The 55,063-nt window shown below is 66.3% G+C and carries 55 protein-coding genes, 1 tRNA gene, 1 other RNA gene and 1 pseudogene (1 of these 58 cut by a window edge); 30 read left to right on the forward strand and 28 right to left on the reverse strand.

What is annotated here, in order from left to right; all coding sequences use genetic code 11:
• Positions 1–95: 95 nt before the first annotated feature.
• Positions 96–1,400: a hypothetical protein gene (locus O4H32_RS04110; protein WP_269356988.1), complete on the forward strand. Its 1,305-nt coding sequence runs from the start codon at positions 96–98 to the stop codon at positions 1,398–1,400.
• Between the two features lie 288 nt (positions 1,401–1,688).
• Here the strand turns inward: O4H32_RS04110 and O4H32_RS04115 are convergent, their stop codons facing one another.
• On the reverse strand, positions 1,689–1,952 hold the full coding sequence (locus O4H32_RS04115) for a transcriptional regulator (RefSeq protein WP_331284272.1): 264 nt from the start codon (positions 1,950–1,952) through the stop codon (positions 1,689–1,691).
• An 872-nt stretch (positions 1,953–2,824) separates the two neighbouring features.
• On the opposite strand from O4H32_RS04115, the gene O4H32_RS04120 reads away from it, so the two are divergent.
• On the forward strand, positions 2,825–3,049 hold the full coding sequence (locus tag O4H32_RS04120) for a helix-turn-helix transcriptional regulator (RefSeq protein ID WP_269356991.1): 225 nt from the start codon (positions 2,825–2,827) through the stop codon (positions 3,047–3,049).
• A gap of 102 nt (positions 3,050–3,151) precedes the next feature.
• The gene (locus O4H32_RS04125) at positions 3,152–3,400 is read left to right on the forward strand and encodes a helix-turn-helix transcriptional regulator (protein WP_269356993.1); all 249 of its coding nucleotides are present in this window, start codon (positions 3,152–3,154) and stop codon (positions 3,398–3,400) included.
• Here O4H32_RS04125 and O4H32_RS04130 read toward each other — a convergent pair.
• Positions 3,385–4,596, reverse strand: coding sequence for a tyrosine-type recombinase/integrase (locus O4H32_RS04130; RefSeq protein ID WP_269356995.1), 1,212 nt, complete (start codon positions 4,594–4,596; stop codon positions 3,385–3,387). The two genes, O4H32_RS04125 and O4H32_RS04130, sit on opposite strands and share 16 nt — an antisense overlap.
• Before the next feature lie 172 nt (positions 4,597–4,768).
• The gene (gene icd, locus O4H32_RS04135) at positions 4,769–6,025 is read right to left on the reverse strand and encodes an NADP-dependent isocitrate dehydrogenase (RefSeq protein WP_269356997.1); all 1,257 of its coding nucleotides are present in this window, start codon (positions 6,023–6,025) and stop codon (positions 4,769–4,771) included.
• A 182-nt stretch (positions 6,026–6,207) separates the two neighbouring features.
• Between icd and O4H32_RS04140 the strand changes: the two genes are divergently transcribed.
• Positions 6,208–6,639, forward strand: coding sequence for a DUF1841 family protein (locus O4H32_RS04140; protein WP_269356999.1), 432 nt, complete (start codon positions 6,208–6,210; stop codon positions 6,637–6,639).
• 83 nt (positions 6,640–6,722) lie between these two features.
• Here O4H32_RS04140 and O4H32_RS04145 read toward each other — a convergent pair whose 3' ends face one another.
• Positions 6,723–7,079: a c-type cytochrome gene (locus tag O4H32_RS04145; protein WP_269357001.1), complete on the reverse strand. Its 357-nt coding sequence runs from the start codon at positions 7,077–7,079 to the stop codon at positions 6,723–6,725.
• Between the two features lie 17 nt (positions 7,080–7,096).
• Positions 7,097–7,438, reverse strand: a complete 342-nt coding sequence (locus O4H32_RS04150) for a c-type cytochrome (RefSeq protein WP_407932609.1) — start codon at positions 7,436–7,438, stop codon at positions 7,097–7,099.
• Between the two features lie 180 nt (positions 7,439–7,618).
• Between O4H32_RS04150 and O4H32_RS04155 the strand changes: the two genes are divergently transcribed.
• The 3 genes from O4H32_RS04155 (at position 7,619) to O4H32_RS04165 (ending at position 10,357) form a co-directional block, all read left to right on the forward strand.
• The gene (locus tag O4H32_RS04155) at positions 7,619–8,482 is read left to right on the forward strand and encodes an AAA family ATPase (protein WP_269357005.1); all 864 of its coding nucleotides are present in this window, start codon (positions 7,619–7,621) and stop codon (positions 8,480–8,482) included.
• 66 nt (positions 8,483–8,548) lie between these two features.
• Positions 8,549–9,163, forward strand: coding sequence for a GNAT family N-acetyltransferase (locus O4H32_RS04160; protein ID WP_269357006.1), 615 nt, complete (start codon positions 8,549–8,551; stop codon positions 9,161–9,163).
• A 24-nt stretch (positions 9,164–9,187) separates the two neighbouring features.
• Positions 9,188–10,357 (forward strand): vWA domain-containing protein, encoded by a 1,170-nt coding sequence (locus tag O4H32_RS04165; RefSeq protein WP_269357008.1) that lies wholly within the window; start codon positions 9,188–9,190, stop codon positions 10,355–10,357.
• A 24-nt stretch (positions 10,358–10,381) separates the two neighbouring features.
• On the opposite strand, the gene O4H32_RS04170 is transcribed toward O4H32_RS04165, so the two are convergent.
• The 3 genes from O4H32_RS04170 to aptA all read right to left on the reverse strand — a co-directional run bounded on the left by O4H32_RS04170 (position 10,382) and on the right by aptA (position 14,215).
• The gene (locus O4H32_RS04170; RefSeq protein ID WP_269357009.1) at positions 10,382–12,298 is read right to left on the reverse strand and encodes a hypothetical protein; all 1,917 of its coding nucleotides are present in this window, start codon (positions 12,296–12,298) and stop codon (positions 10,382–10,384) included.
• Positions 12,299–12,327: 29 nt separating this feature from the next.
• Complete coding sequence (locus tag O4H32_RS04175) at positions 12,328–12,783, reverse strand: type III secretion system chaperone (RefSeq protein WP_269357010.1); 456 nt, start codon at positions 12,781–12,783, stop codon at positions 12,328–12,330.
• 100 nt (positions 12,784–12,883) lie between these two features.
• Positions 12,884–14,215: an omega-aminotransferase AptA gene (gene aptA, locus O4H32_RS04180; RefSeq protein ID WP_475572013.1), complete on the reverse strand. Its 1,332-nt coding sequence runs from the start codon at positions 14,213–14,215 to the stop codon at positions 12,884–12,886.
• Between the two features lie 171 nt (positions 14,216–14,386).
• Between aptA and O4H32_RS04185 the strand changes: the two genes are divergently transcribed.
• Positions 14,387–15,805, forward strand: coding sequence for an aminotransferase-like domain-containing protein (locus O4H32_RS04185; protein WP_269357011.1), 1,419 nt, complete (start codon positions 14,387–14,389; stop codon positions 15,803–15,805).
• Positions 15,806–15,846: 41 nt separating this feature from the next.
• Positions 15,847–18,618, forward strand: a complete 2,772-nt coding sequence (locus tag O4H32_RS04190) for a M16 family metallopeptidase (RefSeq protein ID WP_269357013.1) — start codon at positions 15,847–15,849, stop codon at positions 18,616–18,618.
• Positions 18,619–18,669: 51 nt separating this feature from the next.
• Here O4H32_RS04190 and mdtI read toward each other — a convergent pair whose 3' ends face one another.
• From mdtI to hrcA, 7 genes are all read right to left on the reverse strand, one after another.
• The gene (gene mdtI, locus O4H32_RS04195; protein ID WP_269357014.1) at positions 18,670–18,999 is read right to left on the reverse strand and encodes a multidrug/spermidine efflux SMR transporter subunit MdtI; all 330 of its coding nucleotides are present in this window, start codon (positions 18,997–18,999) and stop codon (positions 18,670–18,672) included.
• A gap of 3 nt (positions 19,000–19,002) precedes the next feature.
• Entirely contained in the window at positions 19,003–19,380 is a 378-nt protein-coding gene (locus O4H32_RS04200) for a DMT family transporter (protein ID WP_269357015.1), read from the reverse strand.
• A gap of 204 nt (positions 19,381–19,584) precedes the next feature.
• The gene (gene dnaJ / locus O4H32_RS04205) at positions 19,585–20,718 is read right to left on the reverse strand and encodes a molecular chaperone DnaJ (RefSeq protein WP_269357016.1); all 1,134 of its coding nucleotides are present in this window, start codon (positions 20,716–20,718) and stop codon (positions 19,585–19,587) included.
• A gap of 146 nt (positions 20,719–20,864) precedes the next feature.
• Positions 20,865–22,787 (reverse strand): molecular chaperone DnaK, encoded by a 1,923-nt coding sequence (dnaK, locus tag O4H32_RS04210; protein WP_269357018.1) that lies wholly within the window; start codon positions 22,785–22,787, stop codon positions 20,865–20,867.
• A 98-nt stretch (positions 22,788–22,885) separates the two neighbouring features.
• Complete coding sequence (gene grpE, locus O4H32_RS04215) at positions 22,886–23,449, reverse strand: nucleotide exchange factor GrpE (RefSeq protein WP_269357019.1); 564 nt, start codon at positions 23,447–23,449, stop codon at positions 22,886–22,888.
• Positions 23,450–23,564: 115 nt separating this feature from the next.
• Complete coding sequence (gene hemH, locus O4H32_RS04220; RefSeq protein WP_269357021.1) at positions 23,565–24,611, reverse strand: ferrochelatase; 1,047 nt, start codon at positions 24,609–24,611, stop codon at positions 23,565–23,567.
• 25 nt (positions 24,612–24,636) lie between these two features.
• Entirely contained in the window at positions 24,637–25,650 is a 1,014-nt protein-coding gene (gene hrcA / locus O4H32_RS04225) for a heat-inducible transcriptional repressor HrcA (protein WP_269357022.1), read from the reverse strand.
• A 198-nt stretch (positions 25,651–25,848) separates the two neighbouring features.
• On the opposite strand from hrcA, the gene O4H32_RS04230 reads away from it, so the two are divergent.
• Both O4H32_RS04230 and recN read left to right on the forward strand, forming a co-directional pair.
• Positions 25,849–26,751, forward strand: a complete 903-nt coding sequence (locus O4H32_RS04230) for an NAD kinase (RefSeq protein WP_269357023.1) — start codon at positions 25,849–25,851, stop codon at positions 26,749–26,751.
• A gap of 22 nt (positions 26,752–26,773) precedes the next feature.
• Positions 26,774–28,456 (forward strand): DNA repair protein RecN, encoded by a 1,683-nt coding sequence (gene recN / locus O4H32_RS04235; RefSeq protein ID WP_269357025.1) that lies wholly within the window; start codon positions 26,774–26,776, stop codon positions 28,454–28,456.
• 96 nt (positions 28,457–28,552) lie between these two features.
• On the opposite strand, the gene fur is transcribed toward recN, so the two are convergent.
• Positions 28,553–28,978, reverse strand: coding sequence for a ferric iron uptake transcriptional regulator (gene fur, locus O4H32_RS04240; protein WP_269357026.1), 426 nt, complete (start codon positions 28,976–28,978; stop codon positions 28,553–28,555).
• Between the two features lie 156 nt (positions 28,979–29,134).
• Here fur and O4H32_RS04245 point away from each other — a divergent pair, with 156 nt between their 5' ends.
• Together O4H32_RS04245 and dapB are read left to right on the forward strand one after the other, a co-directional pair.
• Positions 29,135–29,680, forward strand: coding sequence for an outer membrane protein assembly factor BamE (locus tag O4H32_RS04245; protein ID WP_407932618.1), 546 nt, complete (start codon positions 29,135–29,137; stop codon positions 29,678–29,680).
• Positions 29,680–30,471 (forward strand): 4-hydroxy-tetrahydrodipicolinate reductase, encoded by a 792-nt coding sequence (dapB, locus tag O4H32_RS04250; RefSeq protein ID WP_269357027.1) that lies wholly within the window; start codon positions 29,680–29,682, stop codon positions 30,469–30,471. Before O4H32_RS04245 ends, dapB begins: the two co-directional genes overlap by 1 nt.
• A 9-nt stretch (positions 30,472–30,480) precedes the next feature.
• Here dapB and murB read toward each other — a convergent pair whose 3' ends face one another.
• Positions 30,481–31,569, reverse strand: coding sequence for a UDP-N-acetylmuramate dehydrogenase (gene murB / locus O4H32_RS04255; RefSeq protein ID WP_269357028.1), 1,089 nt, complete (start codon positions 31,567–31,569; stop codon positions 30,481–30,483).
• Between the two features lie 244 nt (positions 31,570–31,813).
• Between murB and O4H32_RS04260 the strand changes: the two genes are divergently transcribed.
• Positions 31,814–31,889: transfer RNA gene (locus tag O4H32_RS04260), tRNA-Gly, on the forward strand.
• A gap of 73 nt (positions 31,890–31,962) precedes the next feature.
• Here the strand turns inward: O4H32_RS04260 and O4H32_RS04265 are convergent.
• Complete coding sequence (locus O4H32_RS04265; protein ID WP_269357029.1) at positions 31,963–32,403, reverse strand: GFA family protein; 441 nt, start codon at positions 32,401–32,403, stop codon at positions 31,963–31,965.
• Between the two features lie 88 nt (positions 32,404–32,491).
• Between O4H32_RS04265 and O4H32_RS04270 the strand changes: the two genes are divergently transcribed.
• Both O4H32_RS04270 and O4H32_RS04275 read left to right on the forward strand, forming a co-directional pair.
• Entirely contained in the window at positions 32,492–34,897 is a 2,406-nt protein-coding gene (locus tag O4H32_RS04270; RefSeq protein WP_269357030.1) for a glucose/quinate/shikimate family membrane-bound PQQ-dependent dehydrogenase, read from the forward strand.
• Between the two features lie 65 nt (positions 34,898–34,962).
• Positions 34,963–35,574, forward strand: a complete 612-nt coding sequence (locus O4H32_RS04275) for a hypothetical protein (protein WP_269357031.1) — start codon at positions 34,963–34,965, stop codon at positions 35,572–35,574.
• 3 nt (positions 35,575–35,577) lie between these two features.
• Here the strand turns inward: O4H32_RS04275 and O4H32_RS04280 are convergent, their stop codons facing one another.
• Both O4H32_RS04280 and bla read right to left on the reverse strand, forming a co-directional pair.
• Positions 35,578–36,192, reverse strand: coding sequence for an ATP-binding cassette domain-containing protein (locus O4H32_RS04280; protein WP_269357032.1), 615 nt, complete (start codon positions 36,190–36,192; stop codon positions 35,578–35,580).
• A gap of 49 nt (positions 36,193–36,241) precedes the next feature.
• Positions 36,242–37,129, reverse strand: a complete 888-nt coding sequence (gene bla, locus O4H32_RS04285; RefSeq protein WP_407932610.1) for a class A beta-lactamase — start codon at positions 37,127–37,129, stop codon at positions 36,242–36,244.
• 255 nt (positions 37,130–37,384) lie between these two features.
• Between bla and O4H32_RS04290 the strand changes: the two genes are divergently transcribed.
• Positions 37,385–37,606 (forward strand): YgdI/YgdR family lipoprotein, encoded by a 222-nt coding sequence (locus O4H32_RS04290; RefSeq protein WP_269357035.1) that lies wholly within the window; start codon positions 37,385–37,387, stop codon positions 37,604–37,606.
• Positions 37,607–37,631: 25 nt separating this feature from the next.
• On the opposite strand, the gene O4H32_RS04295 is transcribed toward O4H32_RS04290, so the two are convergent.
• The 4 genes from O4H32_RS04295 to O4H32_RS04310 all read right to left on the reverse strand — a co-directional run bounded on the left by O4H32_RS04295 (position 37,632) and on the right by O4H32_RS04310 (position 40,749).
• A complete protein-coding gene (locus O4H32_RS04295) occupies positions 37,632–37,907 on the reverse strand; it encodes a chaperone modulator CbpM (RefSeq protein WP_269357037.1) in 276 nt (91 codons plus the stop codon).
• Positions 37,904–38,809 (reverse strand): J domain-containing protein, encoded by a 906-nt coding sequence (locus O4H32_RS04300; RefSeq protein WP_269357039.1) that lies wholly within the window; start codon positions 38,807–38,809, stop codon positions 37,904–37,906. The genes O4H32_RS04295 and O4H32_RS04300 overlap by 4 nt, the downstream gene beginning before the upstream one ends.
• Before the next feature lie 121 nt (positions 38,810–38,930).
• Positions 38,931–39,737: a family 1 encapsulin nanocompartment shell protein gene (locus O4H32_RS04305; protein ID WP_269357041.1), complete on the reverse strand. Its 807-nt coding sequence runs from the start codon at positions 39,735–39,737 to the stop codon at positions 38,931–38,933.
• Positions 39,730–40,749 (reverse strand): Dyp-type peroxidase, encoded by a 1,020-nt coding sequence (locus O4H32_RS04310; RefSeq protein WP_269357043.1) that lies wholly within the window; start codon positions 40,747–40,749, stop codon positions 39,730–39,732. The genes O4H32_RS04305 and O4H32_RS04310 overlap by 8 nt, the downstream gene beginning before the upstream one ends.
• 156 nt (positions 40,750–40,905) lie before the next feature.
• Here O4H32_RS04310 and O4H32_RS04315 point away from each other — a divergent pair, with 156 nt between their 5' ends.
• Both O4H32_RS04315 and queC read left to right on the forward strand, forming a co-directional pair.
• Positions 40,906–41,574, forward strand: coding sequence for a 7-cyano-7-deazaguanine/7-aminomethyl-7-deazaguanine transporter (locus O4H32_RS04315; protein ID WP_269357045.1), 669 nt, complete (start codon positions 40,906–40,908; stop codon positions 41,572–41,574).
• A gap of 23 nt (positions 41,575–41,597) precedes the next feature.
• The gene (gene queC, locus O4H32_RS04320; RefSeq protein WP_269357537.1) at positions 41,598–42,341 is read left to right on the forward strand and encodes a 7-cyano-7-deazaguanine synthase QueC; all 744 of its coding nucleotides are present in this window, start codon (positions 41,598–41,600) and stop codon (positions 42,339–42,341) included.
• Here queC and O4H32_RS04325 read toward each other — a convergent pair.
• Positions 42,331–43,173, reverse strand: a complete 843-nt coding sequence (locus O4H32_RS04325; protein ID WP_269357047.1) for a PhzF family phenazine biosynthesis protein — start codon at positions 43,171–43,173, stop codon at positions 42,331–42,333. The two genes, queC and O4H32_RS04325, sit on opposite strands and share 11 nt — an antisense overlap.
• A 109-nt stretch (positions 43,174–43,282) precedes the next feature.
• On the opposite strand from O4H32_RS04325, the gene O4H32_RS04330 reads away from it, so the two are divergent.
• From O4H32_RS04330 to O4H32_RS04360, 7 genes and pseudogenes are all read left to right on the forward strand, one after another.
• Positions 43,283–43,720, forward strand: coding sequence for a LexA family protein (locus tag O4H32_RS04330; protein ID WP_269357048.1), 438 nt, complete (start codon positions 43,283–43,285; stop codon positions 43,718–43,720).
• A complete protein-coding gene (locus O4H32_RS04335; RefSeq protein WP_269357050.1) occupies positions 43,678–44,982 on the forward strand; it encodes a Y-family DNA polymerase in 1,305 nt (434 codons plus the stop codon). The genes O4H32_RS04330 and O4H32_RS04335 overlap by 43 nt, the downstream gene beginning before the upstream one ends.
• Before the next feature lie 112 nt (positions 44,983–45,094).
• Positions 45,095–45,427, forward strand: coding sequence for an ArsR/SmtB family transcription factor (locus O4H32_RS04340; protein WP_269357051.1), 333 nt, complete (start codon positions 45,095–45,097; stop codon positions 45,425–45,427).
• Between the two features lie 11 nt (positions 45,428–45,438).
• Positions 45,439–45,813, forward strand: a pseudogene (locus tag O4H32_RS04345) (arsenate reductase ArsC); the annotation flags it as partial.
• A 135-nt stretch (positions 45,814–45,948) separates the two neighbouring features.
• Positions 45,949–47,001 (forward strand): ACR3 family arsenite efflux transporter, encoded by a 1,053-nt coding sequence (gene arsB, locus O4H32_RS04350; protein WP_269357539.1) that lies wholly within the window; start codon positions 45,949–45,951, stop codon positions 46,999–47,001.
• An 80-nt stretch (positions 47,002–47,081) separates the two neighbouring features.
• A complete protein-coding gene (gene pyp, locus O4H32_RS04355) occupies positions 47,082–47,468 on the forward strand; it encodes a photoactive yellow protein (protein ID WP_269357053.1) in 387 nt (128 codons plus the stop codon).
• 55 nt (positions 47,469–47,523) lie between these two features.
• Positions 47,524–48,708: an AMP-binding enzyme gene (locus tag O4H32_RS04360; protein ID WP_269357055.1), complete on the forward strand. Its 1,185-nt coding sequence runs from the start codon at positions 47,524–47,526 to the stop codon at positions 48,706–48,708.
• A 234-nt stretch (positions 48,709–48,942) separates the two neighbouring features.
• Here O4H32_RS04360 and ssrA read toward each other — a convergent pair.
• Positions 48,943–49,307: a transfer-messenger RNA gene (gene ssrA, locus O4H32_RS04365) on the reverse strand.
• 114 nt (positions 49,308–49,421) lie between these two features.
• Here ssrA and O4H32_RS04370 point away from each other — a divergent pair.
• From O4H32_RS04370 to O4H32_RS04380, 3 genes are all read left to right on the forward strand, one after another.
• A complete protein-coding gene (locus O4H32_RS04370; RefSeq protein ID WP_269357057.1) occupies positions 49,422–50,288 on the forward strand; it encodes a M90 family metallopeptidase in 867 nt (288 codons plus the stop codon).
• A gap of 34 nt (positions 50,289–50,322) precedes the next feature.
• Complete coding sequence (locus O4H32_RS04375) at positions 50,323–50,994, forward strand: dienelactone hydrolase family protein (protein ID WP_269357059.1); 672 nt, start codon at positions 50,323–50,325, stop codon at positions 50,992–50,994.
• A gap of 270 nt (positions 50,995–51,264) precedes the next feature.
• Positions 51,265–51,585, forward strand: coding sequence for a hypothetical protein (locus O4H32_RS04380; protein WP_269357061.1), 321 nt, complete (start codon positions 51,265–51,267; stop codon positions 51,583–51,585).
• Between the two features lie 4 nt (positions 51,586–51,589).
• Here O4H32_RS04380 and O4H32_RS04385 read toward each other — a convergent pair whose 3' ends face one another.
• Positions 51,590–52,453 (reverse strand): pirin family protein, encoded by an 864-nt coding sequence (locus O4H32_RS04385; RefSeq protein ID WP_269357063.1) that lies wholly within the window; start codon positions 52,451–52,453, stop codon positions 51,590–51,592.
• Between the two features lies 1 nt (position 52,454).
• Entirely contained in the window at positions 52,455–53,441 is a 987-nt protein-coding gene (gene lipA / locus O4H32_RS04390) for a lipoyl synthase (protein WP_269357064.1), read from the reverse strand.
• Positions 53,442–53,632: 191 nt separating this feature from the next.
• Here lipA and O4H32_RS04395 point away from each other — a divergent pair, with 191 nt between their 5' ends.
• On the forward strand, positions 53,633–55,063 hold the 5' portion of the coding sequence (locus O4H32_RS04395; protein ID WP_269357066.1) for a glycosyltransferase family 39 protein. The gene runs 150 nt beyond the window's last position; the window shows 1,431 of its 1,581 coding nt (coding positions 1–1,431); its start codon is at positions 53,633–53,635; the stop codon falls past the right edge of the window.

Below are 55,063 nucleotides of genomic sequence, written 5' to 3' on the forward strand. Positions count from 1 at the left end.
GGCGCTGAAGATGAAAACCCCGGCTGAGGCATTTGCATTAGCCGCCTGATCTGTGCAGGTTCTGATGGGTCAATACAGACCTCGGCGCCCGAGAGATGGAAAGCGGGCTCATCCAGCTCATCTTCTCGCTGCTGAGCCGCATGCAAGCCCGCCTCGGTGGTAACCTCGACCAGTTGATCGACTATGTCGTCAACAATGCCGCGGCGTGGACCTTCCCCGAGGTCGCCGGCGAAGAGGTCGACAAGCGCGAGCGGGCGCTGAAAGAGTGGGAGCGTCATATGGCAACGCTCGACACCGCCATTCTCAGTCTCATCGGCGAGGCCGACGTGCCCGATGACCAGATCGAGGCCGCGCTCGACAACATCCTTCAATCTTCGCTCTGGCAACGCCGCCTGCTTCGCGTCGACGACGCATCGCGCGCAGCCTATCGCACCACACTGCTTACTCGAAGCCGGCATATCTGGGCGAATTCGACTGCCGCTACACGACGCGGCTACTTTCTGGCCGGGCTTGGCCTTGAAGCTGGACATGCGCTGGACGCAATTGCGCCAGAGGCGAATGACCTTCTCATACAGGCCAACGCAGCCCTCGTGGCATCGGACCATGAGGCGGCAATCGCTGCGATCACAGGTATCGCCGAACGCGTGTTCGCCTTCTACCCGTTTGAGCCGGACCCACTCCCGGCGAATTGGCGCGAAGTCCTCAGATATTGGCTGCTCGGGCAGCCGTTGGCAGCGATCGTCGCCGGAGAGGAGGCTGATGCATTGCAGTTTATTGAGGGCGGCCTGGTTTATCGCCTTCCCTGGGCCATGGAGGCCTTACGGGTCCGTGCCGCCGCCAACGGCGATGTCGTTGGCATGTTCGCACAAGCGTTGGACGACTATGAACTCGGCCTGGCTGTTCCGGCTGTCGAAACGGGGACGATGAACCGCTCCGCCTCGATTCTGATCCAAGCGGGTTTTAATTCACGGCTGGCGGCCATCAAAGCTGTCACCGACACGGCCGCCACTCTCACGACCGGTGCGGAATTGCGCGACTGGCTGCGTTCACCCGGCCTCGCGGCCTGGTCGGCGCAACCAAACTGGCCAACGGCCGAGACTCGGGCCATATGGCTCGCATTCATCCAGGAGTTTGCTCCGTCAGACAACCTGACCTGGGCGCGGCGAGATTATCTTGGAAACGTCCAGTGGTTCGCTGTACCGGCACCTCCCGGAACACCAGTCAGCCTCTTTCATTGGAACGGACAGCCGCTAGTGCTGGCACCCGACGGGCACGCGATTGGTCTGCTACAACACCCGCTCAACCTGAATCGGCGAGGTCTTGTTCGAGCGACGGTCGCTATGAATAACGGCCAGCTTGATCTGAGCTATCTCGGCCCCGATGATTTGTGGGGAGGCTAGGGTTGCAGATGGCGAATCACCTACATACTTGGGTGAATGTGGGTGTACAAATTACCGCTCTGACGGCTTGAATTCTCTCAATATGGTATTTTTTATGGTATCAGGTACACCAAATAACTCAATATGCTGATTTGTAAGGGTATTTCGTTGTAATTAACAATAGAGTGGGCATGGTCGATAAGCTGAAATTCAGATAGAACATCCGTTTTGTGGCCACCAGCTTTTACCAAAACACTGTTTGCAATCAGGCTGAACTCTTCCCATGGCGATAGCTCTCGCTTTCTATTCTTAATCCTCCCCCCGCAACTCCGGCCAGATCTGCCACCAGTCATCCGGGCGCAACTGCTTCCGGGTGACTTCCCCACCCGTCACTTCCTCGATCTCCACACAACGGATGATCGGCACCGGGCGGGTGCCTGACGCCCAGCCGCTCACCACCGGCACCGGCACGCCCAGCTTCTTGGCGAGCTTGGTCATCCCGCCCATTACGGCACAGGCTTCTCGGACTGGTTGAAAATCAGGCATAACCTTCCATAACCATGTCATCGACATGGATTTTATTAGATAAATCAGCTATTTGGATGTGACGAAGCTTGAGCTTTTTCGGCTGTTTTGTGAGGCGAAAGTTCAGCGGCCGGCGGCGAAGTTGTAACAGCGGGTCAAATGACAGGGTTCGACCGCATGACACATCCTGAACCGACCTGAACCAAACTTTTCTCGATCCCCCTAGGGGGAACCAAGAATTGTATGACACCCTCGCGCCGTCAAATAGTCACAGGCAAAAACAATTTGTCCCGACCCGGTATCACCCCCAGACGGAACGATTCGTTAAGCTCATCCATCCTTTAGTAAAACCCGGAAATGCTTGAAAAATCAATCATCTTATTGCCTATTGACAAGCATTATTCGATTGATAACAATAGACCCCACCTGCACCCTGCAGACCGGCTCTTTAACAAGCAAAAATCGATGAATACTGCGCCCTGCCCGATTACGCGGCACGCGATTGCGCAGCAACCTGTAACGCATCGGGGTTGAAGCAAAACCGATGAAATCCACCAATCGCAGCCAGCCCCTCGCGTGGGGCGCGGATGGCTGCGTGCGGCGGGGACTTCCCTTCACAGGAAGCGCCCGGTGCATTCATCCGAATGCCCAACATCAGGGATGGCGACGTAATCCCATGACGACAGCGGGAAAGACCGCAGTTCCCGGCATCCAGACGAGCCGCCACCGGCGGGCCAGCGTCTGGCCCTGCCGGGGATGGTCCAAGCACCCGGCCCCCATCGCGGCATCTTGGCGGGTCGGCTCCCAGGGCTCCGGCGAGCCCGCTTTGGCCGATGACCGGCACAGGGCATCGACCAAAGCACATAAATTCACCCCATCACTCAGCCTGGCACGTTCACCAGCATCAGAAGGATCGACGCATGACGATGACAAGCACCTTGACCGCTCAATTTCCCCAACCACCCACCAGCACCACCCTGCTCTATCGCATCTGCGTGGCAGAACGCAAGCTGGGCGTATCGCGCTCCACCATCTATCGACTGATCAACGAGGGCGAGCTGGAGCTCATCAAGATCAGCAAGCGCTCCAGCCGCATCACGGCGGCCAGCCTGCATGCACTGATCGAGCGCAGCAAGGCTGCCTGAAACAGCGCCAGACCACCCTGGAGCCGCATTCCGCCTCCGCAAAGCACTGGCTGTAATCCCTACCCAGTCGCAGTCACCCAGGTATGACAGAAGGATCGATCCATGGACACACCGCCGCACATTCCCGCAAACACCCGGCCACTCTTCGCCTCCAACACCCTGGTCCGCGTGCCCGATATCTGCCGCAACCCCAAGACTGGTCAGCCAGGCATTCTGCCGATCAGTCGATCCACCTGGTACGAATGGGTCAAGCAGGGGATCGCACCGCCGGGCATGCGGATCGGCGGCCGCACCGTCGTGTGGCGTCTATCCGATATCCAGGCGATGACAAAAGTTCAGTCTGGCCGCTGAGCCAGCCGGTCCAGATGATCCGCCAGAAACTGTAGGGCATCTCGACGCTCTTGGCCCAGCTCTGCATGGTTGTATGCGGCCTCTACCTGCCCCCTGGGGGCATGAGACAGCAGCAGTTCAACCACCTCGGATCGGAAGCCGTGTTCCCGCAGCAGCGTGGCCGCTGTGCCACGAACGCCATGCGGCGCAAATCCCTGGACACCGAAATCGATCCGTTTGAAGAAGTGATTCAGGCTGGCCTCGCCCATAGGGGCGATACGGCCACTGCTGGTATAGATGGTCGGAAAGACGTAATCCTGGTGGCCCGTCATGGGCTGCAATGCCTGCAGCAAGGCCACCGCCTGGCGGGGCAGATAAACCCGATGACGCTTGCGCATCTTCATACGCTCGGCGGGGATATCCCAGATTCCGGTCGTCAGATCGAATTCCGCCCAGTGACTGCGGATCAGCTCGCTTTTACGAACCATGGTATAGAACAGCATCTGCGCGGCCACCAGGGTCGTGAAATGGGCACCCTGGCGCGGGATCTGTCGCCAGAGCCGACCGACCTCTGCCTCCAGCAAGTGCTTGTGGTGGGTGCGCTTGGGCACGCTGATCGCACCGCGCACCATCAGGGCCGGGTTGGAATCGGCCACCAGATTGCGGATCGCGTAGTTGTAGATGCGCTGAATGAGCGACCGCACGCCTTCTGCCGTGACGGCAGTGGTACGTAAAGGCTCCAAAACATCCAGCACCTCACGGGGCGCCACAGCCGCCAGCGGACGGCCACCGATTGCAGGGAATACATGGCTTTCCAGCCAACGCAATTGCTGTGCCCGATAGGCGGCAGAACGATAGAACAGGGTCTCTTCGACCCATTTTCTGGCATAGGTCTCGAACGTCAGCTGATCAGGGACACCTCCCCTGCTCCCGGGCCGACCCTGTCGGCCTGCCTTGGGGTTCTCGCCCTTCAGCACTTTGTCCATCAGTTCAGCATGGATCTGCCGGGCATCCTTCAACGAAACCGTCGGGTAACGCCCGATGGTGATCTTGTCCCGACGGCCTTCGAAATGGAATTTATAGCGCCAGACCTTTGTACCCGTAGGCAATACCTCCAGATACAACCCACCGCCATCCGTCAAGGCATAGGGCTTGTCCTTGGGTTTGGCGGCATTGATGACGACGGGGCGCAGCGCATAGGCAAAAGCACGAGACATGGGGCCATGATCCTGAAATTTTGGGGCCATGATAGCAAATATGGCCCCAAACTATGGCCCCAAACTCATGCGATGGCCCCGGATTCAGCCATACCCCACTGGACACAAAAAAGCCCCGCTCTCCTATGAAAACGGGGCCTTTCCAGACTTCAATGAATCAGTCGAAGACCGATTACATATTGTCGATCATCACCTGGCCGAAGCCCGAGCACGACACCTGGGTCGCGCCTTCCAGCAGGCGGGCGAAGTCATAGGTGACCTTCTTCGACAGGATGGACTTTTCCATGCTGCTGATGATCAGGTCGGCGGCTTCGGTCCAGCCCATGTGGCGCAGCATCATCTCGGCGGACAGGATTTCCGAACCCGGATTGACGTAGTCCTTGCCGGCGTACTTCGGAGCGGTGCCGTGGGTGGCTTCGAACATGGCCACGGAATCCGACAGGTTGGCGCCCGGGGCGATGCCGATCCCGCCGACCTGGGCGGCCAGGGCGTCGGAAATGTAGTCGCCATTCAGATTCAGCGTCGCGATGACGTCGTATTCGGCCGGGCGCAGCAGGATCTGCTGCAGGAAGGCGTCGGCGATGACGTCCTTGACCACGATGTCACGGCCGGTCTTGGGGTTCTTGAACTTGCACCACGGACCGCCGTCCACCGGCTGGGCGCCGAATTCCTTCTGGGCCAGGGCGTAGCCCCAGTCGCGGAAGCCGCCTTCGGTGAACTTCATGATGTTGCCCTTGTGCACCAGCGTGACGCTCGGACGGTCGTTGTCGATGGCGTACTGGATGGCCTTGCGGACCAGACGTTCCGTGCCTTCGCGCGACACGGGCTTGACGCCGATGCCGGACGTGCCCGGGAAGCGGATCTTCTTGACGCCCAGCTTGTCCTGCAGGAATTCGATGAGCTGGCGGGCCTTGTCGGACTCGGCTTCGAATTCGATGCCGGCGTAGATGTCCTCGGAGTTTTCACGGAAGATGACCATGTCGGTCTTTTCCGGTTCGCGCACGGGCGAGGGCACGCCCTTGAAGTAGCGCACCGGCCGCAGGCAGACGTACAGATCCAGCTCCTGGCGCAGGGCCACGTTCAGGGAACGGATGCCGCCGCCCACCGGGGTGGTCAGGGGGCCCTTGATGGACACGACATATTCGCGCACGGCCTCCAGGGTTTCTTCGGGCAGCCAGACGTCCGGGCCGTAGATCTTGGTGGATTTTTCACCGGCGTAGACTTCCATCCAGTGGATCTTGCGCTTGCCGCCGTAGGCCTTGGCGACCGCGGCGTCCACGACCTTCAGCATCACCGGGGTGATGTCCTGGCCCGTGCCGTCGCCCTCGATGTAGGGAACGATGGGCTCATCGGGGATGTTCAGGGAGAAATCGGCGTTGACCGTGATCTTCTGTCCGCCGGCCGGGACCTTGATGTGCTGATAGGACATGGGTGCTCCAGTGTTGCTGGGTTTGTTGTTCAAGAGAAAGGGGAAGCAGTCTTATATAAGAGTTTAGCGTAAACTGGCTGTCGGCAGACAGCCTTTCCTTCGTATTCTACTGGCCGGTGTCCCCGAAATACCCGGATCGGCGGGTTAGAATGGGTAATTCGGCCCGTCTTTTTCCATCCCGCATGTTCAATCCCTCCAAGGAACAGGTCCGCGTGTTCTTCACCGGCGCCTGGCGCAAACGCCGCTCTGGCGGTGTGCTGACGCCGCTGGAAACCATGGCCGCCGACCTGGTCGAGCGCCATCCCGAATACCACGAGGACCTGCAGGATCCGGACGCCGCCGAACGCGACTACCCGGTCGAGGCCGGCCGCACCAACCCCTTCCTGCACCTGTCGATGCACCTGGCGATCCAGGAGCAGTTGTCGATCGATCATCCGCCCGGCATCCGCGCCGCCTGGAACGCCCTGACGCAAGGCCGCGACGAGCACGAGGCCGCCCACGTCATCATGGAGGCCCTGGGCGAGGTCGTCTGGGAAGCCCAGCGGCTGGGCAAGCCGCTGGACAATGAACGTTACCTCGACCTGATCCGGCGGCACGCCACGCGCGATCACTGATCCGTCCCCCCACGCAAACGCCCGCCGGGCCATGGGCCGGGCGGGCGTTTGCGTCTTTCCGTTGACCGGACGGGTCCCTCGCGCTACTTGCGCACCGCCAGCGACGAAGGCTGGGTCGACAGCCAGGCGGAAATGTTTTCGATGTCGGCCGCCGACAGCTGCGATGCCATGGCGCCCATGATGGCGTTCTTGCGCACGTTGGCCGAGGCCGGCGCCCCCGCCTGGCCGCGCTGGTAGGCGGTCAGGGCATGGGCCAGGTAATCCTGGTGCTGCCCGGCCAGGATCGGATAGTCGGGTTGCAACGGGGTCTTGGCATCGGCGCCGTGGCAGGAGGCGCAGGTGAACTTTTCGAAGGCGGCCTTGCCGGCCTGCAGGTCGGCCGCCCGCGCGCCGGTGGCCGTCAGTCCGAGGCCCAGCAGGGCAATCCACAATGTACGCATGATGGTCTTCCCCCGGATCACTTGAGACTGGAATAGTAGGCCGCGACGTCGGCCATGTCCTGCTCGGACAGAGACCGCGCGATGGCGTCCATGGTCGGGAAGGAACGCGCGCCGCTGGCGTATTCCTTCAGCGCCGCGACGATGTAGGGCGCGCTCTGACCGGCGATCATGGGGACGTGGTACAACTCCGGATAGGCCGCCTTGTACCCCGGAATGCCATGGCAGCCGATGCACATGGACACCTTCTGGGCGCCGGCCTGGACATTGCCCTGAACGGCGGAGGGATCGGCCGCCAGGGCCGGGCCGGCCAGCAGACAGGACGCCGCCACCACGACGGCGCCCACACCACGATCAAGCATTGCTCGCGACTTCATATGGCCTCTTGTCTCTCAGATTTATATTGTGTCGGCATCGGCCAGCCTCCTGCCGGGCCGATGAGGCAAGTCGATTGTACGATAATTGTTTCGACACAGTCAGGCATCGAAATTTCAAACCCATAACATCTGTCTCACGGCCCCACGCGCCATCCTCCGCCGCCCATGAACCGCACGACCGCCTCCGCTCCGCGCGACCGTTTCGACGGTACCGACCGCTATGTCGCCACCGAATCCCTGAAGACCGCCGTCAACGCGGCCCTGGCGCTGCGCCGCCCGCTGCTGGTCAAGGGCGAGCCGGGCACCGGCAAGACCCTGCTGGCCGAAGAAGTCGCCCGCGCGCTGGACCGGCCCCTGCTGCAATGGCACATCAAGTCCACGACCAAGGCGCAGCAGGGCCTGTACGAATACGACGCCGTCTCGCGGCTGCGGGATTCCCAACTGGGCGAAGCCACCGTGCACGACATCCGCAACTACATCGTGCGGGGCGTGCTGTGGCAGGCCTTCGAATCGGAACGTCCCTGCGTGGTGCTGATCGACGAGATCGACAAGGCCGACATCGAATTCCCCAACGACCTGCTGCGCGAACTGGACCGGATGGAATTCCATGTCTACGAAACCCGACAGACCGTTCAGGCGCGCCACAAGCCCCTGATCATCATCACCTCGAACAACGAAAAAGACCTGCCCGACGCTTTCCTGCGGCGCTGCTTCTTCCACTACATCGACTTCCCCGACCGGGAGACGCTCGGCGACATCGTCGCCGTCCATTTCCCGGACCTGCGCGCCGATGTCCTGGGCGCGGCCCTGGACGCCTTTTTCCGCCTGCGCGAGGTCCCCGGGCTGAAGAAACGCCCCTCGACCTCGGAATTCCTGGACTGGCTGCATCTGCTGCTGGCCGAATCGGTGCCGCCCGACAGTCTGGCGCGCGGCGACGTCCCGCCGCTGGCCGGCGCCCTGCTTAAAAACGAACAGGACCTGAACCTGCTGCGACGGCTGGCCACCCTGACGCAGCGCGGCGGACGCTGAGCGGCGCCGCGCCGGAACGGCCAGACCGTACGGCGTCCTTTCAAATCCCTTGATACCGGACCGCACATGGACACCACAGGCTTCAAGCAAGCGCCCCGCCCCGTCACCCTGGAAGCCCACGGCGTGCGCCTGGTCCCGCTGACCCGTGACCACACCGCTGGACTGCGCACCGCCGCCGCCGATGGCGAACTCTGGAACCTGCGTGTCACTTCGGTGCCCGAACCCGGCCAGACCGAATCCTACGTCGATCAGGCCCTGAAAGGCCGGGACGACGGCCACATGCTGCCTTTCGCCGTCATCGACGCCACCAGCGGCGCCGTGCTGGGCTCTACGCGCTACCACGACATCGTGCCGGCGGTCGCCCGGCTGGAGATCGGCTACACCTGGTACGCCGGATCCCGCCAGCGCACCCACGTCAACACGGCCTGCAAGCTGCTCCTGCTCGAGCACGCCTTCGACGCCCTGGGCGCGGCCGTGGTGGGGTGGCGCACCGACAATTACAACCATGCCTCCCAGCGCGCCATCGAGCGGCTGGGCGCCCGGCGCGACGGCGTGATCCGCCACCACGCGCCGCGCCGCGACGGCACCGTGCGCGACACGGTCATGTACAGCCTGCTGGCGGGCGAATGGCCCGAAGTCCGCGCCCATCTGCTCTACCAGCTGCGGCGCCCGCGCGCCTGAGGCGCCCGTTCCATTCACCTGGCCATGCTGACCGACTTCTTCACCCAGTTGCGCGCCGCCGGCATCCCGGTCTCGATCCGGGAATATCTGAGCCTGCTGGAATTGCTGTGCAGCCCCGCCGCGCCCGTCGGCACAGAAGAGTTCTACCATCTGGCACGCCTGGCGCTGGTCAAGGACGAAACCCGCTACGACCGCTACGACCGGGTCTTCGCCGCCTTCATCGGCCAGCTCCAGGCCCGCGCGGGCGGCCCGGACATCCCGCCGGACTGGCTCGTCCAGACCTTCCGCAAACAACTCAGCAACGAGGAAAAGGCCGCCCTGGAAAGACACGGCTGGGACAAGCTGATGGAGATGTTCCGCGAACGCCTGGCCGAGCAGAAGGAACGCCACGCGGGCGGCAACAAATGGATCGGCACCGGCGGCTCATCGCCCTTCGGCCACGGCGGCTTCCATCCCGAAGGCATCCGCGTGGGCGGTCCGTCGGCCGGCAATCGCACCGCCGTCAAGGTCTGGGAACGGCGCGACTACCGCGACTACGACGACCAGCAGACCCTGGGCACGCGCAACTTCAAGATGGCGCTGCGGCGTCTGCGGCGTTTCGCCCGCCAGGGCGCCGCGCTGGAACTGGACATGCCGGGCACCATCCGCGGCACCGCCGAGCAGGCCGGCATGCTGGACCTGCGCTGGATGCCCGAACGCCACAACGCCGTCAAGGTCCTGATGCTGCTGGACGTGGGCGGCAGCATGGACGATCACATCGCCCGCATCGAATCCCTGTTCTCCGCCGCGCGCGGCGAATTCCGGCACCTGGAAGTCTATTACTTCCACAACTGTCCCTACGAATCCGTCTGGCGCCACAACAGCCGGCGCCGCAGCGAGCGCATCGAGACATGGGATCTGCTGCGCGCCCATGGCGAGGACTGGCGCCTGATCCTGGTGGGCGACGCGTCCATGAGCCCCTACGAACTGCTCTATCCGGGCGGATCCATCGAGCACCACAACGAAGAGACCGGCGCCGCCTGGCTGCAACGCATCCTGGGACATTGGCCGCGCGCCGTCTGGCTGAACCCGGAGCCGTCCGGATCCTGGCCATACCGCCAGTCCATCACCCTGATCAGGGAAATCATGCACGACCGCATGTACGGCATGACCCTGGACGGACTGGAACAAGCCATGCGGCTGCTGTCGAAATGACCCGGCCCGGGATCAGCCGGCCCATCACGCCATTTGCAACCCGCTTTCGTCACCCGTCAGCACGGAATCGTCTTTTCCGGTCTTGAGGGAACCGTTCGAAGAGTCGAACGCCACGACATTGCCGATCGTCGCCACCACGCCGCCGACATTGTGCGACACCTTGAGGGGGACGCCATCCTTGCCCGGAGTCAGCGTAATGACCGCCACGGACGTCAGGGTGCAGGGCTTGTCCCCGATAGGCTCGCGCAGCGATTGCGGGTCGGAGCCAAACCGCTCGATGCGCCATACGGTCTCCATGGAGATGGAAATCAGCGGGTCGTGATTCCGCACCGAGAAGCGGATCTCCGGCTCGCCCTCCTGGAGCTTGAGGTAGCGCCCCTCGGAGCCCACCAGCCCCGTTTCGGGGTCGCGCATGTGCTTGAGCGTCGGCTCGGCCAGCGTGCGGCGGGCCAGATCCGGATCCAGGTACCGCGTCGCCACCTCCAGGATCTGCGGATCGTTGCCGCACAGATTGGACAGGCTGCGCAATTCCGATTCCTGCGAGACGCTGAGTTCCTTGCCCCAGCCTATCATGGACCAGCCCGTGCTCCAGAGGGTGTTCACACCCTGCAGAGCCATATCCGAATAGCCATAGGAAGATCCCGGAAGATCGATCTTCAGGGAGCCGGCATGCTCGGCATAGCGGCTGGATACATTCCACCCCCCCAGGAGTTTCGTCCCCGTTCCCACGCCATCCAGGACTTCTTCTCCTTCCCGGGCCACCTCGCCGACCACGTCGTCGCGCATGTAGGCATGGTTCACCGTCTCCACTCGCGAGACCTGACCGGTCAGGGTATAGCCCATCTCCGTGCCGCCACGCTCGCCCAGCGGACGCGTCTGCTCCGGATTCACCATCTTCGCCACGACTTCCAGTTCCTCGCGCCGCTCCGTCGTCAGCCGCCCGGAGTCCATCGCCTTCTGGAGTTGCTCCGTCTGCTCCTCCATCATCTTGGTCGACTCTTCCTGACCCAGCACGCTCTCGCTCACGCACTGGCGCGCGACCAAGGTCTCCATGACTTCCCGCGAGGTGACCTTTTCAGTGATCTCGTCATGAAAGAGCATGGGAAGGTCGTCGGTCTCGATTTCCTGACCGGTTTCCTGCTTCTGCTTGAGCTGGTCGATGGTCTTGGAGTGCACGTCGCGCACGTCGGTCGTCTCCGTGGTGCTCAGGCCTACTTTCTTGCTGATGGTTTCACCCAGCATCTGCCCAAGATTCTCGCCCAGCTGATCGATGCCGTTGCGCGCGGTCTTGACGGTGTCGATCACGCCGGGCATGACACCCAGCACACGGGACAGCACGCCCGGCGGATCCTCGGGCTTTCCGGTGAGGTAGGCATTGAGGCCCTTGGCCATGAGACCATAGAGTTTGCTGTCACCCTGCTGGAACTCGGTCTTGGACAGCACGGCGCGATCCAGAATGGCCATGACCTGCCGGGCCACGAAGTCGCCACCGGTGCGGCCGCCCACCATGCTCTTGATGTAATCCTCGAGCGGCTTGCGCCCATATTGCTGCGCGGTGGTGGCCAGCACCTTTTCCAGCGCATGATCACCCAGGTTGTCCGTAATCAGGTTGCCGACGGTTTCCTGCCAGCCCTGGGGCACCAGTTTTTCCATCAGTTTCTTGACACCAGCCTGCATCTGGACATGATCGTTGTCGATGGCGGCCTGGCGGATGGCGGGCAACAGGCGGGAATGGCGCTCGCCCAGGGATTTGTTGGTGGAAGCATAATCGAAACCGATCTGGATGGCGTCGCGCAACACGCTTTGCGCCAACGTGTCGCGATTGACCTTCCCGCCGGACAGCCGGTTGGCGATGTTGTTGAGCGTATCGGACTTTTCAAGCGCCGAGAACGCCAGGGTCTTGAGCCCGGTGGCGATGTAGGAACCGATGCTGGTGGACATGGTCAGGCCTCAGTGATCGTCGACGGCCATCAGGCCTTGTGGAACAGGCGCGAGCCGCCCTGCGCATCGGGCGTACCGGCTTTCTGGGCGAATTCCTGCAGCGCAACCTTCCAGCGCTCGGCCTGGTTGACCAGGTTTTCCACCGCCTGCACCGCGGACCCCTCGTCGTGCAGCGCCAGATCCACGGTCTTGAACAGAATCAGGCGGTCATGCTGGGTATCCAGGCCAAAATAACAATCCTGCGTGGCCATGCCGAACAGATGCAGTTGCAGGACCGTGGTCAGCATCGGTTCACGGCCCGCACCCGGCGCGAGCGTCAGGATTGCGGCGTAGACATGCACGGCGCGCTCGCCGGGCGCCAGTTCGAAAGTCACTTCGAGGCCGCCGTCGAATTCGAGCGCGCAGCCACCCGATGCGGCGGCCTCGGCGACGTCCAGCCGCGTCTGGGCGCCCAGGGCATCGAGAAATCCACGAAATTCGATCATGTCGGTTCCTTGTGTTTGACGGGATATCGGGAGCAGGATGAGTAACCGCCGGCTCAAAATGATTCCAATCCCGGCGCCCCGCCCCGATGCCGCCCCACCCTCACTCCACGGTGTCCAGCACCCGGGCCAGCGTCTCGAATATCTGTCCGATCTGGTCTTCGCCGACGATGAGCGGCGGCGAAACCGCGAGAATGTCGCCGGTATAGCGCACCAGCACCCCCTGGTCGAAGCATTTCCCGAACGCCTCGGCCGCCCGGGCTCCGGGCGCGCCCGGACGGGGCGTCAGTTCGATGCCGGCCACCAGGCCCAGATTGCGCACGTCGATGACATGGCGGCGGCCCTTGAGCGCATGGGCCGCCTCTTCGAACGCGGCCGACAGCGCCTTCGCCCGGTCGAACAGCCCCTCGTCGCGATAGATGCCCAGGGTGGCGCGCACGGCCGCCGTCGCCATCGGGTGCGCGGAATAGGTATAGCCATGGAAGAACTCGATGCCGGCCGCGCTGGCCTCGATGATGGTGTCGTGCACGGACCGGCGCACGGCGACCGCGCCGGCGGGCACGGCGGCGTTGCTGATGCCCTTGGCCAGGGTGATCAGGTCGGGCGTCACGCCGAAGAATTCGCTGCCGGTGGCCGCGCCCAGGCGGCCGAAACCGGTGATGACCTCGTCGAAGATCAGCAGGATCCCGTATTTTGCCGTGATGGCCCGGAGTCTTTCCAGATATCCTTTCGGTGGCACCAGCACCCCGGTGGACCCCGCCAGCGGCTCGACGATGACGGCCGCGATCGTCGAGGCGTCGTGCAACGCGACCAGGCTTTCCAGTGCGTCGGCGAACGGTTCTCCGCCCCAGGCCGGCTGGCCCCGGGACCAGGCATTGCGGGCCAGGTCGTGAGTGTGCGGCAAATGGTCCACCCCCGGCAGCAGCACCCCGGAAAACGCCTTGCGGTTGGGGGCGATCCCTCCCACCGAAATGCCGCCGAAACCGACGCCGTGATAGCCCCGCTCGCGGCCGATCAGGCGGGTCCGCTGGCCCTCGCCCCGCGCCCGATGATACGCCAGCGCGATCTTGAGCGCCGTGTCGACCGACTCCGACCCCGAATTGGTGAAGAACACGCGGTCCAGGCCGGCGGGCATCAGGTCGGCCACTTCGGACGCCGCCCGGAAGGAATCCTCGTGGCCGAGCTGGAAGCTGGGCGCGTAGTCCAGGTGCGCGGCCTGCCGGCTGATCGCGTCAACGATCGGCTGCCGGCCATGCCCCGCGTTGACGCACCAGAGTCCCGACGTGCCGTCCAGCACCCGGTGGCCATCCGCGGCGGTGTAGTGCATGTCCCTGGCCGAGGCGAGCAGGCGGGGATGGGCCTTGAACTGGCGGTTCGCGGTGAAGGGCATCCACAGATTGGACAAATCGGGGGAACGCGAGGTTTCAGCTTGCATGGCGGTCTCTCAATCCGGCGTTTCGACCATCGAAACGGATCTTTTCATTCTGGACCGGCCCATGACCGAAGGCCATAGACGGTGACAGGACGGACGGATGACTGTATTGTTTCAACCGGGAAAACTGTATTGAAACCAGCGCCGCCAAAGCGGCGTCGCCAAAAGACATTCATGATCCTGTTCGAGCCGGACCGCCGGCGGAAAGCGGCCCCCACGCTGGTGGACCAGACCGTCGCGGCACTGGAAGACGCCATCAGCGCCCGTGTGCTCCGTCCCGGGATGGCCTTGCCGTCGATCAGGGAATTCGCCCGGAACCACGGACTGAGCACGTTCACCGTCATGGCGGCCTACAACCGCCTGGTCGCCCGCGGCCTGCTGCAGTCGCGCCCGGGGGCCAACTTCCGCGTCAGCCAACGGAAGCAGGCCTCGCCCGCGCCCGTACCCGAATGGGTGGCGCCGCGGATCGGCGCCTCCTGGCTCCTGGCCGATGTGTTCGCCGATCACTCGATCTCGATCAAGGCGGGCTGCGGCTGGCTGCCGCCGGACTGGCACGACACGGCCGGCCTGCCGCAGGCCCTGCGCCAGCTCAGCCGGATCCCGATCAGCCAGATGGCGTCCTACGGCCACCCGCTCGGCTACCGCCCCTTGCGCGAACATATCGCCAACCGCCTGCTGGAGCACGGGCTCGACGTCGGACCTGACCAGATCCTGCTGACCCACGGAGCGACCCAGGCGCTGGACATCGTCGTACGCACGCTGCTGCGTCCCGGCGACCACGTGGCCGTCGAGGCGCCCTGCTACGCCAATCTGCTGCAGATCCTGGCCCTGAACCGCATCACGGTCCACGCGATCCCCAGAACGGCGGAAGGCATCCACGAGGCGACACTCGATGACCTGGCGCGCCGGCATCCGATCCGCGCGATGTTCGTCACGACGGTGCTGCAGAATCCGACCGGCGCCAGTTTCACGATGGCCGGCGCGTTCCGGCTGCTGCAACTGGCCGAACGCCACGCCTTCCTGGTCGTGGAGGACGACATGTCCCGCGACCTGCTGCCCGAACCCGCACCCATGCTCGCCGCGCTGGCGGGCCCCAGCCGGGTGCTCTACGTATCCGGTTTCTCGAAAAGCGTGACGCCCTCCATCCGCGTGGGTTACCTGGCTTGCGCGAAGCCGCTGGCGGACCCGTGCGCCCGCACCAAGATGTCGCTCGGCCTGACCTCCTCGGAGGTGATGGAACGGGCCGTCCATCACGTCCTGCGGGACGGACGCCACGGCACCTATCTGCGCGGCATCCGCGAGCGTCTGCGCCGGGCGCACGATCAGGTCGCCGCGTCCATGCGCGCGCATGGGTTCGAGATATGGGGAGAGCCCGGCGCCGGGCTGTTCCTGTGGGCCAGGCCGACATCGCCTCGCCTGGCCGGCGACGGCATGATCGAACTGGCCGCGCGAGCGCTGAAAGCCGGCATCTGGCTGGCGCCCGGGAGCTACTTCGACCCGGACGGGAAAGAAACGGGCTGGCTGCGCTTCAATGTGGCGTATTCCGACGACCCGCGCCTGTGGCGCTTCTTTCAGCAAACATCCGCACAGTAATGTTATATATCCGCACACTCCACCTACGGATCACTTGGACCATGCCCCGGCTGAAACTCCTGCTCTCCGCGATTGTCTCGCTTTGCCTGCTGGCGACGCCTGGCCTGACCCGCCCGGCTTACGCGGAATCCGCGACCGCCGACCCCGCCCTGCCCGCCGGCGTCCATCGGGTCGTCATGATCGAGGGCGTGACCGAGTACCGGCTGGACAACGGCCTGCAGGTGCTGCTGGCCCCGGACGACTCCCGCGCCCAGACCACGGTGAACATGAGCTACCGCGTCGGCTCGCGCAACGAAGGGCCGGGCGAGACCGGCATGGCGCACCTGCTCGAACATCTGTTGTTCCGCGGCAGCCCGGCCTACCCGGACGCCCTGGCTGAATTCGCGCGACGAGGGCTGGCGGCCAACGGCTCGACCACCGCCGACCTGACGAATTACTACGCGACCTTCGCCAGCGATCCGGAGACACTGCGCTGGTATCTGGCCTGGCAGGCCGACGCCATGCTGAACGCGCGCATCGCCCGCGCCGACCTGGACGCGGAAATGCCCGTGGTGCGCAACGAAATGGAGCGCGGCGAGAACAGCCCGTTCAGCATGCTGATGCAGCAGGTCGCTTCGGCCGCCTATGTCTGGCACCCCTACGGCCGCAGCGTCATCGGCGCGCGCTCCGACGTCGAACACGTCGGCATCGAGCCACTGCGCGCGTTCTACCATCGCTACTACCAGCCCGACAACGCCACGCTGATCGTCACCGGCCGCTTCGACGCACGGCAGACGCTGCACTGGATCGCGCAGGACTTCGGCCCCATCGCACGCCCGGATCGCGCACTGCCGCCCGAATACACGGTCGAGCCCGTCCAGCAGGGTGCGCGCAGTGTCACGCTGCGTCGCATCGGCGGCAGTCCCATCGCCTTGGCGCAGTACCATCTGCCGGAAGCCGCCAGCGACGCCTACACGGCCCTGTCCATCGGCGCCGCCATGCTGGCCGACACGCCGGCCGGACCGCTTTACCAGTCTCTGGTGGCCAAGGGCCTGGCCAGCAACGTGTTCGGCTTCGCGCGCGCCATGAAACAGCCCGGATATGCCGTGTTCGGCGCCCAGATCCAGCCCGGCGCGGACCCTCGTGCGGCGCTGTCCGCCCTGGAACACGGGCTGGAAACCGATGGCGTCGGCCGGCTGGACCAGGCCGCGCTGGACCGCATCCGCACCGCCTGGCTGAACGACTGGAAGCAGACCTACAACCAGGCCGGCGCGCTCGCCCAGGCCCTGTCCGACGCGGTCGCCTGGGGGGACTGGCGCCTGTTCTTCATCGAACGCCTGCGGGTCCGCGCACTCACGCTGGACACGGTCCGCTCACAATTGAGCGCCTGGCTGCTACCCAGCAATCGCACCAGCGGGTTGTATCTGCCCACGGCGGACCCGAAGGACGCGCCCTTGCCCGCGCCGGCCGATCTCGAACCCTGGGTCCGACAGCTCGGCACCGGCACCGGGCGTCCGGCCGTGGCCGCCTTCGACACCCACCCCCTGGCCCTCGACGCCGCCACCCGGCGCAGCATCCTGACGCTGCCCAACGGTCCGGTCGCCCTGGCCCTGCTGCCCAAGGAAACTGCGGGAGGACAGGTCCACGCCGTGCTGCGCATGGGGTTCGGCGACGCCAAGGGATTGCGCGGCCAAGGCATGGCGCCCTTCGCCACCGGCGCCATGCTGCTGCGCGGCGCCGCCGACATGAGCCGCCAGCAGATCGAAGACCGCCTGAACGCGCTGGACTCCGAGTTGTCGTTCAGCACCGACGGCAACGTCCTGGATGTGTCCATCCGCAGCGACCGCGCCCGCCTGCCCGAGGTGCTGGACCTGGTCTTCCATCTGTTGCGCACGCCCACGTTCCCGGAGGACGAGCTGGAACGCCTGAAGCGCAGCCTGCGCACCCACGTGGAAAACGAGGCCTCCAGCCCGGCCTATCTGGTACGCAACACGTTGCAACGCCACGATCAGCCCTGGAAGCCGGACGATGTCCGCTATACCCCCACGACCGACGAGATCCTGGACCAGATCGAGCACCTGAGCGGCGATCTGCTGCGGAAGTTCCACGAGCAATTCTACGGCGCGGGCCATCTGTCCCTGGCGGTGGTCGGGGACTTCGATCCCGACGCTGTGGAACAGCGCCTGCGCGCCGACCTGGCCGGCTGGCGTGCGGCCCCTTCCTATGAACGCCTGCCGGACCCCTGGTACGCGATGCGGCCCGAAACCTTCCGCATCCCCGCCCCGGGCAAGGCCAATGCCGAATACCGGGCGGTCCTGCCCTTGAAGCTGCGCGATACCGACCCGCGCTGGCCCGCGCTGATGCTGGCCAACTATCTGATCGGGGGCTCGGAGGATTCCCGCCTGTGGCAAGGCATCCGGGTCCGCGGCGGCCTGTCCTACGGCGTGGGCAGCGCCGTCAGCGCCTCGCCCTTCGAGGACTCCGGCGCCTGGACGCTCTTCGCCAGCACCGCCGCCCGCAACGCCGTCAAGCTGATGGACGCGATGCGCACGGTCCTGGACGAAACCCTGAAGACCGGCTTCACCCAGGCCGAGGTCGACCAGGGCGTGCGTTCCCTGCTGAATTACCTTGAGCTGGGGCGCTCCGACGACGCCTATCTGGCCGGCCGCTGGATCGACTATCTGGACACGGGCCGCGGCTTCGCCTGGCAGCAGCGCGTCATCGATCAGTTGCGCGGCCTGAAGGCCGGACAGGTCAACGGGACGATGCGGGATCTGCTCAAGCCCGGCGCGCTCAGCATCGCCGTGGCCGCCGATCCCGATCCGAAGCCCTGACGCCCACGTGGCTCTTCGACGGTGCGGACCTCATGGCGGGGCCGCTCGTCCTCAGGCCAGCCTGAGCAGCAGCATCCCCGCGACGATCGCCGCGATCCCCGACCAGCCGGTCCGGCCCAGCCCCTGGTCGAACAGCACCCGGCCGGCGATCGCGGTCAGCAGAATCCCGCAGCCCCCCCACAAGGCATAGGCGACGGAAAGATCGATCCCCTCGACGGCCTGGGACAACGCCGTGAAAGAGGCGAGGATGCAGCCAATACCCAGCGCGCCGGTCACGCGCCTGCGAAAGCCGTCGGAATAGTGGATGAACACGTTGGCCGCGACCTCCAGGAGAACGGCGGCGACCATGAAAGCATAATGAATGAGTCCGGCATCCCGCATGGCTCATCCCTCCGCGGCGACGCCGCCGCCGATCCGGTCCCGCGCCGCGGCGGCCCGCGATGCGCCGACATTGACCAGCACCACACCCGCCATCAGGACGGCGATTCCAAGCAACTTGAATGGCCCAGGGCTCTCGCCGAAGAAGCGCAGGCCGATCAGGGTGACGCAGGCCAGTCCGATCGTTTCCCAGGCGGCATAGGCCAAGGCGATCGGCAGGCGCCGGACGGCCTGCGCCAGAAGACAGAACGACAGCCCGATCATGGCGTACATGAACATAAACGCGGCCAGTGAGCCGGAACCCGACGCGGCCTTCATGACCGTCACGCCCACCACTTCGACCGCGACGGCTGCCAGCAGAAACAACCAGGGACGTAACGGCATGAGAACCCTTTTCCGATGTGCGTCGAACGCGATGCCGCCATTCTCCACATTTTTTATAGGATAAAAAAGTTGGATTTCATCTGATTTTCAGATGAAGAAGACCGCTCGGCATGCATCGCTCCGAGCCGGCAAACCCCAAAGAAAACCCCGCGCCCGGATGGAACCGGAGCGCGGGGCGGTTATCGGCGCGGGCTCGAGGACGACTCAGGAAAAGAAGTTCTTCACCTTGTCCGTCCAGGACTCGCTCTTGGGCGAATGGCGGTCGCCGCCGCTGTTGAGAGACGATTCGAACTGACGCAGCAGCGTTTTCTGTTCGTCGTTCAGGCGCACCGGCGTTTCCACCACGATGTGGCAGTACAGGTCGCCGGGATAGCTGGAACGCACGCCCTTGATGCCCTTGCCGCGCAAGCGGAAAGTCTTGCCGGTCTGCGTGCCCTCGGGAATGGTGATTTCGCCCCGCCCGGACAGTGTCGGGACTTCCTGCACGCCCCCCAGCGCCGCCTTGGTGAAGGGGATGGTCAGTTCGCAATGCAGATCCTCGCCCTGACGTTCGAAGATGCCGTGCGGCTTGATGCGGATCTCCACGTACAGGTCGCCCGGCGGGCCGCCGTTCAGCCCCGGCTCGCCGTTGCCGGTGGAACGGATGCGCATGCCGTCGTCGATCCCGGCGGGGATCTTGACCTGCAGGGTCTTGTTCTTGCGGATGCGGCCCACGCCGTCGCAATCGCCGCAAGGATCGGTGATCTCCTGGCCGGTGCCGTGGCAGGTCGGGCAGGTCTGCTGGACACTGAAGAAACCCTGCTGCATGCGCACGGCGCCATTGCCGCCGCAGGTGTGGCAGGTGCGCGGCGATGTCCCGGGCTTGGCGCCCGAGCCGTGACAGGTTTCGCAGGATTCCCAGCTGGGGATGCGGATCTCGGTATCGAAACCGTTGGCCGCCTGTTCCAGGCTGATTTCCAGGGAATATTTCAGGTCGGCGCCGCGATAGACCTGCGGGCCGCCTCCGCCCCGGCGGCCGGCGGCGCCGCCGAAGATTTCCCCGAAGATGTCGCCGAAAGCATCGGCGAAGCCGCCCGCCCCGCCGCCCATGCCCGCGCCGGCGGCCGCGTTCGGATCCACGCCGGCATGACCGAAGCGGTCATAGGCCGCGCGCTTTTCCGCGTCGGAGAGGATCTCGTAGGCTTCCTTGGCCTCCTTGAACTTGTCCTCGGCCTCCTTGCTGTCCGGATTGCGGTCCGGATGGTATTTCATGGCCAGTTTGCGGTAGGCCTTGCGGATGTCGTCGTCCGAGGCGTTCTTGGCTACGCCCAGGACGTCGTAAAAATCTCGTTTTGCCATGGATTCAGGTTGCCTGTGCTATGCGCTGCTGATTGAAGGACAGATGCCCGGGCCGACGAAAACGCCGGTTCCGGGCAGGGGCATGCGACCGCCGGCCGCGCACCGGAAGATCCCGAAGGACCGCCGGGCGCATGGCCGGCGAAGGCTCAGTCGCGCTTCACTTCCTTGAAGTCGGCATCGACGACGTCGTCTTCCGCCGGCTTGGCGCCATCGGCCGCGGCCGCGCCCTCTGCCGCCTGCTTGGCTTGCATGTCGGCGTACATCTTCTCGCCAAGCTTCTGCGAGGCGGTGGACAGCGCCTCGACCTTGGCGTCGATGTCTGCCTTGTCGTCGCCCTTGATGGCTTCTTCCAGGGCCTTGATGGCCGACTCGATGGCTTCCTTTTCGGCGGCTTCGAGCTTGTCGCCGTATTCCGTCAGGGACTTGCGCGTGGCGTGGACCAGACCGTCGGCCTGGTTGCGCGTCTGCGCCAGTTCGGCGATGCGGTGATCTTCCTCGGCGTTGGCTTCGGCGTCCTTCACCATGCGCTCGATCTCGTCCTCGGTCAGACCGGAGCTGGCCTTGATCGTGATCTTGTTTTCCTTGCCGGTGCCCTTGTCCTTGGCCGACACGTGCAGGATGCCGTTGGCGTCGATGTCGAAGGTGACCTCGATCTGCGGCAGGCCGCGCGGGGCCGGCGGAATGCCTTCGAGGTTGAACTCGCCCAGCGCCTTGTTGCCCGCGGCGACTTCGCGCTCGCCCTGGTAGACCTTGATGGTCACGGCGGGCTGGTTGTCGTCCGCCGTGGAGAACACCTGCGAGAAACGCGTCGGGATGGTGGTGTTCTTCTTGATCATCTTGGTCATGACGCCACCCAGGGTCTCGATCCCCAGCGACAGCGGCGTCACGTCCAGCAGCAGCACGTCCTTGCGGTCGCCCGACAGCACGGAACCCTGGATGGCGGCGCCGGCGGCGACGGCCTCGTCGGGGTTCACGTCCTTGCGCGGTTCACGGCCGAAGAATTCCTTGACCTTTTCCTGCACCTTGGGCATGCGGGTCATGCCGCCGACCAGGATCACGTCGTCGATGTCGGAGACCTTGACGCCGGCGTCCTTGATCGCCACGCGGCAGGGCTCGATGGTGCGCTCGATCAGTTCCTCGACCAGTGCTTCGAGCTTGGAGCGGGTGATCTTCAGGTTCAGGTGCTTGGGACCGGAAGCGTCGGCCGTGATGTACGGCAGGTTGATCTCGGTCTGCTGCGTGGAGGAGAGTTCGATCTTGGCCTTTTCGGCGGCTTCCTTCAGGCGCTGCAGGGCCAGCACGTCCTTGGACAGATCGACGCCGGATTCCTTCTTGAACTCGGCGATGATGTATTCGATGATGCGCTGGTCGAAGTCCTCGCCGCCCAGGAAAGTGTCGCCGTTGGTCGACAGCACTTCGAACTGCTTTTCGCCGTCCACGTCCGCGATCTCGATGATGGACACGTCGAAGGTCCCGCCGCCCAGGTCATAGACGACGATCTTGCGGTCGCCGCGTTCGGACTTGTCCAGGCCGAAGGCCAGGGCCGCAGCGGTCGGCTCGTTGATGATGCGCTTGACGTCCAGGCCGGCGATGCGGCCGGCGTCCTTGGTCGCCTGGCGCTGGCTGTCATTGAAATAGGCCGGGACCGTGATCACGGCCTCGGTGACTTCCTCGCCCAGGTAGTCCTCGGCGGTCTTCTTCATCTTGCGCAGGATGTCGGCCGACACTTGCGGCGGAGCCAGCTTCTTGTCCTGGGCCTCGACCCAGGCGTCGCCGTTGTCGGCCTTGATGATCGCGTAGGGCATCAGGTCGATGTCCTTCTGCACGGCCTTTTCCTCGAACTTGCGGCCGATCAGGCGCTTGACCGCGAAGATGGTGTTCTTCGGATTGGTGACGGCCTGGCGCTTGGCCGGCGCGCCCACCAGGATTTCGCCGTCCTGCATATAGGCGACGATGGAAGGCGTGGTGCGCGCGCCTTCGGCGTTTTCGATGATCTTGACCTTGGAGCCGTCCAGCACAGCGACGCAGCTGTTGGTCGTCCCCAGGTCGATGCCGATGATCTTGCTCATGTTGGATCCTGTCGATGTTTGAATGAGAGGGCGGGCCTCACGCCCGCCGATGATTCGGATATGGGGCCGCCGCCCCCGGTTTCAAGGCCCGGGGCGCATCAGGCGGCCGGGCCGGCCGACACCATGACCAGCGCCGGGCGCAGGACGCGGTCGGCGATCAGGTAGCCTTTCTGCAGCGTCTGGGCGACGGCGCCCTGGGGATGTTCCGACGGCACGTTGGAGATCGCCTGGTGGCGGTGCGGATCGAAAGCCTCGCCGGGCGCCGGGGCGATCTCGCGCATCTGGTTGCGCTCGAACGCCGTGTTCAGCTGCCGCAGGGTGGCCTCGACGCCCGCCTTCCAGTCCTCGACGGTCTGGTTTTCCTGGGCCAGCGCGGCCTCCAGGCTGTCGCGCACCGGGATCAGGCTCTCGGCGAAGGACTCCGTGCCGAACTTGCGGGCCTTGGACACGTCTTCCTGGGCGCGACGGCGGATGTTCTCGACCTCGGCATGCGCGCGCAGCAACTGATCGTGGTAATCGGCGACCTGCTGCTGGGCTTCGGCCAGCAGCGCGGCGAGGTCCTCGCCCGGCTGCCCGGCGGCATCGGTCGGGTTCTGGCCTTCGGTCTGGGTTTCGGCGCTCGGCGCGGCTTGCGGATCCAAGTCTTCCTGGGGTGCCGACATGGTGAAATCTCCAATGCTGAAATGGGTGAACGAAAAAACAGATGGGGACGGACGCGCGTTCTTCAAGCCCCTGGGCGGCGGCCCGGGGCGCCCGTCGCGGGCCGCCGCGGGGCGGCTACCTCCAGCCGGCCAGATTGTCGGCGATCAGCCCGGCGAAATCCCGCGCCCAGTCCGGGTCGGCGTTCAGGCAGGGAATGTAGCGGAAGGCCCGCCCGCCCGCCGCCAGGAACGCCTCGCGGCAACCCATGTCGATCTCCTCGAGGGTCTCCAGGCAGTCCGCCAGGAACCCCGGGCACATCAGGTCCACCGTGCCGACGCCTTCCCGCCCCCAGGCCTCCAGCGTGGGCTGGGTGTAGGGCTGCAGCCAGGCCTCCGCGCCGAAACGGCTCTGGAAGGCCACGTGCAGCCGTTCGCCATCCGCGCCGAGGCGCTCGCGCAAGGCCCGGGCGGTCCGCATGCAATCGCGGAAATAGGGATCGCCCTTGCGCACCACCCGCTGCGGCAGGCCATGGAAGCTGAGCAGCAGCCGGTCGGGCTTGCCGGCCTGGTCCCAGTGGGCACGCACCGAGCGATGCAGCGCATCCACGTAGACATCGGACGTCGGGAAGCGGTCCAGGAACCGCAGCGTGGGCTGGTGGCGCAGCCGCGCCAGATGCGCGGCCACGGCGTCGACGACCGTGGCCGTGGTGCTGGCGGCGTACTGTGGATACATCGGCACGACCAGGATGCGGCCGCAGCCGGCCGCGCGCAAGGTTTCGAGCGCGGCGGGCAGGGCCGGCCGGCCATAGCGCATGGCCAGTTCGACCCGCGTATCCAGGCCACGGTCGCGCAGGGAAGCCGCCACGGCTTCGGCCAGGTCCCGGCTGTGGACCAGCAGGGGCGAGCCCCGGTCGAGCCAGATCTCGGCGTATTTCGGGGCGATGGCCGACGGCCGCCGCGTCAGGATGAACAGGCGCAGGATGACTTGCCACAACGCGGCCGGCAGTTCCACCACCCGGGGGTCGGACAGGAACTCGCCCAGATAGCGGCGCACCGCCGCCGGGGTCGGTTCGTCGGGCGTGCCCAGATTGACCAGCAGGACGCCCAGCGGCCCGCGGTCGGGTCCGGACGCGTCCGGATCCAGCGCCCGGGGATCGGGCGCTTCGGAGAGAAAACGGCTCATGGTCTGAAGAGAAATGAAAACGGCATCAGGAGGCAGCCTGGCCGAGAGCGTTGGACAACATGCGGGCGGTGATGTCGACGATGGGAATGACGCGATCATAGGCCATGCGGCTGGGGCCGATGACGCCCAGCGTGCCGATCACCTGGCCATCGATCCCGTAGGGCGCGGTGATGACCGAGACGTCTTCGAGCGGCACCAGGCGCGAATCGCCGCCGATGTAGATCTGCACGCCCTGGGCGCGGCTGGAGACGTCCAGCAGGTGCAGCAGGTCGGTCTTCTGCTCGAACAACTGGAACAGACGGCGCAGCCGGTCCATGTCGGCCGTCATCTCGGACACGCCCAGCAGCTTGCCTTCGCCGGAGATGACGACGGCCTCGTCGTCCGTATCCGTCGCATCCAGGCCGACGTCCACGGCCTGCTGCATCAGGCGGGAGATGTCGGTGCGCAGCGAGGCGAGCTCGTCGGCCAGGGTCTGGCGGACCGCGTGGAAAGACTTGCCGGAAAACTGGCGGTTGAAGAAATTTGAGGCTTCCAGCAGTTCGGTTTCCGAGTATTCGCGCGAGACGAACAGGATGCGGTTCTGCACGTCGCCGTTGGGGGTGACGATGATCAGCAGCACCCGCCTGTCCGACAGGCGGATGAATTCGATGTGCCGGAACACCTGGGTTCGTTTGGGGGTCAGCACCACGCCCGCGAACTGCGACAGGTTCGACAGCAGCGAGGCGGCGGCGGTCACGGCGCGGCCGGGCTCGGCCGCCGGCAGGCAGTCCTCGATCCGCAGGTCGGGGCTGAGCTCGTAGGGGCGGGCGGTGAGCAGGCTGTCGACGAACATGCGGTAGCCGCGCGGCGTGGGCACGCGGCCCGCCGAGGTGTGCGGGCTGTGGATCAGGCCCAGGTCCTCCAGGTCGGCCATGACGTTGCGGATCGTGGCCGGCGACAGATCGAAGACCTTTGACAGCGTGCGCGACCCCACGGGCTGGCCGTCCGCGATATAACGTTCGACCAGCGCTTTCAGCAATGTCTTGGCTCGATCATCCATGGTTTAAAGCCCTGTTTGGCTAATACTCGTCAGGCACGGGGACCACCCCCAATTGCAGCATCCCTCCACCTCGCGCCTTGCAAGGCGCTCGGATTCGTCAGGCACGGGGCAGTCCGCAGGGACTGCCCCGTGTCCGGACTCATCCCCCTATAATCGGGTACGCCTATTATTCCATTAATTCCGGGAGACCCCCCGCCCATGCACTTCAAGACCGTCGCACTGATCGGCCGCCACCAGGACAGCGGCATGGACGCGCCCCTGCGCCGGTTGGGCCAGGTCCTGTCCGATGCGGGGCGCGACGTCCTGATCGAAGCCGAGACGGGCCGCAACACCGGGGTCGCCGACTTCCCGCTGGCCTCTTACGAGGACATCGGCGCGCGCGCGGACCTGGCCATCATCATGGGCGGCGACGGCACCATGCTGGCGGCCGCGCGGCAGCTGGCCACATCCGGCGTGGCCATGATCGGCATCAACCATGGCCGCCTGGGCTTCATCACCGACATCCCCCTGGGCAGCGCGGACGAGGCCATCACCCGCATCCTGAACGGCGCCTTCGTCCAGGACGAACGCATCCTCCTCGAAGGCCGCGTGATGCGAGGCGACGAGACCATTTTTTCCGGCCTGGCGCTGAACGACGTGATCATCAACCGCGCCGGACGAGGCGGCATGATCGAGCTGCGCGTCGAATGCAACGGCGCCTTCATGCACAGCCAGCGCGCCGACGGCCTGATCATCGCCACGCCCACGGGATCGACGGCCTACGCCCTGTCGGCCGGCGGGCCGATCCTGCACCCCCAGGTCGACGCCCTGGTGCTGGTGCCCGTCGCACCTCAAACCCTGTCGAACCGACCCATCACTCTGCCCGACGACAGCATCCTGAACATCACCATCAGCGCCCTGGGTCGCGTGGAATCGGGCGCCAGCGTCCACTTCGACATGCAGGCCCTTTCCAACTGCCAGGAAGGCGACCGCATCGATGTGCGCCGCAGCCCGCACCGCGTGCGCTTGCTGCACCCCCAGGGCTACAGCTACTTCTCCACTCTGCGCAGCAAGCTGAACTGGAACCGCATGCTGCATCCCTGGGACGAAACCGAGCAATAGGGCCGACGGCCCGGCCACCATCATGCTGCGCGCGCTGCACATCCGTGACTTCGTCATCGTCGACCAGGCCGACATCGCCTTCGATGCCGGCTTCACCGTGTTCTCCGGCGAAACCGGGGCCGGCAAGTCGATCCTGATCGACGCCCTGGCGCTGGCCCTGGGTGGCCGGGGCGACGCCACGCTGATCCGCCGGGACGCTCCGCGCGCCGACGTCAGCGCCGTCTTCGACGCGCCCGAGGCCGCCGCCGACTGGCTGGCCGAACAGGCGCTTGACGGCCCTGAACTGATCCTGCGCCGCGTCATCGATGCCCAGGGCCGCAGCAAGGCCTGGGTCAACGGCGTGCCGGCCACCCTGGGCCAACTGCGCGACCTGGGCGCGCTGCTGGTGGACATCCATGGCCAGCACGCCCACCAGAGCCTGTTGCAAGCCGCCAGCCAGCTCGACCTCCTGGACACCCACGCAGGCCACGCCGAGCAGGTCCGCGCCCTGCGGCAGGCCTGGGCCGACTGGCGCCAGGCGCAGGCCACGCTGGACGCCGCCCGCAGCGACGCGGCCGGCCAGGCGGCCCGGCTGGAGCAATTGGCCGCCGATGTGGCCTGGCTGGACGAACTGGCGCCCGAGCCCGGCGAATGGCCGGATCTGTGCGCACGCCAGTCCCGCCTGGCGCACGCACAGGCCCTGCTGGCCGGCGCCGGCCAGGCCGTCGAGGCGCTGGACGGCGAATCGGGCTCGGCGGCGCAGGCCTTGCATGCCGCGATCCAGTCGCTTCAGGCCCTGGTGCGCCACGATCCTTCCCTGGGAGCACACTGCCAGACCCTGGAGTCGGCGCGCATCCTGTGCGCGGAAACCGTGTCCGGACTGAACGCCTACGCCGACCGCCTGGAACCCGACCCGGACGCCCTGGCGCGGGCCGACGCCCGCATGGGTCGCCTGTTCGAGGCCGCCCGCCGGTTCCACATTGAACCCGAAGTCCTGGCCGAGCACCACGAAACGCTGCGCGCCCGGCTGCGCCAGGCCGAGGCCGGACAGGACCTGGGTGCGCTGGAACAGGCCTGCGGCCAGGCTGAATCGCATTACATGGCCCTGGCCGGCGCCCTGGGCGCCACGCGCCGGGCCACGGCCACGCAACTCGCCTCGCAGGTCACCGCCGCCATGCAGACCCTGTCCATGGACGGCGGCGTCTTCGACATCGCCCTGACGGACTGCAAGCCTTCCGCGCATGGCCTGGAAACCGTCGAGTTCCTGGTGGCCGGCCATGCGGGCGTACCGCCCCGCCCGCTTTCGCGCGTGGCTTCCGGCGGCGAGCTGGCACGCATTTCCCTGGCCCTGTCGGTGATCGCCAGCCAGGCGGCCCGTGTCCCGACCCTGATCTTCGACGAAGTGGACGCCGGCATCGGCGGCGCCGTGGCCGAGGTCGTCGGCCGCCTGCTGCGCGAACTGGGCGCGCGCCATCAAGTCCTGTGCGTCACCCACCTGCCCCAGGTCGCGGCCTGCGCGACCCGGCATTTCCAGGTCAGCAAATCCACCCGCGCCGGCCGCACTCTGTCGACCATCCATCCGCTGGACGCGGAATCCCGCACGGAAGAAATCGCCCGCATGCTGGGCGGGCTGAAGATGACCACCGCCACGCGCACGCATGCCCGCGAGATGCTGGACGCACTCGGGCACGGGGCGGTCCGGCGCGGGCCGTTTCAAACCGAATGAATCGAAGCACACCCGCCAGGTGCGACATGAGGCCCCGTCATGGCCGGGGGGATCGCCTGCGCCTGACGTTCGGCGGGTCCGGAGGACCCTGGGCGATTACCCCTTTTTAGCGGCCGAGCACTTCGGGCAGATGCCGTAGAGCATCATGTTGTGGCTTTCGAGGGTGAAGCCGTTTTCCTTGGCCACCCGATGCTGGCGTTTTTCGATTTCCGCATCGGAAAATTCCACCACCCGGCCGCAGTTCGTGCAGATCAGGTGGTCGTGGTGGTCGCCGTCATTCAGTTCGAACACCGCCTTGCCGCCGTCGAACTGGCTGCGCAGCAGGATGCCCGCCTGCTCGAACTGGGTCAGTACGCGATACACGGTGGCCAGACCGATGTCCACGTCTTCGGTGATCAGGGCGCGATAGACGTCTTCGGCGCTATGGTGACGGGTTTCCGCCTTGCGGAACACATCGAGGATCTTCAGGCGCGGAAACGTCGCCTTCAGGCCCATGGTCTTGAGTTCGATCTGGTCGTTCATGGTTGAAGTATCCCGGGGAATGCGGCGAAAGGCAAGCGGGCCGGAACCCCACCGCATCCGGCCACGCGCATGCGCAAATCCTAATTCCCTTTATGATAGCGGTTTTAGCGGCCGCCATACGCGGCCCTCGAATCCACCACGGGGACTTTCGTGCACATCCGATCCAGCGCTCCTTCCCACCGGCTGACCCTATGCCTGGCCGCCAGCGTCATGGCGCTGGGCCTCGCGGGCTGCGGCTCGACCAACTGGGGCTTCCCCTACCGGGCCACCATCCAGCAGGGTAACTGGATCACCTCCGAACAGGTCGCCAAGCTCGAAACCGGCATGACCCGCGACCAGGTGCGCTTCATCCTGGGTACGCCCACGCTGCAGGACATCTTCCACGCCGAACGCTGGGATTACCCTTACTACAACCAGCCCGGCTACGGACAGGACGAACTACGCAAATTCACCGTCTGGTTCGAGAACGACCGTCTGGCGCGCTGGACGGGCGACGAACAGCCCGACCGCCAGCCCTTCCAGAAGGCCGACAGCGGCAAGGAAGCCATCCAGTCGGCCGATGCCGAACGCGCGGCCCGTCAGGCCACATCCCCGGGGCTGGACACTTCCGCCGCACCCAACGGTCAGGCTGCGGGCGGCGCGCCGCAAGCCACCGTCGAAGCCGTCCCCGCCGGCACCACCCGCCCGGGGGGACAGGAATAATGCGTATCGCCATCGCGGGCGCCTCGGGCCGCATGGGGCGCATGCTGATCCAGGCCGTCCTGGAATCCCAGGATCTCACCCTGGCCGTGGCGCTGGATCGCCCCGGCAACGACGCCATCGGCCAGGACGCCGGCGCCCCCCTGGGCATCGTCACGGGCACGCCTATCACCGATGACCTGGGCGCCCTGGCCGGAGCCGATTGCCTGATCGACTTCACCCGCCCGGAAGGCACTCTGGCCCACCTGGAGGCCTGCGTCGCGCATGGCGTCAAATGCGTCATCGGCACCACCGGTTTCGACGCCGAGGGCAAGCAGGCCATCCGGGCCGCCGCCCAGAAAACCGCCATCGTCTTCGCCCCCAACATGAGCGTGGGCGTCAACGCAACGCTCAAACTGCTGGACATGGCCGCCCGTCTGCTGAACAGCGGCTATGACGCCGAAATCTTCGAGGCCCATCACCGCAACAAGGTCGACGCGCCCTCCGGCACCGCCCTGGCCATGGGCGAGGCCGTGGCGCGCGCCTGGGGCAAGCCGCTGGACGAGATCGCCGACTGGGCGCGCCACGGCGAGACCGGCCCGCGCGAAACCGGCCATATCGGCTTTTCCGTGCTGCGCGGCGGCGACATCGTCGGCGACCACACCGTGTACTTCTGCGGCACGGGCGAACGCATCGAGATCAGCCACCGCTCCAGCAGCCGCGCCACCTATGCCCAGGGCAGCCTGCGCGCCGCCCGCTATCTGGCGCGCCGCGAATTCGGCCTGTTCGACATGCAGGACGTGCTGGCCACCTGAGCGCCGGACTCAGTCCAGCACCACGGGCTCCTGCTCAAGGTCCACCCCGAACCGTTCCCGCACGTCGGCGCGCACGGCCCGGGCCAGCGCCAGGACATCCGCAGCCTGCGCGCCGCCGTGGTTCACCAGCACCAGCGCCTGGCGCTCATGCATGCCCACGGGCCCCAGGCGCCGCCCTTTCCAGCCCGCCCGCTCGATCAGCCAACCAGCCGCCAGCTTGACCCGGCCATCGGCCTGGGGATAAGTCCGCAGATCCGGAAACCGTTGTTTCAGCCCCTCCGCCTGGCCGGCGTCGATCACCGGATTCTTGAAGAAGCTGCCCGCGTTGCCCAGCACCGCCGGATCGGGCAGTTTGCGGCGGCGGATATCGCACACGGCGTCGAAGACCTGGCGCGGAGACGGCGCCGCCGATGAGGCGCTCGCCGGGCGGCCGGAAACCGACGCCCCGCGCTCGGCCCGCAACCCGGGATGATCCCGCAGGTCCGGATAGTCGAGACGCGGCGTCCAGGCTTTGGGCAACGCGAAACGCACCCGCACGATCAGCCAGCGCCCCGCCCCGTCGCGCTTGAACAGACTGTCCCGATAAGCGAAGCCGCACTCGCTGGGGCGCAAGTCGTGTGCGCGGCCCGCCCGCAGATCCCAGGCCACCACCGAATGCAGGCGCTGGTCCAGTTCCAGCCCGTAGGCGCCGATGTTCTGCACCGGCGCCGCCCCCACCGTCCCCGGGATCAAGGCCAGGTTCTCCAGCCCCGGCCAGCCCCGGGACAGGCAATGGTCCACGAAACCGTGCCAGGATTCTCCGGCGGCGGCCTCGACGATCCAGTGGTCGGCGGTCTCATCCCGCAAACGGATGCCGCGCAGCGCCACGCGCAGGACGCGATGGCGCGGTCGCTCGAGCATCACCAGGTTGCTGCCGCCCCCCAGCACGAACATCGGCGCCACGCCGTCCCGGCCTTTCCGTCCGGCAGCCAGCGCTTCGCACAAGGCCGGGATGGCGGATTCGTCCTCCAGGACCGCCACGGCGGCCCGCGCCGGCAGGCCCAGGGTGTTGCGGGCTTGCAGGTCCTGATCGGAGAAGACGAGGGGCTGGACGGACATGAGGCAAGAGGGCTGGAGTGGAAGGCGTAAGCATACCGCGCGGGCTTCGGATGGACGGGTTTCGGGGCGGGTATCCGGGCGATTTGACAGGCCTGGATATCGTGCTTTATAGTTCTGCCTCTTGCTTGATTGCGTACCGGCAACAGCGCCTTCCAGAGGTCTGAAGCCTGATCTGAAAAATCACACGATTTGACAGACTGAAAAATACGCCTTACAATGCAAGGCTTAGCTGAATAGCTAAAATGCGGGAATAGCTCAGTTGGTAGAGCGCAACCTTGCCAAGGTTGAGGTCGCGAGTTCGAGACTCGTTTCCCGCTCCAGATTCCAAAAGGCCCAAACTTCGGTTTGGGCCTTTTTTCTTTTGCCGACTTCGGTGCGACTCCCAGTCCGGTTTCAAGTCCCGGCGGCGCCTGGCGGCCTGCCCGAACGCCTGGACGACTCCCGCGCCGCGAACCGCTCGAATACCTGCTTTCCCGTTATTTTCTTCGTTTGATTCTTCAACTCGTAGTACGAAGGTTTTTCGTCGATGAAAACCTCATGGACGAGCGTGAACATCCGGTCCTGAAAAAGCCCGGCAGGCAGGATGTATTCGTTGCCGGACAATAGTCGATAAAAAAGATGGGTACCGCACGTCGGGCAAAACCCGCGCTCGGCCCAATCGGACGAACGGTAAGTCCGCGCCTCGCCGCCGGGAAACCCGACGCCGTCGCCACAATGCACGGCGAACATGGGGCCCCCCGACCAACGCCGGCATATGGCGCAATGGCACAGCCCGATCTGCTCGCGATCCGGCGCCGTGACTTCGATGGCACCGCAGAGACATTTTCCTTTCATCAGGGATTCCTCTCAGGACGGAAAATCAAGCGCGAAACACCATTATGATAGAGTGGTTTTCATGCTTTCACGCACAAGGATGATGCCCATGAAGACGCCCCGTCCGCACAGGCCCCTGTCCCAAACCATCGGCTGGGCGGTGCTGCTCCTGATCGCACTCTACTCGCTGCTCGGCGGCATCTGGCTGGCGGCGCTGGGCGGCTCGTGGTATTACGCCACGCTGGGCGTGGCATTGCTGGCGAGCGCCTGGCTGCTGCGGCGGCAACGGACGGCGGGGCTGTGGCTGTATGCCCTGATCCTGGCAGCCACCCTGGTCTGGGGCCTGTGGGAAACCGGCCCCGACTTCTGGGCGTTGGCGCCGCGCTACGATCTCCTCTTCCTCCTCGGCCTGTGGCTGTTGCTGCCGCCGGCCACGCACGGCTTCTACTCGCCCCGACCCGCCAAGGCCGCCATGGGCGTGGCGATGCTGGGCATGCTGGCGGTGCTGGGCTACGGCCTGTTCAACGACCCGCAGGAGATCGAGGGCACGCTCGCCCGCGCCCAGCCGGCCCGGGCGCATCCGGTGCCCGGCGTGGCGGACGAGGACTGGCCCGCCTACGGGCGCACGGAAGGCGGTGTGCGTTATTCGCCGCTGGCGCAGATCAACGCCGGCAACGTCAAGAATCTGCGGGTGGCATGGACCTATCGCACCGGCGACTTCCGCACCGCGAACGATTCGGGCGAGACCACCAACGAAGTCACGCCGATCAAGATCGGCGACAAGCTGTTCCTGTGCACGCCGCACCAGTTCCTGGACGCGCTCGATCCCGCCACAGGCCGGCGCCTGTGGCGCTTCGATCCGCGGCTGAAGGCCGACAAGACCTTCCAGCACTTGACCTGCCGCGGCGTCGCCTATCACGACGCGGACAATGGCGTGCGCTTCCCGGCCAGCCGCGCCAAGGCCGGCGACCAGGCTCCGGGGCTCTGCCCGCGCAAGGTGCTGCTGCCCACGAATGACGGCCGCCTGATCGCGGTGAACGCCGACAACGGCCATCCATGCGGCGATTTCGGCAAGGACGGCGAGATCGACCTGCAACAAAGCATGCCCCATGCCTATCCGGGCGGCTACAACCCGACATCGCCACCGGTGGTCACCGCATCGACCATCGTCATCGGTGGCTCGGTGACGGACAATTTCTCGAATCAAGAGCCGTCCGGCGTGATCCGCGGCTACGACGTACGCACCGGCGCGCTGAAATGGGTCTTCGACACCGGCGCGGAGGACCCCAACGCCATGCCGGGCGACCAGACGAAGTTCGTGCACAACTCGCCCAACGCCTGGGCGCCCCTGGCCTACGACGCCCAGACCGACGTGGTCTACGTGCCTACCGGCGTGGGTACGCCCGACATCTGGGGTGGCGACCGCGGCCCCCTGAAAGAGCGCTATGCCAATTCCATCCTGGCGCTGGATGCCTCCACCGGCCATCTGATCTGGCACTTCCAGACCACACACCACGATCTGTGGGACATGGATGTACCGGCGCAGCCCTCGCTGATGGACGTGACGAAGGAAGACGGCCAGACCGTGCCGGCCATCTACGTGCTCACCAAGACCGGCAACGTATTCGTGCTGGACCGCCGCGATGGCCGGCCCATCGTGCCGGTGACCGAAAAACCCGTACCGCAGGGCGTGGCGCGCGGCCCGCAGACCCGGGGCGAGCACTACGCGCCGACACAGCCGTTCTCGGCGCTGAATCTGGCGCCCCGGGACAAGCTCACCGACAAGGACATGTGGGGCGCCACGATGCTGGACCAGTTGATGTGCCGTGTGATGTTCAAGCGCCTCAACTACGAGGGCATCTACACGCCGCCGTCCGAGAATGGCACGCTGGTGTTCCCAGGCAACCTGGGCGTGTTCGAATGGGGCGGCATGTCGGTGAACCGGGATCGCCAGGTGGCGCTGGCGAACCCGATCGGCCTGCCCTTCGTTTCCCGGCTCATCCCCGAAGATCCGGACCGCGCCATTGGCGTGAAAGGGGCCGGCACGGAAAACGGCGTACAGCCGATGTACGGCACGCCGTACGGCGTGGAGATCAATCCCTTCCTGTCGCCGCTGGGCCTGCCCTGCAAGGCGCCGGCCTGGGGCTATGTGGCCGGGGTGGACCTGCAGCGCAACCAGGTGGTGTGGAAAAAGCGCATCGGCACCATCCGCGACAGCCTGCCGCACCTGTTCCCATTGCCGCCGCTCAAGATCGGCGTGCCGGGCCTGGGCGGCCCCATCTCGACCGCCGGCAACGTGATGTTCGTGGCCGCCACACAGGACGACTATCTGCGCGCCTTCGACGTGAGCAATGGCCACCTGCTGTGGGAAGCGCGCCTGCCCGCCGGCGGCCAGGCCACACCGATGACCTATGCGGCCGGCGGCAGACAGTACGTGGTGATCATGGCCGGCGGCCACGGCTCGTTCGGCACCCGGATGGGGGATTATCTGGTGGCCTACGCCTTGCCGGACTGAGCACCACTTCCAGAAGGCGCAAGGCGTGGGCACGGGCGGGCATTCCTCACTATAGAATGCCCGCTATGGACATCGCCTCTTCCTTATTGATCGCCGTCACGGCATGGCTGGTGCTGCGCATGCGCTACCAGCGCGCCCGCATCGCCCTGCTCGGGCATCACCTGGCCGGGCTGCGGCTCGAACACGGCATGGAGACCCTGACGCAGGGCTACACCCGCGCCATCCACGAAACGACCGAGGCGCGCCAGACCCAGGTGCTGGAAAGCTTCGCCCAGACAGAACGCACGGTGGCGGCGCAAGCGCAATCACTGGCCGACGCCATGCAAAGGGAAAGCGAACAGGCCACCCGCATGAGCATGCTGCCGTTCTGCGTGCCGTACGCCGAGCGCTTCCTGCCCGTACCGACGCGGGATTTCCGCGCGCTGCTGCGGATCCACGCGGCCGGCCTGCGGCATGTCGTGGACAACGAAAGCCATATGAATCCGAAGGACCGCGCCTACCATCTGTCGGCGGAACTCTATCTGCTGCAGCACAGTTGCCACTGGTACTGCAAGTCGCGATCCGTGGCCGACGCGCGTCTGGCGCTGCGGCATCAGGTGAAGCACCAGCAAGCGCTGGACGCGGTGTCCGACACGACCCGCTCGGCCTATCTGGCGTGGCTGCGGGGCGCCGGCTAGCTGCTAGCGCAGCGCCGCCACCTCGGTCACCCTCGCCCCGCACGCCCGCACCAGCTCGGCATCATGGCTGGCGAACAGCACGAGGCGGTCCTGTGCCCAGAGCCTGAACTGATCGGCCAGCACGGCGCGAGCCTGGGCGTCCAGCCCGTTGCCCGGGCCGTCCGCGACGACGACGGCCGGATCGCCCAGGGCGGCGGCCGTCAGAAAGACCTTGCGCCGCGTGCCCGTCGACATCTGCTCGAAGCGCTTGTCCAGATGCGGCTCCAGCCCCAGCCGGCGGGCCAGGTCGAGCACCTCATGATCAAGGGACGCCCGCTTCTCCGTGGCGACCCGCTCGAGCAGCTCCCGGCCCGTCAGCGAGGGAAACGCCAGACAATCGTCGGGCACATGGGCCAGCCGGGCCTTGGCCAGCGAAGGCTCGCGGGCCATCGAATGCCCGCCGATCCAGACTTCGCCCGAGTCCGGAGCGATCATGCCCGCGACGATGCCCAGCAGGGTGGATTTGCCAGTGTTTTCTTCTTCGCACAGCGCCACGCATCCGGCTCCGAACGCCTGGTTCAGCCCTTGGAAGACGAGATGGTCGCCGTACCGCTTGGTGAGATTGTCGATGCGCAACATGCCGGGAAGTGTACGCAGGAATGCGGCGCGCGGCCAGGACGCCCCGGCCTCACCGGGAAATTTCCGCCGCCAGGGCCGCGCCCAGTCCGGCGATGGCCGCATTGCGATCCTCCATCGAGGCGTCGGTGCCGGTGATATAGATCGCCGCCACGATCGGCGCATGCGCGGGTGGCCACATCACCGCGATCACACCGCGCGAGCCGTGTCCGCCCGCCCCCGTCCGGTCGCCGATGCGCCATGCCCGGGGAATGCCCGCGCGCAGGAGCGGGCCGCCCACCTCGTTGCCCACCAGCCACCCGGTCAGCCGCGCTTTCGAGGAGGCCGACAGCACGTCACCGAGCACGAGCGCGCGCAGGGTGTCCGCCATCGCCGCTGGCGAGGTCGTGTCCCTGGCGTCGCCCGGCGTCCCTTCATTCAGGCCGGGTTCGTATCGGTCGAGTCGCGTCGTCCGGTCGCCAAGGCCGCGCGCGAATGCCGTCACGGCCCCCGGGCCGCCGATGGACTCCAGTATCTTGTTGGCGGCCACGTTATCGCTCGTGCGCATCGTGGCCGCGCAGAGATCGCCCAGGGCGACCCGCCGCCCGACCCACGTTTTCGAGACAGGCGCGTAAGGAACCAGATCGGCCTGCGCGACCAGTACCGTCTTTTCCAGATCGCCCCCGCCCTCGTCCGCCCGGCGCAGCAGCGCGCCGCATGCGAGCGCCTTGAACGTGCTCATCATGGGGAACCGTTCATCGGCCCGATAACGCCAGCTTCGGCCATCCCCGGTGTCCTGGATCACCAGGCCCACGCGCGCGCCCAGCCTGCCCTCGATCTCGCGGGCCTTCGCAAGAATCGCATCATCGGCCGCCGGCGCGGCGCGGGCGCATACCCCCGCGATCATCATGGCAATACCCAGCAGGATGGCTGGCAGTTTCATGGATGGCCTCTTTCCCATCGTTTCAGTCCGGTGAGGATACATGTCCGAACCACCGTTACACGCCGCCCGCAAGCATGGCCGCTTCCTTGTGATTTTGTCAGCGGCGCTTACAGCCGCACCCTTGGCCGCGCTCCGCCCATCTCCGGCCGCGGCCAAGGGCATCGGAGCCGATTGCGGCGGACATCCGCCTCGGCCCGCTGTCGGGCCCGCTTACAATGCCGCCCGCAAGACCTTGATAAGGTGTCCATGAGACCGTTTATTCAGGAGGCGCTCATGTCAAAGACGATCCTTGCGACCCTTGCCATCTTCGCAGGCAGTGGTGTCCTGGCCGCGTGCTCGACCCCCTCGACCGTCACCACGCGCGACGGCCGGACAGACTATACCGCCGACGCGCCGGTCACCGATACGGACGACGGCTTCGTCACTTACGAAAAGGGCGGCCGCGACGTCAAGGTCAACAAGTCCGAGGTCGAGCGGATCGAGGAAGTGGAATGACGGCGGGATAAAGCCGCCGCCCGCCTCACTTGAAACGCGGCGACTCGCGCAGCAGGCTCAGCGCCTGCCGCGCGCCATGGAGCTGGTCCACCAGATGCAGAATCAGGTCGATGCCCGCTTCGTTGACGCCGAAATCCCGCTGCAGGTCCTGGATCAGGACCGCCCGCGCGATGTCGCATTCGGAGAAGCGGACCTCGGACGCGGCGTCATCCGGAATGAGCCAGCGCCGCTCCAGCCAGAACTCCAGGGTCTGTTCCCTGATGTTCGCGCTGACCAGGAATTCCTGCTTGGTCATGATCATGATGATTCACCTCCGCGCGGATCGTGGGCCTTGCCCTTTTCCCACCGGGCAACGAACGCGTCGAGCTCGGGATCGGGCGACTTCGGCAGCACGATTCTCAGCTTGACGAGTTCGTCGCCGAATCCCCCTTCGCGACGCGGCGCGCCCTTGCCCTTCAGACGCAGCGTGGCGCCGCTGCTGGAGTGACTCGGAATCGTCAGCATCACATCGCCTGTCGGGGTCGGAACCCGCACCTCGCCGCCCAGGACCGCCTCGGACAGGGACACCGGCAACTCCACGATGACGTTGGCGCCCTCCTGCTTGAAGCGCGGGTCGGGCAGCACCTCGACCCGGATCAGCGCATCGCCGGGTCCGCCAGCCCCCCGGCCAGGCGCGCCCTTGCCCTTCAGGCGCAACATCTGGCCGTCGAGCATCCCGGGCGGAATCGTCACATCCAGCGTGCCGCCATCGGGCAGGGTGATCCGCTTGTCGGCCCCCGTCACGGATTCGACGAAACGGATCGACAGGCTGTAGAGGCGGTCCTCGCCCCGCTGGTGGGCGCGGGCCTCGCGGCCGCGCCGCAGGATTTCGGCGAACACGTCGTCGTCCGCGAAATCCGCGTAGCCCGCGTCGCTGGTGTAGGGATTCCGGCCGTGATCGGCCGAGGCAAAGTCCCGATAGAATTGACGTTTGGGCTGTTCGGCGCCGCTGGCATCGATCTCGCCCGCATCGAAGCGCCTGCGCTTTTCAGGATCGCCGAGCAGGCCATAGGCCACGGAGACGTCCTTGAATTTATCCTCGGCCGCCTTGTCGCCCGGATTCAGGTCCGGATGCAGTCGCTTTGCCAGGCCTCGATAGGCCTTCTTGATCTCGTCGAGCGACGCGGTGCGCGCCACGCCGAGCACCTGGTATGGATCCCGCATGATCAGCCTCGCAAGCGCATCACGACAATCATCAGATTACCACGGTGCGGAAGACCGCCGCCCTCCTGTCATCGGGAGCGGCGGGCCGCGCCGGCATCCGCCGCACGGGCCCCGGAAGCCCTTATTTCGCAGGGGGCGTCAGGGCCACGGCGGCCTCGGGCGACAGCAGCCGGAACGTGAAACTTTCCTGCAGATAAAGCCGCACGGCATCGTCCGAGTGCGACTGGTAGCCGATCGAGATGTCCTGGCCGAGGTGCAGGGAGAAGTCCCCGCCGCGGGTGCTGAGCAGCACGCCCCCCTCGATGCCCGGCGCCCAGACGATGTCGCGGTCCAGCAGCGGCCGGATGTGCTTGAGCAGCGGATAGCCCTCGTCGCTGGCGCCGCCGACGGCGGCGTAGGCCTTCTCGCCGAGAACCAGGACATACGGGCCATTGACGCCCGCCAGGCGCAACTGGCTCAGGGCCTGCGCCACGACGGCGGGGTAGCGCCGGATGTCGGCGGGCAGTTTCACCGCCGGGTTGCCGGCGCCCGGCCGGATCCCCTGGATGCCCGCCGCCGCGTAGCCGTCGAACACGGCCCGGTCTTCCGCGTAGGCGATCTTGCGGGCGGCATCCTTGAGCGGCTGCAGATCGGGATCGTCGGAACCGCGCTCGACCTCGTCGAGCGTCCAACGCGAGAGTTCGAACGGCACGCGCAGTTCCACCAGAGGCTGGACCTGGTGCTGCCCGGCCAGGACGCCGACGTCGGGCGCCTTGATGGACTTGAGGTGGCCGGTGCCGACGGCTGCGAGCGCGGCCCCCCGCGGATCGGCGACGTCCACGACGCGGCGCGCCGCCAGGTAACGCTTGAGTGTCCGGGACGCCTCTTCCTCGATCTGGGCCCACGCCGCGTCCGAGACCGGCGCCAGTTCACGATGCAGATTATTCATGCGGGGGTTCTCCTTTGAGTGAGCCGATGCCCAGCGAGCCGTCGGGCGCGCCGGCGCCCGGCGAGGATTCGTCGTGAGCCTGCGGCGCCCCGAAAGCGGGCGCATCTTCCAGGAAGCGGGCCGAGGGCACGAAAAAAAGCGAACCCGTAACGGCGCGACTGAAATCGAGCAACCGGTCATAGTTGCCCGGCGGGCGCCCGATGAACATGTTTTCCAGCATCCGCTCGATGCGGCCCGGGGACCGGGCGTAGCCGATGAAATAAGTGCCGAATTCGCCCTTGCCCACGTCGCCGAACGGCATGTTGGCGCGCACGATGTCCAGTTCCTCGCCGTCCTCCTCGATCACGGTCAGCGCGTTGTGGGCCCAACTGGGCTTGACGTCGTCGGCCAGCTCGATGTTGGTCTGCTTGGTGCGGCCGATGATCCTTTCCTGCATTTCAACCGGCAGCGCGTTCCAGCCGGCCAGGTCATGCAGGTACTTCTGCACGATCACGTAGCTGCCGCCGACGAAATCGCCATCCTCGTCGCCGATGACGGTGGCGGCGACCGCTTCGGGGCCCTCGGGATTCTCCGTGCCGTCCACGAAACCGATCAGGTCGCGGGCGTCGAAATACTTGAAGCCATGGACCTCGTCCACGACAGTGGCCGCATCGCCCAGCCGCGCCGTCACCTGCGTGGCCAGTTCGAAGCACAGGTCCATGCGCGTGGCGCGGATGTGCAACAGGACGTCGCCCGGCGTGGAAACCGCATGGTGCACGCCCCGGATTTCCTTGAAGGGATGCAACTCCCGGGGCCTGGGCGAGCCGAACAGGCGATCCCAGGCGTCGGAGCCGAAGCCCATGATGCAGGACAACCTCCCGTCGAGGTCGCGGAACCCGACCGACCGCAGCAACCCGGACAGATCCGCGCAGAGCGCGCGCACGGCATCCAGGGGCTCGGGCCCCGGGTTGAGGGTCAGGACCAGATACAGGGCCGCCTGCGTGAGCGGCGCGTCGACAGGCTGGTGCGTCACGGACGACAAATCGTTCTCCTTGCGGACTCGGGCATCCATTCAACTTAGTGTACCTTGCGGCCGGCGTCCGTCCGGTGACGCCGGTCCGGCGTATAATTCGCCCCTGCACCGTCTCCATCCATGGGTTCCCTCACCCCATCCATCAAAAAGGTCCGCATGAAATCCGCATCCGTTCCGCACTCGCGGACATCGTTCTGGCTCGCCCTGCTGGTCGCGTTCCACATCCTGGTCATCATCGCCAGCAACTATCTGGTGCAGTTGCCCATCGAACTGTTCGGCTTCCACAGCACCTGGGGCGCCTTCAGCTTTCCTTTCATCTTCCTGGCCACCGACCTGACCGTGCGCCTGATCGGCAAGACCCCCGCGCGCCGCGTGATCCTGCGCGCCATGGTCCCGGCGCTGGTCGTCTCCTACGTCGTGTCGGTCCTGTTCCACGAAGGCGGCTTCAAGGGCTTCGAGGCGCTGGGCACATTCAACCTCTTCGTGTTCCGCATCGCCTTCGCCAGCTTCGCGGCCTACGTCCTGGGCCAGCTCCTGGACGTGCACGTGTTCGACCGCATGCGGCGCGACTACGTGCAATGGTGGATCGCGCCGGCCGCGTCCGCCGTGCTCGGCCAGGCGCTGGACACGGTGGCCTTCTTCGGCATCGCCTTCTGGCGCAGCAGCAACCCCTTCATGGCCGCGCACTGGGGGGAGATCGCCGCCGTCGACTACGTCATCAAACTGACCGTCAGCCTGCTGCTGTTCGTGCCGATGTACGGCGTCGCCCTGAACGCGATCATCCGCGTCATGCGCCGGCGCGAAGCCCTGCCGGCCGCAGCATGAGCACACCGGGCCAAGGGGGCGCCATGACCGCGCCGGGCCGCCGCGCCCTGGTCCTGTTTTCCGGCGGCCAGGATTCCACCACCTGCCTGGCCTGGGCACTGGCGCGTCACGATCACGTCGAGACCATCGGCTTCGACTACGGCCAGCGCCACCGCGCCGAACTGGACTGCCGCCTCGCGCTGCGCCGCAGCCTGGCCGGACTGCGGTCCGACTGGGGCCGGCGCCTGGGCGAGGACCATCTGCTGAATGTGGACGTACTGGGGCAACTGGGCGCCACGGCGATGACCGGCGACATCGAGATCGCCATGCAGGCCGACGGCCTGCCCAATACCTTTGTGCCGGGCCGCAACCTGCTGTTCTTCACCCTGGCCGCCGCGCTGTCCTACCGGCGCGGCCTGGACGTGCTGGTGGGCGGCATGTCGCAAACGGACTATTCCGGCTACCCGGACTGCCGCGACAACACGATCAAGGCGCTGCAGGTGGCCCTGAGCCTGGGCATCGACCGCCCCCTGACGCTGGAAACCCCGCTGATGTGGCTGGACAAGGCCGACACCTGGGCGCTCGCGCGGGAACTGGGCGGCGACGCGCTGGTCGAACTGGTGCGCACGGACACCCATACCTGCTACCTGAACCGCCGCGACACCCTGCACGCCTGGGGCTACGGCTGCGGCGAATGCCCGGCCTGCGCGCTGCGCGCGCGGGGACACTGGGACTGGATGGCGCGGCGGAAGGCCGGCCGAGACGGCGCCCGCGCCGCTACAGCGTGACCGTCCCCTCGATGCAGGTGACGACCTCGCCCCCCACCCAGATGTCCGCCCCGGATTTCCCGATGTGCACGCGGCCCGCGCGGCCCAGCGCCGTCCCCTGGGACGCCACGTAGGATTCGGGCGCGAGGCCGGCGCCGATCAGCCACTGGGCCACGCCTGCGTTCAGGCTGCCCGTGACCGGGTCTTCCGGGATCCCGAGGCCGGGCACGAACGCCCGCACCTCGAACTGCGCCTGCGGACCGTCGACGACCGGATCCCAGGGCGCGACCACGCCCACCTTGAGATCGCCCAGCACCGCCGGGTCGGGACGCAGTGCCAGCACCCGCCGGCGCGTGCCCAACAGCACCGCCAGCCAGCCGGGCCCGTTGTCCACCCATCGCGCCTCGCGGATCTCGCCGACGGCCAGGCCCAACCCCGCGGCGATGCGCGGCAGCAGATCGGGCTCGACCGGGCCCGAGCGCACCAGGGGCGGCGCGGCGAACGCCATCCGCGATCCGTCGAGGCGCAGGGTGATCAGGCCCGCCGGGCATTCCTGGACGATCGTGTCGCCGCGCGCCCGGCCGCCGCTGGCCAGCCACACCGCGCAGGCGCCCAGCGTGGGATGCCCGGCGAAGGGCAACTCGCCGCCCGGCGTGAAGATGCGCACGCGATAGTCCGCCCGCGGCGTGGTCGGCCGCAGCAGGAAGATCGTCTCGCTCAGGTTCGTCCAGCGGGCGAACGCGGCCATCCGGTCGTCCGGCAGCCCGTCGGCGGCGATCACCACCGCCAGGGGATTGCCTTTCAGGGGTTCGCTGGCGAAGACGTCCACTTGCTTGAAATCGAAGGTCGGCATGATGTGCGGCGCGATAGGGCGATGAGGAAAGGAATTTGCATTCTCGCATCAATCGAGGACAGGATGCCGGAGATATAATACTGTTCATCCATACAGTTATTTGTCCGCCATGGAAGCCCCCGCCCTCCTTTCTCAGCAGCCCGCCGCCTGCCGGCACGTCGAAACCCCGGCGCGCTGCGGCTTTCCCAGCCCGGCCGAAGACCACGCCCAGAAGCGGATCGACCTGAACGCCGTCCTGATTCGACACCCCGAGGCGACCTTCTACATGCGCGCCCGGGGCGAATCCATGCGCGACGCCGGCATCGGCGACGGTGATGCCCTGGTCGTGGACCGCGCCCTGGAGGCCCGTCACGGCGACATCGTCGTGGCCGTCGTCGACGGCGACTTCACCGTCAAGACCCTGCATCGCCAGGACGGCCGGGTACGCCTGCGGGCGGCCAACCCCGCCTTCCAGGACATCGTGCCGCGCCACGGCCAGGAACTGGCCATCTGGGGAGTCGTCACATGGGTGCTCAAACCCGTCGGCCGCCATCACGCATCGCGCTGATCGACGGCAACAGCTTCTACTGCGCCTGCGAACGGGTCCTGAGGCCCGCGCTGGAAGGCAGGCCCGTCATCGTGCTGTCCAACAACGACGGCTGCGCCATCGCACGCACGGCCGAAGCCAAGGCCATGGGCATCCCCATGGGCGCGCCCTGGTTCAGGATCCAGCACCTGCAAGCCCGGGGGCTGGTCGCCCTGTCCGCCAACTTCGCCCTATACGGCGACATGAGCGACCGCATGATGCGCGTGATCGGCCAATTCTCACCCGCCCAGGAAATCTATTCCATCGATGAATGCTTCCTGGACCTGACCGGCCTGCCCGGCCCGGGCCGCGACATCGGCACGCGAATCCGCCAGCGCGTGCTGCGCTGGGTCGGCATCCCCACCTGCGTCGGCATCGGCGCCACCAAGACCCTGGCCAAACTGGCCAATCACCTGGCCAAATCCCTGCCGCGCCTGCAGGGGGTCTGCGACCTGTCCGGCCTGGGCCGGGCGGAATTGATGCGCGCCATCCGCCACGTGCCCGTCCGGGACGTCTGGGGTGTGGGCCGGCGCCTGGGCCCCAGCCTGGAAGCATCCGGCATCCGCACCGCCGCCGACCTGGCGCAGGCGGACCGGCATGTCCTGCGGCGGCGATACTCGATCGTGCTGGCCAAGACCGCCCAGGAACTGTGCGGCGAACCCGCCATCGACTGGGAAGACGCGCCCACCCCCAGACAGCAGATCATGTCCACCCGCAGCTTCGGGCTGCCCGTGCGCGACCTGGCCGAACTGGAGCAGGCCGTCAGCCTGTTCACCAGCCGCGCCGCCGAGAAACTGCGGCGTCAGCAGTCCCGGGCCGGGGCCGTTCAGGTGTACATCCGGACCAGCCGTTTCCGGACCGGGCCATGGCATGCCGACAGCGCCGTCGTGCCGCTGGATGCGCCCACGGACGCCACGTCCATGCTGCTGCGCGCCGCGCTGAGCGGGTTGCGATCGGTGTTCCGGCCGGGATTCGACTATGCCAAGGCGGGGGTGTGCCTGCTGGATGTCGGGCCGGCGGCGCCGGTCGCGATGCAGGGCGAGCTGTTTGGACCGGATCCGGAACCAGCGGCGAAGTCCGCCCGGGCCATGGCCGTGGTGGACCAGTTGAATCAGCGGTTCGGTAGCAGGATGATCCAGGTGGCCAGCGCCCTGCATGGACCGGATGCGCGGTGGCAGATGCGTCAGGCGCACCGTTCGCCGAACTATACGACAGCGTGGGGGGACGTGGTGCGGGTGGGATGAAGGGGCCCCACGGCGACCCAGGAACCTTTCCGGGCACGCATGCCGGCGTTGCCCGTCTGTCAGGCCAGGATTCCGTTCACAAATAATTCAATAAACGTTGTAATATTGAATTATGAACGAAATCCAAGCCGCTTCAGCCCTGGGCGCCCTCGCCCATCCCCAGCGTCTGCACGTGTTCCGGGCCCTGGTGACGACCGGCCCCGAGGGGCTGACCCCCAGCACCCTCGCCAACCAGCTCGACGTGGCGCGCAACGCGCTGTCCTTCCACCTGAAGGCGCTGACCCACGCGGGCCTCGTCACGATCGAACAGCAGGGCCGCAACCTCATCTACCGCGCCGACTTCGTCCGGATGAACGGGCTGCTCGGCTACCTGACCGAACACTGCTGCCAGGGCGGCACATGCGCCGTCAACGCAGGCGGCGACACTTCCCATTTCCGTTGCTGACGCAAACACCCATGAGTCCCGACACCCACTACAACGCGCTGTTCATCTGCACGGGCAATTCGGCCCGCTCCATCCTCGCCGAAGGCATCCTCAACGCACTCGGCCAGGGCCGCTTCCACGCCTATTCGGCGGGCAGCCAGCCCAAGGGTGAAGTGCATCCCCTGGCGCTGGCCACACTCGAACGGCTGCGCATGCCGGCAGCGGGCTATCGCAGCAAGAGCTGGGACGAATTCGCAGCCCCGGGGGCGCCGGTGTTCGATTTCATCTTCACCGTCTGCGACAATGCCGCGGGCGAGGCCTGCCCGTTCTGGCCGGGCAAGCCGGTCACGGCGCATTGGGGGGTGCCCGACCCCGCCGCCGTCGAAGGCACGGAATCCCAACGGCTCAAGGCGTTCCGGGATGCCGCGCTGACGCTGCGCAAGCGCATCGACCTGCTGCTGGCGCTGCCGATCCACCAGTTGGACGCGCTGTCACTGCAACGCGCCTTGCAGGACATCGGCCGCCAATGCGGGAGAGCCCGCATGAGCCTGTTCGAGCGCTACCTGACCCTCTGGGTCTTCCTGTGCATCGTGCTGGGCATCGCGCTGGGCCAATTCGCGCCCGGAGTATTCCAGGCCATCGGACACCTGGAGATCGCCCGGGTGAACCTGCCGGTCGGCCTGCTGATCTGGGTGATGATCATCCCGATGCTGCTCAAGGTGGATTTCGGCGCCCTCGGGCAAGTCAAGCGCCATTGGCGCGGCATCGGCGTGACACTGTTCATCAACTGGGCGGTCAAGCCATTTTCGATGGCGGCGCTGGGGTGGCTGTTCATCCGGCAGGTCTTCGCCCCCTGGCTGCCCGCCGATCAACTGGACAGCTACGTCGCCGGCCTCATCCTGCTGGCGGCGGCGCCCTGCACGGCCATGGTGTTCGTCTGGAGCCGCCTGACCGGCGGCGACCCCGTGTTCACACTGTCGCAGGTCGCGCTGAACGACACCATCATGGTGTTCGCCTTCGCCCCCATCGTCGGCCTGCTGCTGGGCCTGTCGTCCATCACCGTGCCCTGGGCCACGCTGCTGGTGTCGGTCGGGCTGTACATCGTGATCCCGGTCATCCTGGCGCAGATCTGGCGCCGCGTCCTGCTGAACAAGGGGCAAGCCGCCTTCGACGCCGCGCTGGCCCGCATCGGCCCGCTCTCCATGGCCGCCCTGCTGCTGACGCTGGTGCTGCTGTTCGCCTTCCAGGGCGAGGCCATCCTGCGGCAGCCGCTGGTGATCGCCATGCTGGCCGTGCCCATCCTGATCCAGGTGCTCTTCAATTCCGGCCTGGCTTATTGGCTCAATCGCCGGGCGGGCGAACGGCACAGCATCGCTTGTCCATCGGCTCTGATTGGCGCTTCGAATTTCTTCGAACTGGCCGTGGCCGCGGCCATCAGCCTGTTCGGCTTCCAGTCCGGCGCGGCACTGGCCACCGTCGTGGGCGTGCTGATCGAAGTCCCGGTGATGCTGCTGGTCGTGCGGATCGTCAACCGCAGCAAGGGCTGGTATGACGCGGGCGTCTGTGGACAAACAACCACTTTCCACGTACGGTAGCGGAGCCGCCGGATGCTGGACGCCTCGTCACACAGACCAGCGCCATCCATGCCGGGTTTGTTTTCAAAGAGAGCAACTTCATGAAAGAACTGGATATCGTTTCGTTTGGCAAATCGGATATTGAAAACACCCTGGAAAAAATGTCTCCGGGCGAAATCGACAAACTGGCCTTCGGCGCCATCGAACTGGACAAGAACGGCACGATCCTGAAATATAACGCGGCCGAGGGCGCCATCACCGGACGCAACCCCGCCGACGTCATCGGCAAGAACTTCTTCCGCGATGTCGCGCCCTGCACCTCAAAAGCGTCGTTCAAAGGCGTATTCGATGCCGGGGTCAGGGACAACAACCTGAACACCATGTTCGAGTATGTTTTCGACTACAACATGCAGCCGACCAAGGTGAAGGTGCATATGAAAACATCCATCAATGGCCAGTCCTACTGGATTTTCGTCAAGCGTCTCTGAAGCGGTCGTGCGGCACCCTGCGGATCAGGCGCCGTCGTGGTGGGAACAGCACGGTGTGCTGCATCGCTTGGTCTGTGACCTGACGCATGCCGAACTCACCGCGCTGCGCAGGCGCCCCCCGGCCCATGCATTGCCCTGGCCGGAAAACACGCATCTGGCCGAGGACCTCGGCGCGGATTCGCTCGAGTTGATGGCGCTGGCGACACGGCTGTCGGAAATGCTGCATATCCACGAAGCGGGCATCGAAGACTACCTGCTGGCCAGATTGCGCATCGACGACTGGACATCCGTCGCACTGACGAGCCTGCGCCGTTACAACACAGCGCTCACGTTCCGCACATCCGGCAGCAGCGGCCAAACAAAACCCTGCACCCACGACGCGTCATGGCTGTGGCAGGAATCGCTGGCCCTGGGCGAGCTGTTCCCGGGGCGACGACGGCTGCTGTTCGCCGTCCCCAGCCACCACATTTACGGTTTTCTTTTCACCGTGCTGCTCCCCCAGGTACTCGACCTGCCAGCCGACCGGCTGATCGATCTGCGCCGCAGCAGCGCCGCGGCCCTGCCCGGCCAGTTGCGGGCGGGCGACCTGGTCGTGGCACACCCCGATTATTGGCGCACGGCCCTGACGCTCGTCCCCGCCTTTCCCGAGGACATCGTCGGGGTGACTTCCGGCGCGCCCTGCCCCGACGACATCGCGGCCGGACTGCGCGCGGCCGGGCTGTCGCGGCTGGTGCAGGTGTTCGGCAGCAGCGAAACCGCCGGCCTTGGCTGGCGCGACGACGAGACGGCGCCGTACCGGTGCTTTCCTTACTGGCAAGGCCCGGACCGGGACGGTTCGATGCTGCGCCACATGATGGACGGCACCACGGCGTCTTTTACCGTGCAGGACGAGCTTGTCTGGAAGGACAGCCGCCACTTCCTGCCGCAAGGAAGACGCGATGAGGTGGTGCAAGTGGGGGGCAGGAATGTATCCCCGGCGCATGTCGCCCAGGTGCTGCGCCGGCATCCCCGCGTGCAGGACGCCAGCGTGCGGCTGATGCGCCCCGACGAGGGCCTGCGGCTGAAGGCGTTCGTGGTGCCGCGCCAGGATGTCGAGAACACCCATGCGCTGGCCGAGGCACTGGCCGGCTGGGTCCGTGATCACCTGACCGCCGCGGAGCGGCCAAGCACCTTCACATTCGGCCCGCAACTGCCACGCCAGCACAACGGCAAGCCGGCCGACTGGATCATCGAAGGCTGACCCGTTCGCAGAGTGGTTCAGACTGAGGGTCCGCGGCTGCATCATGATCGTCCGGGCCCCATGGAAAATGGGGCCCGACCGCTGACGATCAGGCAGGCCGAAGGCCTGGTGAAAAAAATTCGACCGCCCAATAAAAAGCGTGTCATTCATCGCGTCATTCTGAGGCTGAACCCCAAAAATGAGCCTGAAAAATGACACGCCTGAATTTCAAATTATTGATTTGAAATGGAAAACTGGTGGAGCCGGGGGGAATTGAACCCCCGTCCGCAAGCCCTCCGCAAGTAGCTCTACATACTTAGTCGGCCTATTTTGAGTTTTAACCTTGGATCATGCCGGACGACAGGCCCTTCCTTGGCGATTCGCACTGATTTAAGATCCGACCCAGCGACCTGGTCGAACCCGATTCCCTGTGAATGACGCTGCTGTGGGTTTGACCCCACCCGACCCAGGGACCAGTCGGTGCAGCGGCTCACCGCTTAAGCGGCCAGAGCGAAACGCTCGTCGTTGGCGTTTGTAGTTTTCCAGTGGATTTACGAGCGTACTGGTGCTCGGTATGCACTATCCTGTTTTGAGACCCACGTCGAAGCCAAATCGGCCCCAGGACATGCTTATTATACCGGCATTTTTCAGATAATGAAATTACAATCGGGGTCCATGAGGATGCAACGCCACATTCGCGCCGCCCTGCCGGCCGCCCCGTCCAGGACCCCGCCATGCTGCGCTGGCTGACGGGGCGCGCCGCCCGGGACCACGCATTCGAGCAGGCCCTGGACTCCCTGGACACGCGGGTATGGCCTCCCCTGCTGGCACGGCATGCCTTCCTGGCCGGCCTGGACGCGCGGGAAACCGAGACACTGCGCCGGCATACAGCCTGGATCCTGGCGAACAAGGCCTTCCACGGCGCTCACGGCCTGCGGGTAACGCCGGACATGCGCCGCTCGATCGCGATCCAGGCCGCCCTGCCGGTGCTGGGGCTGGACACCTCGCTGTACCGGGGCTGGACGCAGATCGTCGTCTACCCGGGCGGCTTTCTGGTGCGGCGCGCCGAGACCGACGAGGCCGGCGTGGTCCACGAGTACGAGCAGGAAACGTCGGGCGAATCCTGGGAAGGCGGTCCGGTGATCCTGTCCTGGGAAGACGCGCGTGCCGGGACGGACACGCAGACGAATGTGGTGATCCACGAATTCGCCCACAAGCTCGACCAGCGCGACGGCGACGCGGACGGCATGCCGGGGTTGCGCGCGCACCGGGACCTGGATCCGCGCCATTGGCGCGAGGTGCTGGACCGGACCTTCGACGATTTCAACGCCTGGCTCGACGAGGTGGAGGCGCTCATCCCGCCCGACGTGGACCCGGAATCCGACGAGGCCGCCGGATGGTACGCGGAACTGCCGCTGGATCCCTATGCCGCGCAGGACCCGGCTGAATTCTTCGCCGTCAGTTCGGAGAGTTTCTTCATCGATCCTTGGGCGATGGCGGCGGCCTGGCCCGACTGGTACCGCTTGTTGGCGCGGTATTATCGGCAGGATCCACTGCGCCGACTGGAAGACGCCGGCGTGCAGCGCCCCGTCCGCCCCTGAGGCGGGCCGCCCACTCCACCAAAGGAACCCGACCATGGACATCACCCTCACAGCCGCCGACGGCCACGCGTTCACCGCCTACCTGTGCGGACCCGAGGACGCCCGCACGGGCGTCGTCGTGCTGCCGGAAATCTTCGGCATCAATGGCCACATCCGCCAGATGGCCGATCGTTTCGCGGCGCAGGGATACCGGGCGATCTGCCCCTCCTTGTTCGATCGGGCGGCGGACGGCGGCAACGGCCTGCAACTCGGCTACGACGAGGCGGGCCGGGACCGCGGCCTGGCCTTGCGCAAGGCGATCCGCGACGAGGACGCCCTGCTGGACATCGAGGCGGCCGCCGCCGCGCTGAAGGGCCAGGTCGCGCGCCTGGTGACGGGCTATTGCTGGGGCGGCTACCTGTCCTGGCGCGCCGCCTGCCTGAGCGACACCTTCGCGGCCGCGTCCTGCTGGTACGGCGGGGGCATCGCGCGCCACGCCCACGACACGCCCCGGATTCCCGTGCAGATGCACTTCGGCGGCCAGGACGGCTCGATCCCGCTGTCGGATGTACAAGCCATCCAGGCGGCGCAGCCCGGCCTGCCGATTCACGTCTATCCGGAAGCCGGCCACGCATTCGGGCGCGAAGGCACGGCGGCCCACCACCCGGCTTCGGCGGCGCTGGCCTGGGAACGGACGCTGGCGTTCTTCGCCATTCACGCGGCCTGAGGCGCAGCGGAACGCCGGGCCTCGGCCCGCGTTTCGGCGCCGTTTCCGCAACAAACGTGAACAGTTGTTCCGGTCACGGCCGGAAAACCGCGCGCCGGTAGCCTTTTGAAGCGACTGTCCTCCGGGTCTTCACAATCCGTGCCATCCGGACAGGCCACAATGGGGGCCTCTCGATCCGCAGGACAAGCCATGAAAAACAAGAGTCTCCACACTGCGCCTTCGGCTTTCCGCCTTCCGAAAGGACGCTTTTCATCTTGGGGCGGCCCGGCAATGAAAAAAAGCATCGCGGCGGCGGCCCTGTTCGCCGGCGCGCTGGTTGCTGGACCGGCCGCCCACGCGGGCGACGTGGACGTCGGCATTTCCATCGGCATCCCCGGCTTCATCTGGGGGGGGCCGGCCTATTATCCACCGCCGCCGCGCCATTACCACCGCCCGCGCGTGATCGTGGTGCCCGAACCCGTCTACGTGCCCGGCCCCGGCTACCGTGCCGGCTGGGAAGATCGCGGCCACTACGACCGTCACCCGCGCAGATACTGGAAGGAAAACTGGAAACACGACCGTGGCCATCGCGGCCGCGGCTGGGACGACTGAGGTCTTAGTGGGTCAGCACACCGTCCCGGTAATCGCGCAAGGCCTGCTCGATTTCCTCGGGGGTGTTCATGACGAAGGGGCCGTACTGGACGACGGGCTCGTTCAGCGGCTTGCCGGCCAGCACCAACACCCGCACGCCATCGGCGCCGTCCGGCGCCGCGGCAATATGCAGGGTGTCGCCTTGCGTGCCGAACCAGACGGTATGCCCCGGTTCGACCGCGCGGCCATCGGCATCCAGCCGACCTTCGAACACATACAGCAGAACCTGATGGGTCGCCGGGACCGGGATGTCCACCGGCTGTCCCGCCATGACGCGGATGTCGGCGATCAGCGGCTGGGTGGCGGGATTCGCCCGGCCCGGCCCCCGCAGCGGGCAGGTCGCCCAGGGGATGATGCCGGCGATCAGCTTGATGAAGCCGCCTTCGGGCAATTCGGCCGTCGCGAGCGCTTCGGCCGGAATGTCGCGATAGCGCGCGGGCTGCATCTTGTCGGCGGCCGGCAGGTTCAGCCAGATCTGGAAACCGCGCAGCAGGCCGTTTTCCTGCTGGGGCATTTCCTCATGGATGATGCCGCGCCCGGCGGTCATCCATTGCACGCCCCCGGCCTTCAGGTCGCCCTCGTTGCCCAGATGGTCGCGGTGGCGCATGTGGCCATCGACGATATAGGTCACGGTCTCGAAGCCGCGATGCGGATGCGGCGGGAAACCCGCAATATAGTCGTCCGGGTCGTCGGAGGAAAACGCATCCAGCATCAGGAAGGGATCCATGCGGTACTGCCGCTGCTGCCCCAGGGCGCGCAGGAGCCGCACGCCCGCGCCGTCCTGGGTGGGCTGGGCGGGAAGGATCCGTGCGACGGCCCGGCGGGACATGTCAGAGCCCGACGTTGTCCTTTTCCAGCACCTGTTCCGCGCGGTAGCTGGAGCGCACCAGCGCGCCGGAGACGACCTCGCGGAAGCCCTTGGACAGGCCCAGGTCGCGGTAGGCGCGGAACTGCTCGGGCGTGACGAAGCGGCGCACCGGCAAGTGATTGGCCGTGGGCCGCATGTACTGGCCGAAGGTCAGGATGTCGACGTTGGCGGCGCGGATGTCATCCATCGCCTGCTCGATTTCCTCGTCGGTCTCGCCCAGGCCCAGCATGATGCTGGTCTTGGTGAGGGTCTGGGGCGCGTAGGTCTTGGCGTGGGCCAGCACATCCAGCGTCTGGCGGTACCCGGCCCGGACATCGCGCACCACGTGCGTCAGGCGCTCGACGGTTTCGACGTTCTGGGCGAAAGTGGTCAGGCCGGCGTCCAGGATCTTTTCCACGCAGCCGTGGTTGCCCTGGAAATCGGGCGTCAGGGCCTCGACCGCCGTCCGCGGCGAGCGCTCGTGGATGGCGCGGATACAGGCGGCGTAATGGCCCGCCCCGCCATCGATCAGGTCGTCCCGGTCGACCGAGGTGAGCACCACGTATTTCAACTGCATCAGCGCCACCGCGTCGGCCACGCTGGCCGGCTCGTTGTGGTCCAGCCAGCCATGGGGATTGCCGGTGCTGACGGCGCAGAATTTGCAGGCGCGCGTGCAGACCGAACCCATCAGCATCAGGGTCGCCGTGCCCCGTCCCCAGCATTCGGCGATGTTGGGGCATTTGGATTCGGCGCAAACGGTGTTGAGCTTGTGCGTCTCGACGATCTCGCGGACTTCCTGGTAGCGTTCGCCCGACGGGATGCGCACCCGCAGCCAGGCCGGTTTGGGTGCGGAATCGGGGATTTCGGTCAGCTCGCTGGGCCGCATGCCGTCCTTGACGGCCTTGGTGCCTTGGGGACTGATGAATTTGGACCCCGAGCGGGCGCGGATGATGGGGACTTCGGTCGTCATGGAAAACCTGCGGGAAATATTTGGAATCGGGCGCCCGTCACCCCCGGCGGACGCCTGTCCCGATAGTACCACGCGCCCTCGCGCCGACCGCTTCGTCCGACCCCGCAACGCGGCCATAGTCACTATTCCGGTCCGTTTCGAGCCGTGCCCGCCTGTTTCGCCCCACTGCCCGGCCCGGTATACTCCCCGCCATGCTGCCGGCCGCCCCCCCGAAGATCCCCCTGCTCGCCCGTCCGCCGGGCACCGCCCTGGTGCTGCTTTGCCTGCTGGGCATGGTCGTGCTCTGGACGACGCTGTGCGCCCTCAGCCATTCGGCTCCCGACCTGGACGGCATGGAAGAACTCGTCTGGGCGGCCAGCCTGGAACTGGGCTATGTCAAGCATCCGCCGCTGCCTTCCTGGTTCATGCACCTGGCCACGGAGCTGCTGGGCCGGCCGGTGTGGCTGCCCTTTCTGATGGGACAGGTCTTTTCGGCGCTGGGGCTGTGGTTCGTGTGGAAACTGGGCCGCGACCTCACCACGCCCCACCGGGCGCTGATCGCCACGCTGCTGGTCTCGACAACCGCCTATTTCTCGTTGCGCGGCACGATCTACAACCACAACACGGCGCAGCTCTGGTCGATCACCGCTTCGATCTGGCTGTTCCACCGGGTCATGCGCGGCGGCCGGACGCGCGACTGGGCGCTGCTGGGCGCGGTCGGCGGCCTGGCGATGCTGACGAAGTACAGCGCCTTGATCCAGTTCGCCGCCTTCTTCCTGTACGCGCTGCGCAGCGGCGCCCTGCGGCGCCCCGACGTCTGGCGCGGCATCGCCGTCGCCACCGCGACGTTCCTCCTCGTGCTCAGTCCTCACCTGTGGTGGCTGGATCTGCACCATTTCGAGCCTTTGCGCTACGCCGACGCTTCGTTGCAAGCGGGGGGCCGACTGGCCGCCCTGAAGGATCTGCTGGACTTCACCCTGGACCAGGCCGGGCGCCTGGCGCCCATGGTGCTGGCGTTGGCCGCCTGGACCTTGTGGCGCCGGCGCCGGGGCGACCGGGCACCCGGCCATGCGGCCAACGACGAACGCTTCGCGGGTGCGGCCGCCGCCCCGCGCTACTGGTCCGACCTGGACGCCGAGGACCGGCGTTTCCTGCTGTGGGTCGGCCTGGCGCCCTTTCTCAGCACGGTGCTCGTCTCGCTGGCGCTGGGTTCGCGGCTGGAAGCTTCCTGGGCCAGCACCTTCTTCGTGCTGTTCGGCTTTTACGGCCTGGGCTGGTTGCGCGGTCCCGAGGCGGTGCAGTTGCGGCGCATCCTGATCCTGGCGGCGGCGCTGCATGCCCTGATGGCCGTCGGCTACGCCGTCGCCCGGGGACCGATCGCCCAATGGACGGGGCATGCCGCACGTTCCACCTACCCCGGGCCCGAACTGGCGGCGCACGCGCTGCGGCACTGGCGGGAGCATCAACCGGGGCGGCCCCTGCGCGTCGTGGTCTCGAACACCTGGATGGGCGGCAACATCGCTGTGCACGTGGGCCCCGAAACCCGGGTCTGGATCGACGCCAGCGACGAGCAATCCCCCTGGTTCGCGCCGGGAACGGCCCTGCGCTGCGGCGCGCTGGTCGCCTACAGCGAACGCGGGCGC

This window comes from Castellaniella denitrificans, assembly GCF_027214045.1.
Taxonomy (GTDB): Bacteria; Pseudomonadota; Gammaproteobacteria; order Burkholderiales; family Burkholderiaceae_B; genus Castellaniella; species Castellaniella denitrificans_A.

Excerpts from the sequence above, each read along its gene's own strand:
- O4H32_RS04200 (WP_269357015.1), bottom strand. The coding sequence starts at position 19,380 with ATGCCGTTACGTCCCTGGTTGTTTCTGCTGGCAGCCGTCGCGGTCGAA.
- O4H32_RS04335 (WP_269357050.1), top strand. The coding sequence starts at position 43,678 with ATGGGTGCTCAAACCCGTCGGCCGCCATCACGCATCGCGCTGATCGAC.
- O4H32_RS04160 (WP_269357006.1), top strand. The coding sequence starts at position 8,549 with ATGGACACCACAGGCTTCAAGCAAGCGCCCCGCCCCGTCACCCTGGAA.
- O4H32_RS04375 (WP_269357059.1), top strand. The coding sequence starts at position 50,323 with ATGGACATCACCCTCACAGCCGCCGACGGCCACGCGTTCACCGCCTAC.
- dapB (WP_269357027.1), top strand. The coding sequence starts at position 29,680 with ATGCGTATCGCCATCGCGGGCGCCTCGGGCCGCATGGGGCGCATGCTG.
- O4H32_RS04295 (WP_269357037.1), bottom strand. The coding sequence starts at position 37,907 with ATGATCATGACCAAGCAGGAATTCCTGGTCAGCGCGAACATCAGGGAA.
- dnaK (WP_269357018.1), bottom strand. The coding sequence starts at position 22,787 with ATGAGCAAGATCATCGGCATCGACCTGGGGACGACCAACAGCTGCGTC.
- pyp (WP_269357053.1), top strand. The coding sequence starts at position 47,082 with ATGAAAGAACTGGATATCGTTTCGTTTGGCAAATCGGATATTGAAAAC.
- O4H32_RS04330 (WP_269357048.1), top strand. The coding sequence starts at position 43,283 with ATGGAAGCCCCCGCCCTCCTTTCTCAGCAGCCCGCCGCCTGCCGGCAC.
- O4H32_RS04150 (WP_407932609.1), bottom strand. The coding sequence starts at position 7,438 with ATGCTTGATCGTGGTGTGGGCGCCGTCGTGGTGGCGGCGTCCTGTCTG.
- O4H32_RS04170 (WP_269357009.1), bottom strand. The coding sequence starts at position 12,298 with ATGTCCACCAGCATCGGTTCCTACATCGCCACCGGGCTCAAGACCCTG.
- O4H32_RS04280 (WP_269357032.1), bottom strand. The coding sequence starts at position 36,192 with ATGTTGCGCATCGACAATCTCACCAAGCGGTACGGCGACCATCTCGTC.
- O4H32_RS04175 (WP_269357010.1), bottom strand. The coding sequence starts at position 12,783 with ATGATCGAATTTCGTGGATTTCTCGATGCCCTGGGCGCCCAGACGCGG.
- O4H32_RS04305 (WP_269357041.1), bottom strand. The coding sequence starts at position 39,737 with ATGAATAATCTGCATCGTGAACTGGCGCCGGTCTCGGACGCGGCGTGG.
- O4H32_RS04340 (WP_269357051.1), top strand. The coding sequence starts at position 45,095 with ATGAACGAAATCCAAGCCGCTTCAGCCCTGGGCGCCCTCGCCCATCCC.
- O4H32_RS04290 (WP_269357035.1), top strand. The coding sequence starts at position 37,385 with ATGTCAAAGACGATCCTTGCGACCCTTGCCATCTTCGCAGGCAGTGGT.
- O4H32_RS04270 (WP_269357030.1), top strand. The coding sequence starts at position 32,492 with ATGAAGACGCCCCGTCCGCACAGGCCCCTGTCCCAAACCATCGGCTGG.
- O4H32_RS04370 (WP_269357057.1), top strand. The coding sequence starts at position 49,422 with ATGCTGCGCTGGCTGACGGGGCGCGCCGCCCGGGACCACGCATTCGAG.
- grpE (WP_269357019.1), bottom strand. The coding sequence starts at position 23,449 with ATGTCGGCACCCCAGGAAGACTTGGATCCGCAAGCCGCGCCGAGCGCC.
- arsB (WP_269357539.1), top strand. The coding sequence starts at position 45,949 with ATGAGCCTGTTCGAGCGCTACCTGACCCTCTGGGTCTTCCTGTGCATC.
- queC (WP_269357537.1), top strand. The coding sequence starts at position 41,598 with ATGACCGCGCCGGGCCGCCGCGCCCTGGTCCTGTTTTCCGGCGGCCAG.
- O4H32_RS04380 (WP_269357061.1), top strand. The coding sequence starts at position 51,265 with ATGAAAAAAAGCATCGCGGCGGCGGCCCTGTTCGCCGGCGCGCTGGTT.
- aptA (WP_475572013.1), bottom strand. The coding sequence starts at position 14,215 with ATGCAAGCTGAAACCTCGCGTTCCCCCGATTTGTCCAATCTGTGGATG.
- hemH (WP_269357021.1), bottom strand. The coding sequence starts at position 24,611 with ATGAGCCGTTTTCTCTCCGAAGCGCCCGATCCCCGGGCGCTGGATCCG.
- O4H32_RS04230 (WP_269357023.1), top strand. The coding sequence starts at position 25,849 with ATGCACTTCAAGACCGTCGCACTGATCGGCCGCCACCAGGACAGCGGC.
- lipA (WP_269357064.1), bottom strand. The coding sequence starts at position 53,441 with ATGACGACCGAAGTCCCCATCATCCGCGCCCGCTCGGGGTCCAAATTC.
- recN (WP_269357025.1), top strand. The coding sequence starts at position 26,774 with ATGCTGCGCGCGCTGCACATCCGTGACTTCGTCATCGTCGACCAGGCC.
- O4H32_RS04165 (WP_269357008.1), top strand. The coding sequence starts at position 9,188 with ATGCTGACCGACTTCTTCACCCAGTTGCGCGCCGCCGGCATCCCGGTC.
- O4H32_RS04120 (WP_269356991.1), top strand. The coding sequence starts at position 2,825 with ATGACGATGACAAGCACCTTGACCGCTCAATTTCCCCAACCACCCACC.
- O4H32_RS04275 (WP_269357031.1), top strand. The coding sequence starts at position 34,963 with ATGGACATCGCCTCTTCCTTATTGATCGCCGTCACGGCATGGCTGGTG.
- O4H32_RS04265 (WP_269357029.1), bottom strand. The coding sequence starts at position 32,403 with ATGAAAGGAAAATGTCTCTGCGGTGCCATCGAAGTCACGGCGCCGGAT.
- O4H32_RS04190 (WP_269357013.1), top strand. The coding sequence starts at position 15,847 with ATGCCCCGGCTGAAACTCCTGCTCTCCGCGATTGTCTCGCTTTGCCTG.
- O4H32_RS04145 (WP_269357001.1), bottom strand. The coding sequence starts at position 7,079 with ATGCGTACATTGTGGATTGCCCTGCTGGGCCTCGGACTGACGGCCACC.
- O4H32_RS04110 (WP_269356988.1), top strand. The coding sequence starts at position 96 with ATGGAAAGCGGGCTCATCCAGCTCATCTTCTCGCTGCTGAGCCGCATG.
- O4H32_RS04315 (WP_269357045.1), top strand. The coding sequence starts at position 40,906 with ATGAAATCCGCATCCGTTCCGCACTCGCGGACATCGTTCTGGCTCGCC.
- bla (WP_407932610.1), bottom strand. The coding sequence starts at position 37,129 with ATGGGAAAGAGGCCATCCATGAAACTGCCAGCCATCCTGCTGGGTATT.
- O4H32_RS04325 (WP_269357047.1), bottom strand. The coding sequence starts at position 43,173 with ATGCCGACCTTCGATTTCAAGCAAGTGGACGTCTTCGCCAGCGAACCC.
- mdtI (WP_269357014.1), bottom strand. The coding sequence starts at position 18,999 with ATGCGGGATGCCGGACTCATTCATTATGCTTTCATGGTCGCCGCCGTT.
- murB (WP_269357028.1), bottom strand. The coding sequence starts at position 31,569 with ATGTCCGTCCAGCCCCTCGTCTTCTCCGATCAGGACCTGCAAGCCCGC.
- icd (WP_269356997.1), bottom strand. The coding sequence starts at position 6,025 with ATGTCCTATCAGCACATCAAGGTCCCGGCCGGCGGACAGAAGATCACG.
- O4H32_RS04125 (WP_269356993.1), top strand. The coding sequence starts at position 3,152 with ATGGACACACCGCCGCACATTCCCGCAAACACCCGGCCACTCTTCGCC.
- O4H32_RS04385 (WP_269357063.1), bottom strand. The coding sequence starts at position 52,453 with ATGTCCCGCCGGGCCGTCGCACGGATCCTTCCCGCCCAGCCCACCCAG.
- O4H32_RS04185 (WP_269357011.1), top strand. The coding sequence starts at position 14,387 with ATGATCCTGTTCGAGCCGGACCGCCGGCGGAAAGCGGCCCCCACGCTG.
- hrcA (WP_269357022.1), bottom strand. The coding sequence starts at position 25,650 with ATGGATGATCGAGCCAAGACATTGCTGAAAGCGCTGGTCGAACGTTAT.
- O4H32_RS04300 (WP_269357039.1), bottom strand. The coding sequence starts at position 38,809 with ATGCGGGATCCATACCAGGTGCTCGGCGTGGCGCGCACCGCGTCGCTC.
- O4H32_RS04140 (WP_269356999.1), top strand. The coding sequence starts at position 6,208 with ATGTTCAATCCCTCCAAGGAACAGGTCCGCGTGTTCTTCACCGGCGCC.
- dnaJ (WP_269357016.1), bottom strand. The coding sequence starts at position 20,718 with ATGGCAAAACGAGATTTTTACGACGTCCTGGGCGTAGCCAAGAACGCC.
- fur (WP_269357026.1), bottom strand. The coding sequence starts at position 28,978 with ATGAACGACCAGATCGAACTCAAGACCATGGGCCTGAAGGCGACGTTT.
- O4H32_RS04155 (WP_269357005.1), top strand. The coding sequence starts at position 7,619 with ATGAACCGCACGACCGCCTCCGCTCCGCGCGACCGTTTCGACGGTACC.
- O4H32_RS04115 (WP_331284272.1), bottom strand. The coding sequence starts at position 1,952 with ATGTCGATGACATGGTTATGGAAGGTTATGCCTGATTTTCAACCAGTC.
- O4H32_RS04130 (WP_269356995.1), bottom strand. The coding sequence starts at position 4,596 with ATGTCTCGTGCTTTTGCCTATGCGCTGCGCCCCGTCGTCATCAATGCC.